49 protein-coding genes, 8 tRNA genes, 1 other RNA gene and 1 pseudogene (1 of these 59 cut by a window edge) are annotated in these 55,508 nt (G+C 73.3%); 32 read left to right on the forward strand and 27 right to left on the reverse strand.

Going from position 1 to position 55,508, the window contains the following annotated elements:
- From ACZ6J5_RS24265 to ACZ6J5_RS24275, 3 genes are all read right to left on the reverse strand, one after another.
- The coding region (locus ACZ6J5_RS24265) for a DEAD/DEAH box helicase (protein WP_469394798.1) at positions 1–1,910 on the reverse strand (1,910 nt) is incomplete at its 3' end.
- 201 nt (positions 1,911–2,111) lie between these two features.
- Positions 2,112–2,642 (reverse strand): hypothetical protein, encoded by a 531-nt coding sequence (locus ACZ6J5_RS24270; protein WP_469394800.1) that lies wholly within the window; start codon positions 2,640–2,642, stop codon positions 2,112–2,114.
- A gap of 193 nt (positions 2,643–2,835) precedes the next feature.
- Positions 2,836–3,186, reverse strand: a complete 351-nt coding sequence (locus ACZ6J5_RS24275) for a metallopeptidase family protein (RefSeq protein WP_351657827.1) — start codon at positions 3,184–3,186, stop codon at positions 2,836–2,838.
- Positions 3,187–3,290: 104 nt separating this feature from the next.
- Here ACZ6J5_RS24275 and ACZ6J5_RS24280 point away from each other — a divergent pair.
- The 3 genes from ACZ6J5_RS24280 to ACZ6J5_RS24290 all read left to right on the forward strand — a co-directional run bounded on the left by ACZ6J5_RS24280 (position 3,291) and on the right by ACZ6J5_RS24290 (position 3,572).
- Positions 3,291–3,363, forward strand: a tRNA-Glu gene (locus tag ACZ6J5_RS24280).
- 39 nt (positions 3,364–3,402) lie between these two features.
- Positions 3,403–3,476, forward strand: a tRNA-Asp gene (locus tag ACZ6J5_RS24285).
- Positions 3,477–3,498: 22 nt separating this feature from the next.
- Positions 3,499–3,572, forward strand: a tRNA-Phe gene (locus ACZ6J5_RS24290).
- A 110-nt stretch (positions 3,573–3,682) separates the two neighbouring features.
- Here the strand turns inward: ACZ6J5_RS24290 and ACZ6J5_RS24295 are convergent.
- From ACZ6J5_RS24295 to ACZ6J5_RS24305, 3 genes are all read right to left on the reverse strand, one after another.
- Positions 3,683–4,516: a cytochrome c biogenesis CcdA family protein gene (locus ACZ6J5_RS24295; protein WP_469394802.1), complete on the reverse strand. Its 834-nt coding sequence runs from the start codon at positions 4,514–4,516 to the stop codon at positions 3,683–3,685.
- On the reverse strand, positions 4,513–5,274 hold the full coding sequence (locus ACZ6J5_RS24300; protein ID WP_469394804.1) for a DsbA family protein: 762 nt from the start codon (positions 5,272–5,274) through the stop codon (positions 4,513–4,515). The genes ACZ6J5_RS24295 and ACZ6J5_RS24300 overlap by 4 nt, the downstream gene beginning before the upstream one ends.
- Positions 5,275–5,373: 99 nt before the next feature.
- Positions 5,374–5,727 (reverse strand): hypothetical protein, encoded by a 354-nt coding sequence (locus tag ACZ6J5_RS24305; RefSeq protein ID WP_469394806.1) that lies wholly within the window; start codon positions 5,725–5,727, stop codon positions 5,374–5,376.
- A 130-nt stretch (positions 5,728–5,857) separates the two neighbouring features.
- Here ACZ6J5_RS24305 and hrpA point away from each other — a divergent pair, with 130 nt between their 5' ends.
- Both hrpA and ACZ6J5_RS24315 read left to right on the forward strand, forming a co-directional pair.
- Positions 5,858–9,868, forward strand: coding sequence for an ATP-dependent RNA helicase HrpA (gene hrpA / locus ACZ6J5_RS24310; protein WP_469394808.1), 4,011 nt, complete (start codon positions 5,858–5,860; stop codon positions 9,866–9,868).
- 88 nt (positions 9,869–9,956) lie between these two features.
- Positions 9,957–10,033, forward strand: a tRNA-Asp gene (locus tag ACZ6J5_RS24315).
- A gap of 419 nt (positions 10,034–10,452) precedes the next feature.
- Here ACZ6J5_RS24315 and bldC read toward each other — a convergent pair.
- Together bldC and ACZ6J5_RS24325 are read right to left on the reverse strand one after the other, a co-directional pair.
- Positions 10,453–10,659 carry a developmental transcriptional regulator BldC gene (gene bldC / locus ACZ6J5_RS24320; RefSeq protein ID WP_003949541.1) on the reverse strand — a complete coding sequence of 69 codons (207 nt, stop codon included), beginning with the start codon at positions 10,657–10,659 and terminating at the stop codon, positions 10,453–10,455.
- A 613-nt stretch (positions 10,660–11,272) separates the two neighbouring features.
- Positions 11,273–12,127, reverse strand: coding sequence for a DUF8083 family protein (locus ACZ6J5_RS24325; protein ID WP_469394810.1), 855 nt, complete (start codon positions 12,125–12,127; stop codon positions 11,273–11,275).
- Positions 12,128–12,279: 152 nt separating this feature from the next.
- Between ACZ6J5_RS24325 and ACZ6J5_RS24330 the strand changes: the two genes are divergently transcribed.
- Positions 12,280–13,368 (forward strand): Leu/Phe/Val dehydrogenase, encoded by a 1,089-nt coding sequence (locus tag ACZ6J5_RS24330; RefSeq protein ID WP_469394812.1) that lies wholly within the window; start codon positions 12,280–12,282, stop codon positions 13,366–13,368.
- 301 nt (positions 13,369–13,669) lie between these two features.
- Positions 13,670–13,924 carry a DUF3073 domain-containing protein gene (locus ACZ6J5_RS24335; RefSeq protein ID WP_469394813.1) on the forward strand — a complete coding sequence of 85 codons (255 nt, stop codon included), beginning with the start codon at positions 13,670–13,672 and terminating at the stop codon, positions 13,922–13,924.
- 155 nt (positions 13,925–14,079) lie between these two features.
- On the opposite strand, the gene purM is transcribed toward ACZ6J5_RS24335, so the two are convergent.
- Complete coding sequence (gene purM / locus ACZ6J5_RS24340) at positions 14,080–15,147, reverse strand: phosphoribosylformylglycinamidine cyclo-ligase (RefSeq protein WP_469394815.1); 1,068 nt, start codon at positions 15,145–15,147, stop codon at positions 14,080–14,082.
- Positions 15,148–15,199: 52 nt separating this feature from the next.
- A complete protein-coding gene (gene purF, locus ACZ6J5_RS24345) occupies positions 15,200–16,726 on the reverse strand; it encodes an amidophosphoribosyltransferase (protein WP_469394817.1) in 1,527 nt (508 codons plus the stop codon).
- Between the two features lie 275 nt (positions 16,727–17,001).
- Here purF and ACZ6J5_RS24350 point away from each other — a divergent pair, with 275 nt between their 5' ends.
- Complete coding sequence (locus ACZ6J5_RS24350; RefSeq protein ID WP_362467692.1) at positions 17,002–17,094, forward strand: putative leader peptide; 93 nt, start codon at positions 17,002–17,004, stop codon at positions 17,092–17,094.
- Between the two features lie 106 nt (positions 17,095–17,200).
- On the forward strand, positions 17,201–18,610 hold the full coding sequence (locus ACZ6J5_RS24355; protein ID WP_469394819.1) for a sulfatase family protein: 1,410 nt from the start codon (positions 17,201–17,203) through the stop codon (positions 18,608–18,610).
- 15 nt (positions 18,611–18,625) lie between these two features.
- Here ACZ6J5_RS24355 and ACZ6J5_RS24360 read toward each other — a convergent pair whose 3' ends face one another.
- On the reverse strand, positions 18,626–19,462 hold the full coding sequence (locus ACZ6J5_RS24360; protein WP_469394821.1) for an META domain-containing protein: 837 nt from the start codon (positions 19,460–19,462) through the stop codon (positions 18,626–18,628).
- Positions 19,463–19,521: 59 nt separating this feature from the next.
- The gene (locus ACZ6J5_RS24365; RefSeq protein WP_469394823.1) at positions 19,522–20,319 is read right to left on the reverse strand and encodes a maleylpyruvate isomerase family mycothiol-dependent enzyme; all 798 of its coding nucleotides are present in this window, start codon (positions 20,317–20,319) and stop codon (positions 19,522–19,524) included.
- Between the two features lie 66 nt (positions 20,320–20,385).
- Here ACZ6J5_RS24365 and ACZ6J5_RS24370 point away from each other — a divergent pair, with 66 nt between their 5' ends.
- Positions 20,386–20,805, forward strand: a complete 420-nt coding sequence (locus ACZ6J5_RS24370; RefSeq protein WP_469394825.1) for a nuclear transport factor 2 family protein — start codon at positions 20,386–20,388, stop codon at positions 20,803–20,805.
- Positions 20,806–20,829: 24 nt separating this feature from the next.
- Here the strand turns inward: ACZ6J5_RS24370 and ACZ6J5_RS24375 are convergent, their stop codons facing one another.
- From ACZ6J5_RS24375 to purS, 5 genes are all read right to left on the reverse strand, one after another.
- Complete coding sequence (locus ACZ6J5_RS24375) at positions 20,830–21,663, reverse strand: M23 family metallopeptidase (RefSeq protein ID WP_469394827.1); 834 nt, start codon at positions 21,661–21,663, stop codon at positions 20,830–20,832.
- 23 nt (positions 21,664–21,686) lie between these two features.
- Positions 21,687–22,193, reverse strand: a complete 507-nt coding sequence (locus ACZ6J5_RS24380; protein WP_469394829.1) for an ArsR/SmtB family transcription factor — start codon at positions 22,191–22,193, stop codon at positions 21,687–21,689.
- Positions 22,194–22,347: 154 nt separating this feature from the next.
- The gene (purL, locus tag ACZ6J5_RS24385; protein WP_469394831.1) at positions 22,348–24,597 is read right to left on the reverse strand and encodes a phosphoribosylformylglycinamidine synthase subunit PurL; all 2,250 of its coding nucleotides are present in this window, start codon (positions 24,595–24,597) and stop codon (positions 22,348–22,350) included.
- Complete coding sequence (purQ, locus tag ACZ6J5_RS24390; RefSeq protein ID WP_469394833.1) at positions 24,597–25,277, reverse strand: phosphoribosylformylglycinamidine synthase subunit PurQ; 681 nt, start codon at positions 25,275–25,277, stop codon at positions 24,597–24,599. The genes purL and purQ overlap by 1 nt, the downstream gene beginning before the upstream one ends.
- On the reverse strand, positions 25,274–25,519 hold the full coding sequence (purS, locus tag ACZ6J5_RS24395; protein ID WP_046909015.1) for a phosphoribosylformylglycinamidine synthase subunit PurS: 246 nt from the start codon (positions 25,517–25,519) through the stop codon (positions 25,274–25,276). The genes purQ and purS overlap by 4 nt, the downstream gene beginning before the upstream one ends.
- A gap of 363 nt (positions 25,520–25,882) precedes the next feature.
- Between purS and ACZ6J5_RS24400 the strand changes: the two genes are divergently transcribed.
- From ACZ6J5_RS24400 to ACZ6J5_RS24415, 4 genes are all read left to right on the forward strand, one after another.
- Complete coding sequence (locus ACZ6J5_RS24400; RefSeq protein ID WP_469394835.1) at positions 25,883–26,227, forward strand: histone-like nucleoid-structuring protein Lsr2; 345 nt, start codon at positions 25,883–25,885, stop codon at positions 26,225–26,227.
- Positions 26,228–26,328: 101 nt separating this feature from the next.
- Positions 26,329–26,400 (forward strand) — tRNA-Gly (locus ACZ6J5_RS24405).
- Between the two features lie 80 nt (positions 26,401–26,480).
- Positions 26,481–26,553 (forward strand) — tRNA-Gly (locus tag ACZ6J5_RS24410).
- Between the two features lie 152 nt (positions 26,554–26,705).
- Positions 26,706–26,781, forward strand: a tRNA-Gly gene (locus ACZ6J5_RS24415).
- 64 nt (positions 26,782–26,845) lie between these two features.
- On the opposite strand, the gene ACZ6J5_RS24420 is transcribed toward ACZ6J5_RS24415, so the two are convergent.
- The 6 genes from ACZ6J5_RS24420 to ffs all read right to left on the reverse strand — a co-directional run bounded on the left by ACZ6J5_RS24420 (position 26,846) and on the right by ffs (position 35,893).
- On the reverse strand, positions 26,846–27,742 hold the full coding sequence (locus ACZ6J5_RS24420; RefSeq protein ID WP_469394837.1) for a phosphoribosylaminoimidazolesuccinocarboxamide synthase: 897 nt from the start codon (positions 27,740–27,742) through the stop codon (positions 26,846–26,848).
- A gap of 140 nt (positions 27,743–27,882) precedes the next feature.
- Complete coding sequence (locus tag ACZ6J5_RS24425) at positions 27,883–29,343, reverse strand: N,N-dimethylformamidase beta subunit family domain-containing protein (RefSeq protein WP_469394838.1); 1,461 nt, start codon at positions 29,341–29,343, stop codon at positions 27,883–27,885.
- A 636-nt stretch (positions 29,344–29,979) separates the two neighbouring features.
- The gene (locus tag ACZ6J5_RS24430) at positions 29,980–31,896 is read right to left on the reverse strand and encodes a M48 family metalloprotease (protein WP_469394840.1); all 1,917 of its coding nucleotides are present in this window, start codon (positions 31,894–31,896) and stop codon (positions 29,980–29,982) included.
- Positions 31,897–32,200: 304 nt separating this feature from the next.
- On the reverse strand, positions 32,201–33,451 hold the full coding sequence (gene purD / locus ACZ6J5_RS24435) for a phosphoribosylamine--glycine ligase (RefSeq protein WP_469394842.1): 1,251 nt from the start codon (positions 33,449–33,451) through the stop codon (positions 32,201–32,203).
- 61 nt (positions 33,452–33,512) lie between these two features.
- The gene (locus ACZ6J5_RS24440) at positions 33,513–35,741 is read right to left on the reverse strand and encodes a DNA polymerase III subunit gamma and tau (protein ID WP_469394844.1); all 2,229 of its coding nucleotides are present in this window, start codon (positions 35,739–35,741) and stop codon (positions 33,513–33,515) included.
- 53 nt (positions 35,742–35,794) lie between these two features.
- Positions 35,795–35,893, reverse strand: an RNA gene (gene ffs, locus ACZ6J5_RS24445) — signal recognition particle sRNA small type.
- Positions 35,894–36,057: 164 nt separating this feature from the next.
- Between ffs and ACZ6J5_RS24450 the strand changes: the two genes are divergently transcribed.
- Together ACZ6J5_RS24450 and ACZ6J5_RS24455 are read left to right on the forward strand one after the other, a co-directional pair.
- Positions 36,058–36,145 (forward strand) — tRNA-Ser (locus ACZ6J5_RS24450).
- Between the two features lie 330 nt (positions 36,146–36,475).
- Positions 36,476–36,961, forward strand: a complete 486-nt coding sequence (locus tag ACZ6J5_RS24455; RefSeq protein ID WP_469394846.1) for a hypothetical protein — start codon at positions 36,476–36,478, stop codon at positions 36,959–36,961.
- Here ACZ6J5_RS24455 and ACZ6J5_RS24460 read toward each other — a convergent pair.
- Positions 36,942–38,780, reverse strand: a complete 1,839-nt coding sequence (locus tag ACZ6J5_RS24460) for an RCC1 domain-containing protein (protein WP_469394848.1) — start codon at positions 38,778–38,780, stop codon at positions 36,942–36,944. The genes ACZ6J5_RS24455 and ACZ6J5_RS24460 overlap by 20 nt on opposite strands.
- A 109-nt stretch (positions 38,781–38,889) precedes the next feature.
- Entirely contained in the window at positions 38,890–39,207 is a 318-nt protein-coding gene (locus tag ACZ6J5_RS24465) for a hypothetical protein (RefSeq protein ID WP_469394850.1), read from the reverse strand.
- Between the two features lie 126 nt (positions 39,208–39,333).
- On the opposite strand from ACZ6J5_RS24465, the gene ACZ6J5_RS24470 reads away from it, so the two are divergent.
- The 5 genes from ACZ6J5_RS24470 to ACZ6J5_RS24490 all read left to right on the forward strand — a co-directional run bounded on the left by ACZ6J5_RS24470 (position 39,334) and on the right by ACZ6J5_RS24490 (position 43,861).
- Complete coding sequence (locus ACZ6J5_RS24470; protein WP_469394852.1) at positions 39,334–39,942, forward strand: dienelactone hydrolase family protein; 609 nt, start codon at positions 39,334–39,336, stop codon at positions 39,940–39,942.
- A 134-nt stretch (positions 39,943–40,076) separates the two neighbouring features.
- Entirely contained in the window at positions 40,077–40,481 is a 405-nt protein-coding gene (locus ACZ6J5_RS24475) for a hypothetical protein (RefSeq protein WP_469394853.1), read from the forward strand.
- Complete coding sequence (locus ACZ6J5_RS24480) at positions 40,478–41,137, forward strand: ABC transporter ATP-binding protein (RefSeq protein ID WP_469394855.1); 660 nt, start codon at positions 40,478–40,480, stop codon at positions 41,135–41,137. The genes ACZ6J5_RS24475 and ACZ6J5_RS24480 overlap by 4 nt, the downstream gene beginning before the upstream one ends.
- A complete protein-coding gene (locus tag ACZ6J5_RS24485) occupies positions 41,134–43,416 on the forward strand; it encodes an FtsX-like permease family protein (RefSeq protein WP_469394857.1) in 2,283 nt (760 codons plus the stop codon). The genes ACZ6J5_RS24480 and ACZ6J5_RS24485 overlap by 4 nt, the downstream gene beginning before the upstream one ends.
- Positions 43,417–43,648: 232 nt before the next feature.
- Positions 43,649–43,861 (forward strand): DUF4287 domain-containing protein, encoded by a 213-nt coding sequence (locus ACZ6J5_RS24490; RefSeq protein ID WP_469395223.1) that lies wholly within the window; start codon positions 43,649–43,651, stop codon positions 43,859–43,861.
- A 141-nt stretch (positions 43,862–44,002) separates the two neighbouring features.
- Here the strand turns inward: ACZ6J5_RS24490 and ACZ6J5_RS24495 are convergent.
- Positions 44,003–45,100 (reverse strand): annotated as a pseudogene (locus tag ACZ6J5_RS24495) (MFS transporter); the annotation flags it as partial.
- Positions 45,101–45,187: 87 nt separating this feature from the next.
- Here ACZ6J5_RS24495 and ACZ6J5_RS24500 point away from each other — a divergent pair.
- The 6 genes from ACZ6J5_RS24500 (at position 45,188) to ACZ6J5_RS24525 (ending at position 50,761) form a co-directional block, all read left to right on the forward strand.
- Entirely contained in the window at positions 45,188–46,174 is a 987-nt protein-coding gene (locus tag ACZ6J5_RS24500) for an ArsR/SmtB family transcription factor (protein WP_469394859.1), read from the forward strand.
- Entirely contained in the window at positions 46,171–47,070 is a 900-nt protein-coding gene (locus tag ACZ6J5_RS24505; RefSeq protein WP_469394861.1) for an alpha/beta fold hydrolase, read from the forward strand. The genes ACZ6J5_RS24500 and ACZ6J5_RS24505 overlap by 4 nt, the downstream gene beginning before the upstream one ends.
- A 222-nt stretch (positions 47,071–47,292) precedes the next feature.
- Complete coding sequence (locus tag ACZ6J5_RS24510; RefSeq protein ID WP_469394863.1) at positions 47,293–48,507, forward strand: winged helix DNA-binding domain-containing protein; 1,215 nt, start codon at positions 47,293–47,295, stop codon at positions 48,505–48,507.
- Positions 48,508–48,677: 170 nt separating this feature from the next.
- On the forward strand, positions 48,678–49,115 hold the full coding sequence (locus ACZ6J5_RS24515; protein WP_469394865.1) for a YciI family protein: 438 nt from the start codon (positions 48,678–48,680) through the stop codon (positions 49,113–49,115).
- Positions 49,112–50,347 (forward strand): RNA polymerase sigma factor, encoded by a 1,236-nt coding sequence (locus ACZ6J5_RS24520; protein WP_469394867.1) that lies wholly within the window; start codon positions 49,112–49,114, stop codon positions 50,345–50,347. The genes ACZ6J5_RS24515 and ACZ6J5_RS24520 overlap by 4 nt, the downstream gene beginning before the upstream one ends.
- A 126-nt stretch (positions 50,348–50,473) precedes the next feature.
- Complete coding sequence (locus ACZ6J5_RS24525) at positions 50,474–50,761, forward strand: metal-sensitive transcriptional regulator (protein WP_046911680.1); 288 nt, start codon at positions 50,474–50,476, stop codon at positions 50,759–50,761.
- Between the two features lie 47 nt (positions 50,762–50,808).
- Here the strand turns inward: ACZ6J5_RS24525 and wrbA are convergent, their stop codons facing one another.
- Positions 50,809–51,417, reverse strand: coding sequence for an NAD(P)H:quinone oxidoreductase (gene wrbA / locus ACZ6J5_RS24530; protein WP_469394868.1), 609 nt, complete (start codon positions 51,415–51,417; stop codon positions 50,809–50,811).
- Positions 51,418–51,633: 216 nt separating this feature from the next.
- Between wrbA and ACZ6J5_RS24535 the strand changes: the two genes are divergently transcribed.
- The 5 genes from ACZ6J5_RS24535 to ACZ6J5_RS24555 all read left to right on the forward strand — a co-directional run.
- A complete protein-coding gene (locus ACZ6J5_RS24535; protein ID WP_469394870.1) occupies positions 51,634–52,281 on the forward strand; it encodes a TetR/AcrR family transcriptional regulator in 648 nt (215 codons plus the stop codon).
- Positions 52,282–52,343: 62 nt separating this feature from the next.
- Positions 52,344–52,919, forward strand: coding sequence for an RBBP9/YdeN family alpha/beta hydrolase (locus ACZ6J5_RS24540; RefSeq protein ID WP_469394872.1), 576 nt, complete (start codon positions 52,344–52,346; stop codon positions 52,917–52,919).
- Between the two features lie 41 nt (positions 52,920–52,960).
- Positions 52,961–53,908: a prolyl aminopeptidase gene (gene pip / locus ACZ6J5_RS24545; protein ID WP_469394874.1), complete on the forward strand. Its 948-nt coding sequence runs from the start codon at positions 52,961–52,963 to the stop codon at positions 53,906–53,908.
- Between the two features lie 41 nt (positions 53,909–53,949).
- Positions 53,950–54,654: an HhH-GPD-type base excision DNA repair protein gene (locus ACZ6J5_RS24550; RefSeq protein ID WP_469394876.1), complete on the forward strand. Its 705-nt coding sequence runs from the start codon at positions 53,950–53,952 to the stop codon at positions 54,652–54,654.
- 115 nt (positions 54,655–54,769) lie between these two features.
- On the forward strand, positions 54,770–55,508 hold the 5' portion of the coding sequence (locus ACZ6J5_RS24555; RefSeq protein ID WP_469394878.1) for a M28 family metallopeptidase. The gene runs 815 nt beyond the window's last position; the window shows 739 of its 1,554 coding nt (coding positions 1–739); its start codon is at positions 54,770–54,772; the stop codon falls past the right edge of the window.

The raw sequence follows: 55,508 nt of genomic DNA on the forward strand, positions 1-55,508 counted from the left end.
CCGGAGGGACGGTCGTTGTCGCGGCGGAAGCCGCCACGGTCGTTGTCACGGTCGCGGTTGAACGACGGACGGTCGTTGTCCCGACGGAAACCACCGGAGGGACGGTCGTTGTCGCGGCGGAAGCCGCCACGGTCGTTGTCACGGTCGCGGTTGAACGACGGACGGTCGTTGTCCCGACGGAAACCACCGGACGGGCGGTCGTTGTCCCGGCGGAAGCCGCCACGGTCGCCACCACGGTCGTTGTCCCGGCGGAAGCCGCCGCGGTCGTTGTCACGGCGCTCGTAGCCACCGCGGTCGTCGCGGCGGTCGAAGTCGCGGCGCTCCTCGCGGACCGGCTCGGCCGCGACGGCGGCGATGGCCTCGGCCAGCTCGGCCTCGGCGGCCTCGGTCACCTCGGCGACCGCGGCCTCCGGGTCCTCGCCGCGCTCACGGGCGGCGCGGGCCACCAGGCGGTCGGCCTCCTCGCGGAGCTCGACGGCGCGGCGCTGCAGGCGCTCCAGCTGCTTGGTGAGGTCGGCGACCTCGCGCTCGGCCTGCTTGGCCGAGTTGTTCGCGGAGTCGGCCTGGACCTCGGTCAGCGAGCGGGCGCCGGTGATCTCGGCGACCTCGGGGTCGAACGCGCCCGCCCCGCCGACGATGTGGCGCGAGGCGTCGACGCCCGCGTCCTCCATCAGCCGGAAGATCTGGCGGCGCTGGTGCGGCAGGGCCAGGGAGACCACGACACCGGAGCGGCCGGCGCGGGCGGTGCGGCCCGAGCGGTGCAGGTAGTCCTTGTGGTCGCCGGCCGGGTCCACGTTCAGGACCAGGTCGATGCCGTCGACGTGGATGCCTCGGGCGGCGACGTCGGTGGCGACGAGCGCGTTGACGTAGCCGTCCTTGAAGTCCGCCAGGGTCCGGGTACGGGCGCCCTGGGTCATGCCGCCGTGCAGCGCGTCGGCCTTCACACCGGCGTCGCGGAGCTGCTCGGCGATGCGGTCGGCGCCCAGCTGGGTGCGGACGAAGATGATGGTGCGGCCCTTGCGGGCGGCGATGGCCGCGGTGACCGGGGCCTTGTCCTTCGGCTTCACGACCAGGACGTGGTGGGTCATGGTGGTGACGGCGCCGGCGGACGGGTCGACCTCGTGGGTGACCGGGTTCACCAGGTAGCGCTTGACCAGGCTGTCGATCTCGTTCTCCAGGGTGGCGGAGAACAGCAGGCGCTGGCCGCCGACCGGGACCTGGTCGAGCAGCTCGGTGACCTCGGGCAGGAAGCCCAGGTCGGCCATCTGGTCGGCCTCGTCGAGGACGGCGATCTGGACCTGCTCCAGGGAGCAGGCGCCTCGGTTGATGATGTCGCGCAGCCGGCCGGGGGTGGCGACGAGGATGTCGACGCCGCGCTCCAGCGCGTAGATCTGGTTGCCCATGGACGTACCGCCGCAGACGACCTTCATCTTGAGGCCGAGCACGTCGCCGTAGGGCTGGAGGGCGTCCGCGACCTGCATCGCGAGCTCGCGGGTCGGGGTGAGGATGACGCCGCGGGGCTTCTTCTTCTCGGTGTGGCCGTCCGCCAGGGTGGCGAGCAGCGGCAGACCGAAGGAGAGGGTCTTGCCGGAGCCGGTGCGGCCACGGCCCAGGATGTCCTTGCCGGCCAGGGCGTCCGGGATGGTCGCGGCCTGGATCGGGAACGGGGTGGTGACACCGTTCTGCGCGAGCTTGCGCACGACGCCCTCGGGGAGACCGAGGTCACCGAAGGTGATCTCGGGGGCGGCCTCGGCCTCGGGGGCCTCGGCGGCGTCGTCGCCGTCGGTGGTGTCGGTGAGCTCGTCCGCCTCGACGGCGACGGTGACGTCCTCGGCCGTCACGGCCTCGGCGACGGTCTCGTCGTTCTCGTTCTCGGGCAGGACGGCGTGATCAGAACTGAAAATGGACATGCGAAATGCGAAACCTTCCGGAGTCTCGGCACGCGCCCGTCAACTCCGTGTTTCGCACTACGGACCGCCTCAATGCGGTCAGCCACGGCAAGGGAGAGTACGCGCCAGTCACGGCGCTCTTCGGTCGTGGCGCCGGGCAAATGGGATCAAACGATCTACCACCATACGCACTCCCCCCCACCCAAGGCAAACCGATCTCCGTCACACCGGCCTGGCCTGCGGCGATGCCTCCGGTTCGGAGAGCTCACCGGGGCCGTCCGCGGCCCTCATGGCACCCATGTGGGTGTCCGCCCCGGGGGTGGTCGAGGGCGTCTCGCTGACGGTCGGCTCGGAGGTCGGCTCCGGCGGGGCGGTGCTCGGCTCCGTGGTCGGCGCCGGCGGCGAGGGGTCGACCGGCGGGGTGGTCTCGCCGCCCGGCGCCCCCGAGCCGCCGCCCGCGCCGCCACCGGGCCCGCCCGTCCCGCCGCCCGGCGGCTGCGGCGGCTTCGACTGCCCGCCCGGACCCGCGGGGCCCGCGCCGCCCGGCTTGCCCGAGGCGCTCGGGGAGCCGCTTGGCACCGGCGCGTCCTTGCCCGCGCCGTCCGCGTCCGGCCCGCTCCGGCCCGTACGGTCGAAGCCGCCCCCGCCGTGACCGTCGGACAGCCCGCTGTCCTCCCCGGCACCGGCCGCCGCGCCCCGCTTTCCCACGGAGCTGCTGGGGGTCGGCTTCGCGCCGTCGTCGCTGACACTCATACAGCCGCTGAGACCCGCGCAGGCGGCGACCGCCAACGCGGTGGCGGCCCAACGCACCGGGGTGGGCAAATGGCGCACGGAGGCACCTCCAGGACATGACGGGCGGGAAAGGGGCGCCGACCGAGCCGATCGAACGCATTGCCCTGCCCAACTCCTCGGGCGCCGCAAGGGACACGCCCCCGCCCGGTCCGGCTCAGCCGTAACCCAGCGCGTGCAGCCGCTCGTCGTCGATGCCGAAGTGGTGGGCGATCTCGTGGACCACGGTGATCTCCGTCTCCGCGACGACGTCCTCGTGCGACTCGCACATCCGCAGGGTCGGCCCCCGGTAGATCGTGATCCGGTCCGGGAGCACGCCGGCGTACCACTCGCCCCGGTCGGTCAGGGGCGTCCCCTCGTAGAGCCCGAGGAGCTCGGGATCGTCGGGCGACGGCTCGTCCTCCACGAACACGGCGACGTTGTCCATCAGCCGCGTCAGCTCGGGCGGGATGCGGTCCAGGGCTTCGGCGACGAGCTCCTCGAACTCCTCGCGCGTCATCTCCAGCACGGGCCCATTCTCCCCCCGGGGGAAACCGTTTTGGCGATACCGCCTGCCATCCCATATGCTTCTCACGTCCCCGACGCGCTGGAAAGCGCCCAGGTGGGCCCTTAGCCCTCATCGTCTAGTGGCCCAGGACGCCGCCCTTTCAAGGCGGTAGCACGGGTTCGAATCCCGTTGGGGGCACGCACAATCCTGTGCGAGACTAGTTCTCGCACAACATATGGCTCTGTGGAGCAGTTGGTTAGCTCGCCACCCTGTCAAGGTGGAGGTCGCGGGTTCAAGTCCCGTCAGAGTCGCTGAGGCTGGAAACAGTCTCGTGGCTGGGTAGCTCAGTTGGTACGAGCGATCGCCTGAAAAGCGATAGGTCGCCGGTTCGACCCCGGCCCCAGCCACAAAGAGAGAAGGCCCCGTTCGAGAGAACGGGGCCTTCTTCGTGTGCCCCCTCCCAGCCGGTCGCGCGGTACGGGGAGGAGGGCGGCGGCCTCCTCCCCGTACCCGCCCGCTACGTCTCCTCGCGCCGACGGCCCCGCAGCGCCCTGGCGCCGAGGACCGCCGCCACCACGGCCGGCACCGCGACCAGCAGCGCCCAGTCCGGGACCGCGCGGCCCAGCGCGCCGACCCGCTCCTCCACGGCGAAGGAGTCGTCCACCGACAGCAGGCCCGGCAGCGCGGTCGTCCCGTCGAAGACCAGGAACAGCGTGCCGAGCGCGATGAAGAACAGGCCCGACAGCAGCGAGGTCGAGTGCAGCTCCAGGCGCCCCAGCCGGATCGGGCGGCCGCGCAGCCAGCGCCGCCGGCCCAGGTCGTAGCGGTTCCACAGCAGGGCCAGCACGAAGAGCGGCACCGCCATCCCCAGCGCGTACACCGCCAGCAGCAGGCCGCCGTAGACCGGGCTGCCGCTGAGCGCGGCCACGGTCAGGACGCTGCCCAGGATGGGGCCCGCGCAGAAGCCGGCCAGGCCGTAGACCAGGCCCAGGGCGTAGACCGAGAACGCGGTCGTCGGGCGGATCCGGCCGCTCGCCTCGCTCAGCCGGCGCGACGCGAAGCCCAGGCCCAGGATCTGCGCCACGCCGAGCGCGATGATCAGCCAGCCGCCGACGGCCACCAGCAGGTCCCGGTGGCCGTAGAAGAGGCGTCCCGCGAAGGAGCCGGCCGCGCCGAGCGGGACCAGGGTGGTGGCCAGGCCCGCGTAGAAGACGCCGGTGCGGGCGACCAGGCGGGCCCGGCCGTCGACCGAGTACGCGAAGAAGGCCGGGAGCAGCAGGGCGCTGCACGGGCTCAGCAGGGCGAGCAGCCCGCCGAGGAAGGCCGCGAAGTAGCCGATGCCGGAGGTCACCGGCCGGACTCCGACGGCGCGGGGGCCGACCGGTCGGGCGCCGGCTTCTTCTTCGCCGCCGCCTTCGCCGCCGCGTCGATGGCGTCGGTGAAGGCCTCCATCGGCTGGGCGCCCGCGATCGGGCGGCCGTTCACCAGGAAGGAGGGGGTGGAGGTGGCGCCCAGCGAGTAGCCCTGCTCCTGGTCCTCGCGGACCGCCGCCTTGGCCGCCTCGCCGTCCGTGTCGCGGGTGAAGCGGGCCAGGTCCGGGACGCCGGCCTCCTTCGCGAGGACGGCCAGACGCTCCTTGCCGAAGCCCTTCTCCTTGGCGCCCTCCGCGTACGCGGCCTTGTGGAACTCCCAGAAACGGTCCTGCTGCCCGGCCGCCCAGGAGGCGCGGGCCACGGCCTCCGACTCCTCGCCGAAGATCGGGAAGTTGCGCCACTCGATGCGCAGCACGCCCTTGTCCACGTACCGCTCGATCAGCTCGGGCTCGGTGTCGCGGGCGAACTTGCCGCAGTAGCCGCACTTGAAGTCGGCGTACTCGATCAGGACCACGGGCGCGTCGGCCCGGCCCAGGGCGAGCTTGTCGGCGGCGTCCCGGCGGGCGTACGCCTCCAGCTCCGGATAGACGCCCTCGGACGGGTCGACGGAGACCTCGGCGGCCGCGGACGGGGCCGAGGGCCCGGACGGCTTGGTGGCGGCGTACGAGGCGACGCCGAGCAGCGTGGCGGCCAGCACCACACCGCTGACGATCATGACGGGCTTGGACTTGGGCATGTCGAAGTGCTCCTGAGGAGGGAGGGGTACGAGGGACGGGCGGCGTGGAGGGGTGCCGGCCGTCCAGGGCCTGTCCGACGCTTCGCGTCGGGTCAGGTCCTAAACCCTCAGGACCGACAGCTCCACCGGCGAGGGCGGCGCGAGCGCGGGCGGCCCGCGGCCCCGGGTCGCCTCCGCCGGGCCCTCGTCCACGGCCCACTCCGCTCCCCCGCACCGGGCGTGCAGCAGCGCGGGCAGCAGCTCCCCGAAGGCGTGCGTCCGGGGCGGTACGACGGGGCCCGCGGCCCCCTCGTCGACCGGGTGGCCCGGATCGCAGCCGGGCGCGAGGGCCCCGGCGGTCACCGGTCCGGGCGCGGACGGGGCCGTGGGCGTGATGTCGCCGCGGACCACGAGTCCCAGCACCAGCGCCGCCAGCGCGGCGAGGGCCGCGAGCGCGCGTGCCGTGCGGGACATGCGGGGGCCTTTCGTGGGCGGTGCGGGACGGTGCCGGTGGGTGTGTCCCGAAATATTACGCAGGAGCCCGGCGCCGCCCTCGTAAATCGGTTCGCCGCTTCTCGGCCGCAGGTGCGATCCTGGATCCCGTATGTCTACTTCCTTCGCCGCCCTCCAGTCCGTCCTGGCCGAGGTCTCGCTGCGGGACTCCCACCGGCTCGGCCGCCGTCTCGAAGGCGCCCGCCGCATCCGCAAGCCCGAGGCCCGCGAGGCCGTCCTGGACGAGATCGCCGCCGAGGCCGGCAAGGCCAAGGAGCGGGTCGACGCCCGCGCCGCGCGCGTGCCCGCGGTCACGTATCCGGAACAGCTGCCCGTCTCGCAGAAGAAAGACGAGATCCTGGAGGCGATACGCGACCACCAGGTCGTGATCGTCGCCGGTGAGACCGGCTCCGGCAAGACCACGCAGATCCCGAAGATCTGCCTGGAGCTCGGCCGGGGCGTCCGGGGCATGATCGGGCACACCCAGCCCCGCCGGATCGCCGCCCGCACGGTCGCCGAGCGCGTCGCGGAGGAGCTCCGCACCCCGCTGGGCGAGGCGGTCGGCTGGAAGGTGCGCTTCACCGACCAGGTGAACCCCGAGGGCACCTTCGTGAAGCTGATGACCGACGGCATCCTGCTCGCCGAGATCCAGACGGACCGCGAGCTGCGCGCCTACGACACGATCATCATCGACGAGGCCCACGAGCGGTCCCTCAACATCGACTTCCTGCTCGGCTACCTGGCCCAGCTGCTGCCGAAGCGCCCCGACCTCAAGGTCGTCATCACCTCCGCGACCATCGACCCCGAGCGCTTCTCCCGCCACTTCGGCGAGGCGCCGATCGTCGAGGTCAGCGGGCGCACGTACCCGGTCGAGGTGCGCTACCGGCCGCTCCTGGAGGAGGACTCGGAGGAGTCGGACCGCGACCAGATCACGGCGATCTGCGACGCGGTCGACGAGCTCCAGGCCGAGGGCCCCGGCGACATCCTGGTCTTCCTCTCCGGCGAGCGCGAGATCCGCGACACCGCCGACGCGCTCACCAAGAAGCGGCTGCGGAACACCGAGGTCCTCCCCCTCTACGCGCGCCTGTCCCACGCCGAGCAGCACCGGGTCTTCCAGGCGCACTCCGGCCGCCGGATCGTCCTCGCGACCAACGTGGCCGAGACCTCCCTGACCGTCCCCGGCATCAAGTACGTGATCGACCCGGGCACCGCCCGCATCTCGCGCTACTCGCACCGCACCAAGGTGCAGCGGCTGCCGATCGAGCCGGTCAGCCAGGCCAGCGCCAACCAGCGCAAGGGCCGCTGCGGGCGCACCAGCGACGGCATCTGCGTCCGGCTGTACTCCGAGGACGACTTCCTCACCCGGCCGGAGTTCACGGACGCCGAGATCCTGCGGACCAACCTGGCCTCCGTCATCCTCCAGATGACCGCGGCCGGCCTCGGCGAGATCGAGAAGTTCCCCTTCATCGACCCGCCGGACCACCGCAACATCCGGGACGGCGTGCAGCTCCTCCAGGAGCTGGGCGCGCTGGAGCCGGACGGGAAGTCCCCCCACGGGGGGAGGAAGGGGCAGCGGCTCACCGAGCAGGGGCGCAAGCTGTCCCAGCTCCCCGTGGACCCGCGGCTCGCCCGGATGGTCCTGGAGGCCGACCGGAACGGCTGCGTCCGCGAGGTGATGGTGATCGCCGCCGCGCTCTCCATCCAGGACCCGCGCGAGCGGCCGGCCGAGAAGCAGGCGCAGGCCGACCAGCAGCACGCCCGCTTCAAGGACGAGACGAGCGACTTCCTCGCCTTCCTCAACCTGTGGCGCTACGTGCGCGAGCAGCAGAAGGAGCGCGGCTCCAGCTCCTTCCGCCGGATGTGCAAGCAGGAGTACCTGAACTTCCTGCGGATCCGCGAGTGGCAGGACATCTACGCCCAGCTGCGGACGGTGGCCAAGCAGATGGGGATGCAGGTCGAGGAGCCCTCGGCGGACGCCGCCCCGCCGGAGCAGTCCGTCCACGTCTCCCTGCTGTCCGGGCTGCTCTCGCACATCGGCCTGAAGGACGTGAAGGAGTCCAAGGACGGCGGCAGCGGCGGCGGCCGGGACGGGAAGCGGGAGGGGTCCCGGGGCGAGTACGTGGGCGCCCGCAACGCCAAGTTCGCGATCTTCCCCGGTTCCGCGCTCTTCAAGAAGCAGCCGCGCCTCGTCATGTCCGCCGAGCTGGTGGAGACCTCGCGGCTGTGGGCGCGGGTGAACGCGCGCATCGAGCCCGAGTGGATCGAGCCGCTGGCCCAGCACCTGGTGAAGAAGACGTACAGCGAGCCGCACTGGGAGAAGGACCAGGCCGCGGTCATGGCCTTCGAGAAGGTGACGCTGTACGGCGTGCCGATCGTCGCCGACCGCAAGGTGAACTACGGCCGGATCGACCCCGAGGTCTCCCGCGAGCTGTTCATCCGCAACGCGCTGGTCGAGGGCGACTGGCGCACCCACCACAAGTTCTTCGCCGACAACCGCAAGCTGCTCACCGAGGTCGAGGAGCTGGAGCACCGGGCCCGGCGCCGGGACATCCTGGTCGACGACGAGACGCTCTTCGACTTCTACGACAAGCGGGTGCCCGAGCACGTCGTCTCGGGCGCGCACTTCGACTCGTGGTGGAAGCACAAGCGCCACGAGGAGCCGGAGTTCCTCGACTTCGAGCGCGAGATGCTCATCAACGAGAAGGCGGGAGCGGTCACCAAGGACGACTACCCGGACTCGTGGCGGCAGGGCGCGCTCAAGTTCCGGGTGACGTACCAGTTCGAGCCGGGTGCGGACGCGGACGGCGTGACCGTGCACGTGCCGCTCCAGGTGCTGAACCAGGTGACCGACGAGGGCTTCGAGTGGCAGATCCCGGGGCTGCGCGAGGAGGTCGTCACGGAGCTGATCCGGTCCCTCCCCAAGCCGATCCGCCGCCACTACGTGCCGGCGCCGAACTTCGCGAGCCGCTTCCTGGACGCGGTCGTGCCCGTCCAGGAGCCGCTGACGGCGGCGCTGGCCCGCGAGCTCCAGCGGATGGTCGGCGTCCCGCTGACCGCCGAGGACTTCGACTGGGCGAAGCTCCCCGAGCACTTGAAGATCACCTTCCGGATCGTCGACGAGCGGCGCCGCAAGCTGGCCGAGGACAAGGACCTGGAGGCGCTGAAGCTGAAGCTGCGCCCCAAGGCCCGTCAGGCGCTCTCCAAGGCCGCCGCGGCGGCGACGGGCGGCCCGGACGGCTCCGGGCCCTCCCTGGAGCGCTCAGGGCTCAGGGAGTGGACGATCGGGACGCTCACGAAGGTCTTCGAGACCCGGCGGGCCGGCCAGCCGGTGAAGGCGTACCCGGCGCTCGTCGACGAGGGCGACAGCGTGGCCGTACGGCTCTTCGACACGGAGGCCGAGCAGCAGCTCGCGATGTGGCGGGGCACCCGGAAGCTGATCATGCTGAACATCCCGGTGAATCCGGCGAAGTTCGCCTCGGACCGGCTGACCAACCAGCAGAAGCTCGCCCTGTCGGCGAATCCGCACGGCTCGGTGCAGGCGCTCTTCGAGGACTGCGCGACCGCGGCGGCCGACAAGCTGATCGCGGACCACGGCGGTCCCGCCTGGGACGAGGAGTCCTTCCGGAAGCTCTACGACAAGGTCCGCACGGACCTCGTGGACCTGACCGTACGGACCGTGGGCCAGGTGCAGCAGGTGCTGGCCGCCTGGCAGGCCTGTGAGCGGCGCCTGAAGGCCACCACGAGCCCCGCGCTGCTGCCCAACCTCAAGGACGTCAGGGACCAGCTCTCCTGGCTCATGCCGGCCGGTTTCGTGACCCGTACGGGCCTGAAGCGGCTGCCGGACCTCATGCGCTACCTGGTGGCGGTGGACCGGCGGCTCCAGCAGATGCCGACGGGCGTGCAGCGGGACACCACCCGCATGGAGAAGGTCCACGAGATGCTCGACGAGTACGCCTGGCTGCTCGAACAGCTCCCGAAGGGCCGGCCGGTGCCGGCCCAGGTCACGGACATCCGCTGGATGATCGAGGAGCTGCGGGTCAGCTACTTCGCGCACGCCCTGGGGACCGCGCATCCGGTCTCCGACAAGCGGATCGTGAAGGCGATCGACGCGGCGGTGCCGTAGCCCGTTCGGCGGGCGCGCCGAGCGGGTTCGACCAGACCGCTGACCTGCTGTACAGTCTTCTTCGCAGCCACTGAAAAGCGGCCGCGAAGGCTCTGTGGAGCAGTTGGTTAGCTCGCCACCCTGTCAAGGTGGAGGTCGCGGGTTCAAGTCCCGTCAGAGTCGCCAGTGAAGACCCGCACCGATCGGTGCGGGTCTTCTTGCGTTCCCGGCCCCGAAGGACCAAGGTCCCGCCAAGGGGTGACCAACGGCGCGTTGGTGACCCGCTCGAAGGTGGAAGGCTTGTTCTGTGGCAAGGGTCTGACGATGTGACGGGTGTCACTCAATCCGTTTTCGAAAGCGCTTCACTTACACCCTTCCTACATGCCTCGAATTTAATATGTGCAATTGCACGGCCCGGACGAGGCCGGCGGCGGGCACAAAAAAGATCGCGCTGGACCCGGCGGAGTCCAGCGCGATCGATGACGGAGAACCTGTTGGGGCAGGTGACGCGTCAGCAGAGCTTGGGGTGGGCGGACCGGGTTGGGGGACCCGGAGCGTGCCCGGTGGTGCGGGTGTTACGGGGTGTTGCTTGAATCGCGAGCGCCTCAGGCCTCGCTGCGCTGCTGCGGAATGCCCGCCAGCAGGGCGCGAACCTCGGCCTCGCGGTACCGGCGGTGCCCACCCAGGGTGCGGATGGACGTGAGCTTGCCCGCCTTCGCCCAACGGGTCACCGTCTTCGGGTCCACGCGGAACATCGTGGCAACCTCGGCGGGGGTCAGCAGCGGCTCGGCATCAGGGGTGCGAGCGGTCATGAGCGGCCTCCTCGGGAGAACCGAACCTTCTCGGTTCTTTCCTCTAAATTCTGCACCTTGACCCGCGTTGCCCGAAATGGCAGAAGCGGGCCGAGTCGGTTATAGGACGAACGGCTTGTCCTCGGCACTACAACTACACCATCCGTCCAGCCACGTCGGCCAAACCGATGGAATTGCCCTCGCAGGTGTTCATCAGCGGCGGAAGTCGATGGACCATGCCATAACGGACAGTCACGCCACTGTGACGATCAGTCACAGAGCGATCAGGAGTCCTCAGACCCCCCATAGAGTGCAATGTCGAGCATTCCGCCCTTACTTGGGCGGAAGGAACCCTCCCCGGACTCCTTGTCCTATTTTGGCACGAGGGTGGGTGATGGGCGCAAGGGTGCGGTAAGTGCTATCCGTCACCCTTGAGCCAAAGGCCCGGATCGGGACCTACGTCCTGCCCCATCCGACCCAACGACCCCACACGTACCTACCTAGGACCCGAACAAGCGTCCACCGATGAAGATCATCGACACCGGATGAACCCATTATGTCGATAACCGGGACAGTGGTCGGTTTCGAGTAGGTCACAAACCGGCCACGGGGCCGATTCGTGACGGATCCCGGCTCAGTTCGCGAACTGGAGATCCCGGACCGCCCGCCAGCGCTCGGCCAGCCGCCCGTACACCTCCCGCGCCAGCTCCTCGTCGCCGTCCCGCAGCGCCGCGATCCCCTCCGCCAGGTCCGCCGCCGTCCGGTCCGCCGCCATCGCCTCCGGCGCCAGCGCGTGCACCAGGCCCCCGTAGTCCAGCTCCACCACCGCCCTCGGGTGGAACTCCTCCAGCCAGCGCCCCACCTCGGTCAGACCCTCCGTCATGGCGCCCTCCTCGACGGCCCCCCGCAGCGTCCGCAGGGCCCGCGCCACCCGCCGCCGCGCCTGCGCCATCGGCGTCCGGTAGCGCAGCACCGCCGGGCGCTCCCGGTCCCCCGGCCCGTACTCCCGCTCCTCGTCCGCGAAGAGGGCGAACCAGCGCAGCGGCACGTGCCAGACCGCGCCCCGGATCCACGGCCGCGCGTCCGGATTCCGCTCCCGCCACCGCTCGTGCTCCGCCGTCACCCGCGCCCGCGTCTCCGGCGGCACCATCGCGTCCAGCACCGGCGCCGGCAGCGTCCCGCCCGCCAGCTCCTCCAGGGCCAGCAGGGCGCGCAGCCGGGTCCGCCAGGGGCAGACCAGGACCGTGCCGTCCACGGTCAGCACGAAGGCGTCCGCGCTCTCCCGCGCGGGCACCGGGACGGGCGGCACCCGCACCAAGTCCGCCAGCGAGCGGCGCAGTTCCCGCTGGGCGTCCGGGAGGTCCGTACGGGCCGCGTAGCGCGCCCAGTGGGCCCGCTCCGGCTCCGGGAACGCCTCCAGCGGCTCGTACACCCGCAGATAGGCGGCGTACGGGACCCGCACCGAGGACAGGGCGGACGAGTCCGTCATGTCGCAAATCCTTCCACGTAGGTACTCCTGAAGGGGTGATCCTCAGCACTGCGCCCCTGCTACGGCCAGGTAGGACTTACCCTCGTGCCGACCTGGTCCCACCCCCACCCACAGGGGGGACCTTCCGCCGCATCAGCTTGGGAGTCACCACCGTGACCGATGTGACCGGCGTTCCTGATGTACTGCACACCCTGTTCCACTCGGAGCAGGGCGGCCACGAACACGTCGTGCTGTGCCAGGACCGCGCCACCGGCCTCAAGGCCGTCATCGCCCTCCACAACACCGCCCTGGGCCCGGCCCTCGGGGGCACCCGCTTCTACCCGTACGCCACCGAGGCGGAGGCCGTCGCCGACGCGCTGAACCTCTCCCGCGGCATGTCGTACAAGAACGCCATGGCCGGGCTCGACCACGGCGGCGGCAAGGCCGTGATCATCGGCGACCCCGAGACGGTCAAGACCGAGGAACTCCTGCTCGCCTACGGGCGCTTCGTGGCCTCCCTCGGCGGCCGCTACGTGACGGCCTGCGACGTCGGCACCTACGTCGCCGACATGGACGTGGTGGCCCGCACCAACCGGTGGACCACCGGCCGCTCCCCCGAGAACGGCGGCGCCGGCGACTCCTCGGTCCTCACCGCCTTCGGCGTCTTCCAGGGCATGCGTGCCTCCGCGCAGGTCCTGTGGGGCGACCCGACCCTGCGGGGCCGCAAGGTCGGCGTGGCCGGCGTCGGCAAGGTCGGCCACTACCTGGTCGAGCACCTGGTCGCCGACGGGGCCGAGGTCGTCGTCACCGACGTCCGCGAGGAGTCGGTGCGCCGGATCACCGAGAAGTTCCCCCAGGTCTCCGTGGCCGCCGACACCGACGCGCTGATCCGCACCGAGGGCCTGGACGTCTACGCCCCCTGCGCGCTCGGCGGGGCGCTGAACGACACCACCGTGCCCGTGCTGACCGCGAAGATCGTCTGCGGCGCGGCCAACAACCAGCTCGCGCACCCGGGGGTCGAGAAGGACCTCTCCGAGCGCGGCATCCTCTACGCGCCCGACTACGTGGTCAACGCCGGTGGCGTGATCCAGGTCGCCGACGAGCTGCACGGCTTCGACTTCGACCGCTGCAAGGCCAAGGCGACGAGGATCTTCGACACCACCCTCGAAATCTTCGCACGTGCGAAGTCTGACGGAATTCCGCCGGCCGCCGCGGCCGACCGGATCGCCGAACAGCGCATGGCCGAGGCGCGCCGCGGCTGACGTGACGCCCCGACCGGCCCGCCGACGGAGAGCGTTCCCGGACACATTCGGGAGACTTCGCTCACGCCGATCGGCGGGTCGCCCCTCAAGAAGGGGTTAAAATCGCGACTGACCAGCGAGGACGGGGCGCCTCGGTGGTTCTGTACCGAGGTATGTGATGCGCGCGGCGTACCGTAGACCGACGGAAACAGGTACCGTTGAAGCCCTACGGACCGGTCTCTCATTCGAGAGTCCGTTCCGGATCATGAACGCGTGTCAAGACTCTGGGGTCGTCGAGCCCCGTCACCGAGGGGGTCGAGCCATGGGGCGCGGCCGGGCAAAGGCCAAGCAGACGAAGGTCGCCCGCCAGCTGAAGTACAGCAGCGGCGGGACTGACCTGTCGCGTCTGGCCAACGAGCTGGGCGCAACGACCTCGAACCAGCCGCCGAATGGCGAGCCGTTCGAGGACGACGACGAGGAAGACGACCCGTACGCGCAGTACGCGGATCTCTACAACACGGACGACGAGGACGAGGACGACGAGTCCGGTCCGGCGTCCACTCAGCGTCGCGCTTGACCTTCTGAACACCGCAACCCGGTCCGGGGTACCCCGGACCGGGTTGTGCGCTGTCCGGGTGCCGTAGCGGGCCGTCCTTCGGTGGAAACGACGAAGGGGTGCCCCCTGGGGAGGCACCCCTTCGTAGGTTTCTCTACTCGACTTCCCGCGCGGTCCTACTTCGCGTAGTCGCCGACCAGCTCGGCGCCGGTCTCCTTGTCGCCGCGCTCGGTGATCTCGCCGGCCACCCAGGACTCGACGCCCCGGTCGGCCAGCGTGGTGAGGGCGGCGTCCACCGACTCGGCGGGGACGACGGCCATCATGCCGACGCCCATGTTCAGGGTCTTCTCCAGCTCCAGGCGCTCGACCTGTCCGGCCTTGCCGACCAGGTCGAAGACCGCGCCGGGGGTCCAGGTCGAGCGGTCCACGGTGGCGTGCAGGCCGTCCGGGATCACCCGTGCCAGGTTGGCGGCCAGGCCGCCGCCCGTGATGTGGCTGAAGGCGTGCACCTCGGTGGTGCGGGTGAGCGCCAGGCAGTCCAGCGAGTAGATCTTGGTGGGCTCCAGGAGCTCCTCGCCGAGGGTCCGGCCGAACTCCTCGACCCGCTGGTCCAGGGTCATGCCGGCGCGGTCGAAGACCACGTGGCGGACGAGCGAGTACCCGTTGGAGTGAAGACCGGAGGAGGCCATCGCGATGACCGCGTCACCCGTACGGATGCGATCCGGGCCGAGCAGCAGGTCGTGCTCCACGACGCCCGTGCCGGCGCCGGCCACGTCGAAGTCGTCCGGGCCGAGGAGGCCCGGGTGCTCCGCCGTCTCGCCGCCGACCAGGGCGCAGCCGGCCAGGACGCAGCCCTCGGCGATGCCCTTGACGATGGCGGCGACCCGCTCGGGGTGCACCTTGCCGACGCAGATGTAGTCGGTCATGAAGAGCGGCTCGGCGCCGCAGACGACGATGTCGTCCATGACCATGGCGACCAGGTCGTGGCCGATGGTGTCGTACACGCCGAGCTGGCGGGCGATGTCGACCTTCGTGCCGACGCCGTCGGTCGCCGAGGCGAGCAGGGGGCGCTCGTAGCGCTTGAGGGCGGAGGCGTCGAAGAGCCCGGCGAAGCCGCCGAGGCCGCCGAGGACCTCGGGGCGCCGGGTCTTCTTGACCCACTCCTTCATGAGCTCGACGGCGCGGTCGCCCGCTTCGATGTCGACGCCCGCGCTCGCGTAGCTGGCACCGGTGGCCTGAGACATGGCTTCAGAACTTTCGTGTCGTACTGCGGGGTGCAGCGGGGTCTTACGGCGGTTACGGGCGACGGAGGGCGTCGGAGGCCGCGGTGGCGGCCGGGCCGGCGGCCAGCTCGGTCTCCAGGAGCTGCTTGCCGAGCAGCTCGGGGTCCGGGAGCTCCATCGGGTACTCGCCGTCGAAGCAGGCGCGGCAGAGGTTCGGCTTCTGGATCGTGGTCGCCTCGATCATCCCCTCCAGGGAGATGTACGAGAGCGAGTCCGCGCCCAGCGACTTGCCGATCTCCTCGACGGTCATCCCGTTGGCGATCAGCTCCGCGCGGGTGGCGAAGTCGATGCCGAAGAAGCAGGGCCACTTCACCGGCGGCGAGGAGATCCGGATGTGGACCTCGGCCGCGCCGGCCTCGCGGAGCATCCGGACCAGCGCGCGCTGGGTGTTGCCGCGGACGATCGAGTCGTCGACGACCACGAGCTTCTTCCCCTTGATGACTTCCTTGAGGGGGTTCAGCTTCAGCCGGATGCCCAGCTGGCGGATGGTCTGGGAGGGCTGGATGAAGGTCCGGCCGACGTAGGCGTTCTTGACCAGGCCGGCGCCGAACGGGATGCCGGAGGCCTCCGCGTAGCCGATGGCCGCCGGGGTGCCCGACTCCGGCGTCGCTATCACCAGGTCGGCCTCGACGGGGGCCTCCTTGGCGAGCTTGCGGCCCATCTCCACGCGGGAGAGGTACACGTTGCGCCCGGCGATGTCGGTGTCGGGGCGGGCCAGGTACACGTACTCGAAGACACAGCCCTTGGGCTTCGCTTCTGCGAAGCGCGAGGTGCGGATGCCGTTCTCGTCGATGGCGACGAGCTCGCCCGGCTCGACCTCGCGGACGAAGGTCGCGCCGCAGATGTCGAGGGCGGCGGACTCCGAGGCGACGACCCAGCCGCGCTCCAGCCGGCCGAGGACCAGCGGGCGGATGCCCTGCGGGTCACGGGCGGCGTAGAGCGTGTGCTCGTCCATGAAGACGAGGGAGAAGGCGCCCCGGACCTCGGGGAGGACCTTCGCGGCGGCCTGCTCGATGGTGAGCGGCTTGCCGTCCTCGTCCGACTGGCCCGCGAGGAGCGCGGTCACCAGATCGGTGTCGTTGGTGGCGGCGACCTGGGTGGACCGGCCCTCCCGCTTGGGGAGTTCGGCGACCATCTCGGCGAGCTTCGCCGTGTTCACCAGGTTGCCGTTGTGGCCGAGCGCGATCGAGCCGTGGGCGGTCGCCCGGAACGTCGGCTGCGCGTTCTCCCACACGGAGGCCCCGGTGGTCGAGTAGCGGGCGTGACCGACCGCGATATGACCTTGGAGGGAACCGAGAGAGGTCTCGTCGAAGACCTGGGACACGAGGCCCATGTCCTTGAAGACGAGGATCTGGGAGCCGTTGCTTACCGCGATTCCCGCGGATTCCTGACCCCGATGCTGGAGGGCGTAGAGCCCGAAGTACGTGAGCTTTGCGACCTCTTCACCCGGAGCCCAGACACCGAAGACGCCACACGCGTCCTGGGGGCCTTTCTCGCCGGGGAGCAGATCGTGATTGAGTCGACCGTCACCACGTGGCACGGCTCCGAGTGTAGGCGAGATCCCCGATCGGTCCGAACTCGCGAACGGGCCGTGGTAGGCCCCCCGCTCCACTCGTGCGATCGCACAAACTGATCCTTCGATCCTTGTCGGAGCCCACAAAGCAAGGGGCGTAAGGGTTACCAGCCGGTAGCCGACGGCGGGAGCCCGCCCGACGGGTGCCCGTACGGTACGGGGCGGACGGGCAGGATGTGACGGAGTCCACGGTGCGGGACGGTCGTTGACACCCCCGAGGCCCTCCGCCAGGCTTCCTGATCATGCAGCCTTCCCGTGACCGCTCGGTCACGCTCGTGGCGCGCCGGCACGTGGACCTGGTCCGTGTCGCGAGCGCGATCTGTCGCTGCGCCTGAACCTCCCCCTCGCCGCACCCCGCCTCCGGGAACCCCGCGCCTCCGGGCCCGTTCCCGCGCGCCCGCACGCGCCCCCTTCACTCCGCCTTCCCCACGGGAGACCCGTATGTCCTCGTCCCTGTCCCGTCGCGCCCTCGGCGGGGCGGCCCTCGGGAGCGCCGCCGCCGTCGCCCTCGGCACCCCGGCCGCCGCCCAGACCGGCGCCGCCCCGGACGCCGCCGTGGCGGAACGTCCCTTCCGGGCCGCCCCCGGACGCCACCCCAAGCGCCCCAACATCCTCTTCATCCTCGGCGACGACCTCGGCTGGGCCGACCTCTCCGCGTACGGCTCCCCGCACATCCGCACCCCGCACCTGGACCGGCTCGCCCGCCAGGGCGTCCGCTTCACCGACGCCTACTCCGGCTCCGCGACCTGCTCCCCCACCCGCTTCAGCCTCTACACCGGGCGCTACCCCGGCCGCACCGAGGGCGGGCTCGCCGAGCCCATCGCCGACGCGTCGGCCGGCCTCGACCCCACCCACCCCACGCTCGCCTCGCTGCTGCGCGGGGCCGGCTACGCCACCGCCCTCATCGGCAAGTGGCACTGCGGCTACCTGCCCGACTACTCCCCCACCCGGTCCGGCTGGGACGAGTTCTTCGGCAACTTCGGCGGCGCCCTGGAGTACTACTCCAAGCTGGGCCCCGGCGGCGAGTACGACCTGTACGAGGGCGACGCCGAGTACAAGGACCTGCGCTACTACACCCGGATCCTGACCGAGCGGGCGAGCGAGTACGTCTCCCGCGACCACGACCGGCCCTTCCTGCTCAACCTCAACTTCACGACCCCGCACTGGCCCTGGATAGCCGACGGCGACGAGGAGGCCGGCGCCGAGATCGTCCGCCGCGTCAAGGCCGGCGACCGGTCCGCCCTCTGGCACCAGGACGGCGGCTCGGTCGAGAAGTACAAGGAGATGGTCGAGGACCTCGACCGCTCCGTCGGGCAGGTGCTCGCCGCCCTGCGCCGGGCCGGCCGCGAGCGCGACACCCTCGTCTTCTTCGGCAGCGACAACGGCGGCGAGCGCTTCTCCTACAACTGGCCGCTCACCGGCAACAAGGGCTCCCTCCAGGAGGGCGGCATCCGCGTCCCGTCGATCCTGCGCTGGCCCGCCGCCATCGACGGCGGCCAGGTCAGCGACCTGCCCGTGTTCTCGCCCGACTGGACCGCGACCCTCCTGGAGATCGGCGGCGCCCGCCCGCACCCCGCCCACCCGCTGGACGGCACCAGCCTCGCCGGGCACCTGCTGCGCGGCCACGCGCCCGCCGAGCGCGACCTGTTCTGGCGGGTGCGCGGCGAGCGGGCGCTGCGCCGGGGCGACTGGAAGTACTACCGGGGCAAGAGCGGGCGCGACCAGCTCTTCCACCTCCGCGAGGACGCCCGCGAACAGGCCGACCGGGCGGCGGCGGAGCCGGCGCGGCTCGCCGCGCTGCGGGCCGCCTGGGAACGGGTGGACGCGGGGCTGCTGCCGTATCCGCGCTGATCCCGGGCCCGCCGCTCAGGGCGTCCGCGTCGCCGTCGGCGCCGCCGTCGCCGCCGTCGCCGTCGCCGTGAAGCCCTGGCCGTCCGAGGCCGTGACGGTCAGGGTGCGGTGCTCCAGCCGGTAGCGCAGCGGGCCGTCGAGGGCCTCGTACATCCTGGTCTCCAGGTCCATCTGCGGGCCCGTGCAGATCATCCGGGTGGTCGCGAGCGCGCCGAGGGTGATCGTCTTCGCCTTCGTGTCGATCTCCGCCGGGGCGGTGACCCTGTTGCAGCCGAGGCTGCCGGTGAGCCGCCCGTCCTTGCCGAAGGTCAGCACCGCCTTGCCCTCGGCGCCCGCCGGGAGGGAGGTAGCGGTCTTCCCGGAGAGCAGCGCGTCCACCGTCCACGCCGTGCCGGCCAGCGGGGCGTCGGGCTCGGCGGTCAGCTCCACGCCCCGGCGCCCGTCGGGCGAGGTCAGCGTGAGCGCCGTCCCCTTCAGCCCGCCCTTGAGCTCGCCGCTGAACGCCTTCAGGAACGCCGCCTCGAAGCGCGCCCGGTCGGCCGGGCAGCCCATCGCGGTGACCTCGCTCGGCGCGACGGTGAGGGAGTCGCCGGACACCGTGACGGCGGCGCCGAAGCCGTTGCAGCCGGTGGTGCCCCGGACCCGCCCGTCCGCCGTGAACGCCACCCGGGCCCCGGCCGGGGCCACCGACCGGGCGCCGTCGACCGTGACCGCGCCGACGGTCCAGTCGGTGCCCGCGACGGGCAGCGCGGGGGCGACGGTCCCCGCTCCGGGTTCCGCGCCCCGCTGCGTACCGCAGGCGGCGAGGAAGAGCAGCGGGACCAGGGCGGCGTACACGCGCGGCGTCTTCATGGGGGTGGGACGGGCGAGACCCCCGGACGGTTCCGGGGCCGCTGCCGTACGGGGTCCCCTCAGCCCATCAGCGGCAGCAGCCCCGCCAGGTCCGCCCGCTCCCCGCTCGCGCTCACCCGGGCCGCGTCCAGCTCGGCGGCCCACTCCGCGCGGCCGGTCGCCAGCCGGATCCAGGTCAGCGGGTCGGTCTCGACGACGTTCGGCGGGGTGCCCCGGGTGTGCCGGGGGCCCTCGACGCACTGCACCACCGCGTACGGCGGGACCCGCACCTCCACCGAGCCGCCCGGCGCCCTCGCCGCGAGCGTGTCCGCCAGCAGCCGGGTGCAGGCGGCGAGCGCCTGCCGGTCGTACGGGATCGCCGCCCCGGTCGCCGCGCTCAGGTCGTCGGTGTGGACGACCAGTTCGACGGTCCGGGTGACCAGGAAGTCCGCCAGGGTCATCGCCCCGAGGCTCACCGGCAGCAGCCGGGTGTCCGGCGCCGCCGCCACCGCCGTCGCGTACGCCGTCGCGGTCCGCTCGTACAGCCCGGCCAGGTCGTCGGTGCGAAGCTCCCGGGTGCGCTCGTCGATCCGCCCGGCCGCCGGGGCGGTCGCGGACGGCCAGTCGAGGAGGGCGAGTTCCCGCGCCGCCGGCTCCGGCGCCGCCAGCAGCTCGGCCACCGAGCCGACCATCCACGCGAGGTGCCCGGCCAGCTCCCGCACCGTCCACGTGCCCAGGCGCGTCGGCCCGTCGAGCGCCTCCGGCGGAAGCGCGAGGACCGCGTCCCGCACGTGCCCGAACTGGGCGGCGACGGCGGCGCGGGTCTTGGCGGAGTCGTAGGAGCGGACGCGCTGGGCGCGCTTCTTGGTGGGTGGCATGGCCCGAGGCTAACCGCGAGACTGGAAGGAAGGGACCAATCGCGAGCGAAAGCAGGCGAGGGGACCATGACCCATCACGAACACCCCGACGCCGCCCTGGTCCGCCGGGGCTACGAAGCGTTCGCCTCGGGTGACATGGAGACGCTGGCCGGGCTGATGACCAGCGACTGCACCCACCACGTACCCGGCGGGAGCCGGATCGCGGGGCACTACAAGGGCCGGGACAACGTCCTCGGCGGCTATTACGCGAAGCTCGCCGAGCTGACCGGCGGCACCTTCCGCGTCGAGCTCGGACACGTCTTCGTGGACGGGCGCGGACACGCCATGTCCGTCCACCGCTTCCACGCCGACCGCGGGGACCGAGGCATCGAGATGGACGGCGGCCTCTTCTTCACCCTGGTCGGCGGCAAGATCACCGACATCGACGAGTGCGTCGCCGACATCGTCGAGGCGGACTCCTTCTGGGGCCAGGAGGACGGCCGGTAACCGGGCCGCCGGTCCGGTGGCCGGTCAGGGGGCGTGGGGCGCGCGCTCCGGCGCGGTGAAGACCTCCCCGTTCGCCGGGACGCCGACCCCGTTCCAGGTGAAGGGGAGGCCCCGGGCGGTGTCCAGGTCGGGGCCGTCCATCAGCTGGAAGTGGACGTGCGGCTCGGAGGAGTTGCCCGAGTTGCCGCAGCGGGCGAGCTCCCGGCCCGCGTGGACCCGGTCGCCCGGCCGCACCGCGAGCGAGCCGCGCCGCAGGTGCGCGTACATCGCGTACGTACCGTCGCCGAGGTCGAGGACGAGGTGGTTGCCGGTGACCCGGCGCGCGCCCGCCAGGCTCCGGAACCCCGCCTCGACCAGCAGCATCAGGACCAGCGCGGGCAGCGAGCCGCGGCTGAGGTGGTCGCGCTGGCGGTCCTCGGCGCGCACGACGGTGCCGTCGGCGACCGCGAGGACGGGCGCGTCGAAGGCGGGGAAGTCCGCCGGGCGACGGAACACGGGCCACAGCCACGCGAACCCGGGCCGCTCCCCCTCCCCCGCCTCGCGCGTGATGTCGATCGCGTAGGTCTGGCCGAGGTGGTGGGTGCCGTGGCTGGGGGTGCGGTCGGCCGGGCTGTTCAGCGCCGACCAGCGGCCGGTCACCGGCGGGTCCACCGCGACCGGCGCGACGGTCCCGGCGGCCGCGAACCGCCTGCGGGCGCCCAGGGAGAGCCCGAGGCCGAGGGCCGCGGCGGCGATCGCGGGGAGCCAGCCCGCCGCGTACGGGTAGGGCGGCTCGACGAGGACCGAGCCGACGGCCTGGACGACGAACACCAGCCACAGCGCGCGGTGCAGGAGCAGCAGGGCCTTCCGGGACGACATGGGCTTCCCCCTGGGGTGCGTGGTCACGGGCGGGCGGCGGTGAGCGCGACGAGGAGCGGGACGACCCGGGCGGCCGGGACCTCGTGGCGTCCCCGGCCGGTGGTCTGGAGCCAGCCCGCGGCGGTCAGTTGGCGCAGGTGGTGGTAGATCTGCCCGGTCGTGCCGGTGTCGTCGAGCTCCGCCAGCTCGGCGGCGGTGCGCCGGCCGCCGAGGACCTCCCGCAGCAGCCGGAGCCGTACGGGATGGCCGAGCGCGGCGAACGAGTCGGCCGTCGCGGCCCAGTCCTCGTCGAGCAGCCGCTCGGCGAAGGCCCCGAACTGCCACTCGTACCGCTCCCGGGTGGGCAGCCGGACCGTGCCGGTGAACAGCACGGCGCCGCCCTCGCCCGCCGCCCCGGCCTCCGCGAGCTCCGCCTTGAGCCCTTCGAGGGCCCAGAACGTGCCGTCCACGCGCGCCGGCGCCGGGACCTCCGCGCCCTCCAGGGCGGCCATGCGTCGCTCCAGCTCGGCGACCCGCTCTTCCAGATCCATGACATGGAGATTACGTAATTACGTAATCTCTTCGCAAGGGTGAGCGAGGCAGGTATGGGCACGGCGGGGGCGGGGGCGGGGGCGCGGGCAGGGGCGCGGAAAAGCCCCCGCCCGGGACCCGAAGGTCCGGACGGGGGCTCCGTCGAGCGGTCGGTCAGGCCAGCAGGCCCGGGATGGGCGCCTCGTGCGCCGTCCGCAGCTCCTCCAGGGAGAGCGTGAACTCGCCCTGCACCTCGACCGCGTCGCCGTCGACCACGCCGATCCGGGTGGCCGGCAGGCCCCGCGCGCCGCACATGTCGGTGAAGCGGAGCTCCTCGCTGCGCGGGACGGACACGACCGCGCGGCCGGCCGACTCGCTGAAGAGGAAGGTGAACGCGTCCAGGCCCTCGGGCACGACCAGGCGCGCGCCGTTGCCGCCGCGCAGGCAGGACTCGACGACCGACTGGACCAGACCGCCGTCGGACAGGTCGTGGGCCGCGTCGATCATGCCGTCGCGGGACGCCGAGATCAGGATCTCGCCGAGCAGCTTCTCCCGGTCGAGGTCCACGGCCGGCGGCAGACCGCCGAGGTGCTGGTGGATCACCTCGGACCAGGCCGAACCGCCGAACTCCTCCTTGGTGTCGCCCAGCACGTAGAGGAGCTGGCCCTCTTCCGCGAAGGCGATCGGGGTGCGGCGGTTGACGTCGTCGATCACACCGAGGACGGCCACGACGGGCGTCGGGTGGATGGCCACGTCACCGGTCTGGTTGTACAGCGACACGTTGCCGCCGGTGACCGGGGTGCCCAGCTGGAGGCAGCCGTCCGCGAGACCACGGGTGGCCTCGGCGAACTGCCACATCACGGCCGGGTCCTCGGGCGAGCCGAAGTTCAGGCAGTCCGAGATCGCGAGCGGCTTGGCGCCGGAGGCGGCGACGTTGCGGTACGCCTCCGCCAGCGCGAGCTGCGCGCCCGTGTACGGGTCGAGCTTGGCGTACCGGCCGTTGCCGTCGGTCGCCATGGCCACGCCGAGGTTGGTCTCCTCGTCGATGCGGACCATGCCGGCGTCCTCGGGCTGCGCGAGCACCGTGTTGCCCTGCACGAAGCGGTCGTACTGGTCGGTGATCCAGGACTTCGACGCCTGGTTCGGCGACGAGACCAGCTTCAGGACCTGGTCCTTCAGCTCGGCGCCGTCCTGCGGCCGCGGCAGCTTGCCGGCGTCGTCGGCCTGGAGCGCGTCCTGCCACTCCGGGCGCGCGAACGGGCGGTGGTAGACCGGGCCCTCGTGCGCGACGGTGCGCGGCGGGACGTCGACGATCTGCTCGCCGTGCCAGAAGATCTCCAGCCGCTCGCCCTCGGTGACCTCACCGATGACGACCGCGATGACGTCCCACTTCTCGCAGATCTCCAGGAAGCGGTCGACGTGCTCGGGCTCGACGATCGCGCACATGCGCTCCTGCGACTCGCTCATGAGGATCTCCTCGGGCGAGAGCGTCGCGTCGCGCAGGTGGACCAGGTCGAGGTCCACGCGCATGCCGCCGGAACCGGCCGAGGCCAGCTCGGAGGTGGCGCAGGAGAGCCCGGCGCCGCCGAGGTCCTGAATGCCGGCGACCAGCTTCTCCTGGAAGATCTCCAGGGTGCACTCGATGAGGAGCTTCTCCTGGAAGGGGTCGCCGACCTGGACGGCGGGGCGCTTGGTGGGCTTGGTGTCGTCGAAGGTCTCGGACGCGAGGACCGAGACGCCGCCGATGCCGTCGCCGCCGGTGCGGGCGCCGTAGAGGATCACCTTGTTGCCGGGGCCGGAGGCCTTGGCCAGGTGGATGTCCTCGTGCTTCATGACGCCGATGCAGCCGGCGTTGACCAGGGGGTTGCCCTGGTAGCAGGAGTCGAAGACGACCTCGCCGCCGATGTTCGGCAGGCCGAGGCAGTTGCCGTAGCCGCCGATGCCCGCGACCACACCGGGCAGCACGCGCCGGGTGTCGGGGTGGTCCGCGGCGCCGAAGCGCAGCGGGTCGACGACGGCGACCGGGCGGGCGCCCATGGCGAGGATGTCGCGGACGATGCCGCCGACGCCGGTGGCCGCGCCCTGGTAGGGCTCGATGTAGCTGGGGTGGTTGTGCGACTCGACCTTGAAGGTGACCGCGTAGCCCTGGCCGACGTCGACGACACCCGCGTTCTCGCCGATGCCGACGAGCATGGCGTCGTTCTCGGGGACCTTCTCGCCGAACTGCTTCAGGTGGACCTTGCTGCTCTTGTACGAGCAGTGCTCGGACCACATGACGGAGTACATGGCGAGCTCGGCGCCGGTGGGACGGCGGCCGAGGATCTCGCGGATGCGCTCGTACTCGTCCTGCTTGAGGCCGAGTTCCTTCCAGGGCTGCTCGACGTCGGGCGTCTCGGTCGCGTGCTTGACCGTGTCCAGAGTCATCAGGCGTTGACCAGCTTCTTGAGGATCGAGGTGAAGAACCCGAGGCCGTCCGTCTTGCCGGTGCCGATCAGCGGCTCGACGGCGTGCTCCGGGTGCGGCATGAGGCCGACCACGTTGCCCGCGGCGTTGGTGATGCCGGCGATGTCGCGGAGCGAGCCGTTGGGGTTCACGTCGAGGTAGCGGAAGGCCACCCGCCCCTCGGCCTCCAGCTCGTCGAGCGTGCGCTCGTCGGCGACGTACCGGCCGTCCATGTTCTTGAGCGGGACCTCGATCTCCTGGCCCTGGACGTAGTCCGAGGTCCAGGCGGTCTCCGCGTTCTCCACCCGCAGCTTCTGGTCGCGGCAGATGAAGTGGAGGTGGTTGTTGCGCAGCATGGCGCCCGGCAGCAGGTGGGCCTCGGTGAGGATCTGGAAGCCGTTGCAGATGCCGAGGACGGGCATGCCCGCCTTCGCCTGCTCGATGATCGACTCCATCACCGGGGAGAAGCGCGAGATGGCGCCGGCCCGCAGGTAGTCGCCGTAGGAGAAGCCACCGGCCAGGACCACGGCGTCGACCTGCTTGAGGTCCTTGTCGCGGTGCCACAGCGAGACGGGCTCGGCGCCCGCGAGGCGGGCGGCGCGCAGCGCGTCCCGGTCGTCGAGCGTTCCGGGGAACGTGACGACGCCGATGCGTGCGGTCACGACTCCACCTTCACGGTGAAGTCTTCGATCACGGTGTTGGCAAGGAAGGTTTCGGCCATCTCATGGATGCGGGCGAGGGCGGCTTCGTCGACCGGTCCCTCCACCTCCAGCTCGAAGCGCTTTCCCTGGCGGACGTCGGCGATGCCCTCGAATCCAAGGCGGGGCAGTGCACGCTGCACCGCCTGTCCCTGGGGGTCGAGGATCTCCGGCTTGAGCATGACGTCGACTACGACGCGTGCCACTGGCACTCCCGGTGGTGTGTTGCGTGGGCGGTTCCCTCAGCGTACCTGCCTCCAAATTCTACGCGGGTAGAAGTCTGAAGGATCCTACAAAGAGGCCCCAAACGCCGCCCCGATGAATTCAAGCGGAATATCACCCGCCGACCGGGACACGCGGAAACAATTGACTGGGCTTCACAATGCGCCACCCATCGCTGTACAAAGGGAATGCAGCAAGAAAACCCGACGTGCGCAGTCGGGCGCGGACGAGCACCAGACCAGCGCAGTATTGCCCCTAGGAGCCCCGTCACCCCCGGCATCACCGCACGTCAAGGCAGTGATGAACGACGGGACGGCACAGCGCTCCACAGGAAAGGACCGATATCCGTGGCTCAGCGTGTGGTGGTCACCCTCTCCGACGACATCGACGGCGGAGAAGCGGCAGAAACGGTCGCGTTCGGCCTGGACGGGAAGATGTACGAGATCGACCTGAATCCCGCCAATGCAAAGAAACTGCGCAAGGCGCTCGCGCCCTACCTGGCCGCCGGCCGCAAGCTGACCGGCAGGACCGCCGGCGCCGCGCGCCCGCTGCCGGAGGGTGGCTACAAACACACCGCGCTCGCCCCGGCCCCGGCCGCGGTCCGCGCCTGGGCGCAGTCCAACAAGATGGAGGTGCCCGCCCGGGGCCGCATCCCGAAGCGGGTCTACGAGGCCTTCCGCGCGGCGGGCTGACGAGGCGTCGGACCTCGATTTGCATCCCACCCCCCATGATCCGCTAGAGTCTGGAGCACGCCGAGGGGCGAGGCCGAAAGGCCCCGGACCTCACGCAGCGTGCGGGTGTAGTTCAGTAGCAGAACAGCCCCCTTCCAGGGGGAAGGCGCAGTGTGCAATCCCTGTCACCCGCTCTGCATCGCGTTACCGAGCACTCCGGTGCATCAGGTAGAGTGGTGCTCGCGCCGCCCGGTGAAAGCCGAGCGGAGGCAATGCGGACGTGGCTCAGTTGGTAGAGCATCACCTTGCCAAGGTGAGGGTCGCGAGTTCGAATCTCGTCGTCCGCTCAGGGAGCGAAGGCCCCCGGTTCATCGAACCGGGGGCCTTCGTCGTGCGCCCCGCCCACACGTCTGTGGCCACCCCCACAGCACGGGCCCCGGAAAACCGTGTCATCGACACCCGGAACATTGGGTATAGTTAGCAGCGCGCTACGGCGCATGCGGACGTGGCTCAGTTGGTAGAGCATCACCTTGCCAAGGTGAGGGTCGCGAGTTCGAATCTCGTCGTCCGCTCCATGAAGAAGCCCCCGGTCGAATCGACCGGGGGCTTTCTCGTTCCCCTACCTGCCCCTGCCCGCCGCTACCAGGACGTCCCGGTCAGCCGCTCGTACGCCTCGATGTACTTGGCGCGGGTCGCGTCCACGATCTCCTGCGGCAGCGCCGGCGGCGGCTGCTCGCTCTTGCGGTCCCAGCCCGAGGCCGGCGAGGTCAGCCAGTCCCGCACGAACTGCTTGTCGTACGAGGGCTGGGCGCGGCCCGGCTGCCACGTGTCGGCCGGCCAGAAGCGGGACGAGTCCGGGGTGAGGACCTCGTCCGCGAGGACCAGCGTCTCCCCCGCGAAGCCGAACTCGAACTTGGTGTCCGCCAGGATGACGCCCCGCTCCCGCGCGATGTCACGGGCCCGGCCGTACACGTCGAGCGTCGTCCGGCGCAGCAGCGCCGCCGTCTCGGCGCCGACCTGGCGGGCGACCTCCTCGTACGAGACGTTCTCGTCGTGGTCGCCGACCGCCGCCTTGGTCGCCGGGGTGAAGATCGGGGCGGGCAGCTCGGAGCCGTCCGACAGGCCCTCGGGCAGCGCGAGGCCGCAGACCGTCCGGGACTGCTCGTACTCGACGAGGCCGGACCCGGTCAGATAGCCGCGGGCGACGCACTCGACCGGGACCATCTCCAGCGACGTGCAGACCAGCGTGCGGCCCTCCCAGTCGGCGGGGGCGCCGACGGGCAGCTCGGTGGAGAGGACGTGGTTCGGGACCAGGTCGGCGAGCAGGTCGAACCACCACAGCGAGAGCCTGGTGAGGACCCGGCCCTTGTCGGGGATCTCGGTGGGCAGCACCCAGTCGTACGCGGACATGCGGTCGCTCGCCACCATCACGAGCCGGCCCGCCTCGTCGCGGTACAGGTCGCGGACCTTGCCCGTGTGGAGATGGGTGAGGCCCGGGACCTGGACGGGCTCGGGCTTTTCTACGAATCCGGACACGGTTCCTCCGCGTAGGTTGATCCAGGAGCGTGTCCGATTCTCTCGCACATCCGGCCGGAGCCGGGCGCCGGGCCCTGTGACGTGCCCCTCCGGCGCCCGGGCGCGGGTCCCGGCGGGGCTCCGGGCACGGCTCCGGGCGGTCAGTCGCGCTTGCAGATGCGGTCGAGGAGGTTCGCCGTGGCGCGCTGGACGCGGGCGTCCACGTGGCCCGGCCGGTCCAGCGCCGGGGACCAGGCGAAGGTGCCGGCGGCGAACACCCAGGCGCCCGACGGGGCCCGGTACAGGCTCGTCTCCTGGTGCCGCAGCGCCCCCTCGCTGTCCCGGTACGGCGAGTGCGCCAGCAGGATGCGGCCCTGGTGCTCGGGCAGCGGGGTGCGCGGGAAGTAGCGGTCCGCCTCGCCCGCGACCAGGCCCGGGATCTCGTCGCCCTCGCCCGCGCCGGTGGCCTCCCAGAGCCAGTGGTCCGCGTTCCGCACCACCAGCGGGTGCGGTTCGGGCACCCGCCCCGCGTACTGGATGCCCAGGAGCTGCTGCTCCGGCCGGTCCACCTCGCGCCACAGCGCCGGGCGGCCGGGCCCGCGCCGCTTGCGGCAGGTGAGCAGCCGGTCCGGGGCGCCGGACGGCGAGGGCCCCAACTCCACCTGCCAGTACATGGTGTTGGCGGAGAGGAAGACGAGCGACGTGCCCTGGTCGCGGGCGAGCTCGGCGGTCCGCCGCATGGGCACCGACCAGTACTCGTCGTGGCCCGGGAAGACCAGGCCCCGGTAGCGGCTCGGGTCCACCCGTCCCGCGTGCAGGTCGCGGGTCTCCGCGTACGCCAGGTCGTAGCCGTAGCGCTCGGCCCAGCGGATGAAGTCGTAGGCGTGGCCCACGTGCAGCGGCAGGCCCGCGCCCGCGTAGGGACGGTCGAAGGAGACGGTCACCGCCGCGTCCTCCTCACCGAGCAGCCGGCCCTCCTCGTCCCAGGCGTGGTAGAGGCTGGCGCCCGTCCGGCCGTCCTCCGGATAGAGGTTGTACGCCTGCCAGGTCACGTCCGGCAGCACGAGCAGCAGGTCCGCCGGGTGGCTGTCCCTGATCGTGAACGGGATGTGCGAGCGGTAGCCGCCGACCGTCGTCAGCACGGCGACATAGGCGCCGATCGACCAGTACGTGGGGACCTGGAGCCGCCAGGACTGCCACCAGTGGTGGCAGGAGACCGTCCGGTCGGCGGTCAGCGGGGCGGGCTGGACGATCCCGGACAGCCGGGGGCTCGTCTTGATCTTGGCGGCGCCGTCACCGCCGTAGTGACCGATCCGGTAGATGTCGACCGAGAACTGCTGCGGCGGGTCCACGGTGATGTGGAAATCGATCGCCTCGCCCGGCGCGACCGCGCCGCTGGAGACGAAGCCCTTGATCTGCCCGTGCACGTCGTCCGCGGTCCGCGGCCCGCCGAGCCCGCCGCGGGCCAGGGTCTCGTCGGCGTACCAGGGCACCATCTGACCGGTGTCGTCGAAATAGTTGTCGGAACCGCGCAGCCAGGGCAGCGGGCCCTGGCCGAAAGGATCCGAGACGGCATGGGCGAGCGCGCCCGATTCCCACCGCCTGATCTGCTCCGCCCCCATGCTGCGCCCCTCCCTCGACTCCCCCGGCCGGCTGGTCAGTGCCGCTGGATTCTGCCTCTGTCAGTGCCGGTCTCCAGCACATCACATAACGCACGCAGTCCGTCACCGTTCGTCGTGAATTGACGAGAGTGGAAGCCGGGACTCCGGTGTGGTTCGGCGGGCAAAGGCGCCGGTGGGGGCGGGTGGGGCGGGGACGGACGGGGGTGGGGTGGGGGTGGGGGCGGGGGTGGTGCGGGCAGGACGGGGAGGCCGGGCGGGGCCGCGTCGGCTGGGGGCGGGCGGGGCCGGCGGGCAGGGTGGGGTGGGTAGGCCCGGGACTGGCCGGGTGGGGTAGGCCCGCGGCCGGCCGGGTGGGGTAGGCCCGGGACTGGAACTGGCCGGGTGGGCCGCCGGGCGGGGCGGGCGGGCAGCCGGACGGGGCGGGCGCTCGGGGCCGGCGCACGGGGCCGGCGCTCGGGGCCGGGCGGGGCCGGCGCTCGGGGCCGGGGCGGGGCCGGCGCTCGGGGCCGGGCGGGGCCGGCGCTCGGGGCCGGGCGGGCGCTCCGGGCCGGGCAGGGCCGGACAGCGGGGTGCTCGGGGCGGGGCGGGGGCCGGACAGCGGGGGCTCGGGGCCGGGCGGGGCGGTCGGGGCCGGTGTCAGAGGAGCCGGACGGGCTTCTCCGGGCGCACGCCGGTCTTGGCGAGCCACGCGCGGAGCGGCTCCGGATCGCCGTCCTCGACGAGGGCGAGGACGGCGCCGTTGAGATCCGTGCTCCGCTTGCCGGCCACGAGCAGGGCGGGCCCGTCGAGCCAGTCGAGCCCGGGGGCCGCCTCCGTCGTGTCCACCGCCGCGCAGCAGACCATGGCCGCCACGTGGTCGGCGAGCAGGTCCCGTCCGGTGCGGGGCGGCTGGAGCGGGAACAGCGGCAGCGCGCCGTCGGGCCCCTCGGTCTCGGGCACGACGGGCCGCAGCCCCTCCTCCCGCGCCGCCTGGGCGGCGAGCGCGGCGGCGAGCACGTCGGCGGCGGGATTCCCGGCCACGTCCGGGACCTCGGCGTCCGGGACCTCGGCGTCCGGGACCTCGGCTTGCAGGACCTCGGCGGTCGGGTCCTCGGCGTGCGGGTCAGGCTCCGGCTGGTCCGGGCCCTCGGCGGTCGGGAGCTCGGCTTGCGGGACCTCGGCGTCCGGGTCCTCGGCGTCCGGGTCAGGCTCCGGCTGGTCCGGGGCCGGGTGGTCCAGGGCCGGCTGGTCCAGGGCCGGGTGGTCCGGGGTCGGCAGGGCCGGGCGGGGGCGGGGCCCGGTCGTGAGGTGGGCCATCACCCGGGACAGGGTCGGGCCGCCGTCCGGGGCGTCGGCCGACTCGGAGTCCGCCGTCGCGGAGCGGTGGGGCGCGGAGCCGTCGCCGAGGCGGTCGAGGACCTGGTGGAGGCGGGCCGCGTCGGCGCGCCACTTGCGGTCGACGACCTCCTCCGGATACTCGCTCCACTCCACCGGCGCCCAGTCCGGGCCGGGCTCGGCCGGGCCGCCGTGGAAGAGGCGGGCGGCGAGCAGCGAGGTGGCCGCGTCGACGGTGCCCGGCTGGTCCAGGAGGTCGCAGGCGGGGCGCTCGCCGAGCCGGGAGGCGAAGCCCTCGGCCAGCCGGTCGCGGCGGGAGAGCTCGGTGAGGGCGGAGACCACGCCCGCGTCCAGGCGCGCGGGCCAGCGGCCCATCCGCCAGGCGGGCAGCGCGACGCGGGTCAGCAGCCGGTCCCAGCCCGCGTACGCCAGGCCGACCTGCTCCTGGGCGACGATCCGTACCCCGTAGTCCACGGCCTGCGCGCGCTCCGAGCCGGCCGCGGCGACCCCGCGCTCCATCTCGGCGGCGTGGGTACGGCAGCCGATCAGCATGATCCGGGCGAGCCGGCCGACTCCGCGCGCGCCCAGTCGGCGGACCGGGTCGAGCCCGGGGCGCCGGGGCACGGCGACCGCCGCGTCCAGCCCTCGGACGAAACGGCGGGCGGCGGCTATGTCGGGGTGGGCGGCCGGTCCCGTACCGGCGACGACGGGGGCGAGGACCGCGCGGAGCTCGGCGACGCGCATCCACCAGAGGAAGGGCGAGCCGATGACGAGGACGGGCGCGTCGCCCGCGCGGTGGAGTCCGTGCGCCCGGTGGGAGCGGTCCTCCAGCCAGCTGTCGCAGTCCGGGGTCAGGGCTATCGCGGAGGGCGCGGGGACCCCGAGGCGGTCGGCGAGCTCGCGGACCATCCGGTAGAGGTCGGGGGCGGAGGTCTCGGCGAGCTCCACCGTCGGCGTCACGGCCGGGCGGGCCCGGGCGATGACGAGGGCGACGGCGGCCGCGACGAGGAGCACGACGACGGAGAGGACGCCGACGACCCAGCGGGCGGTGTCCCAGCCGGGCCCGGTGAAGTGGCCCGTGGCACCGCCCGCGTAGAGCACGACGGCGACGGCCGCGGGAAGGACCGCGGCCCCCATCGCCCTGCCGCGGACGCGGAGCACGGCCAGGGCGCGGACCCGCGCGGCGCGCGCGCCGAGCTCGTCGCCCAGCTCCGAACCGGATTCGGACACGCCGTCCATCACCCCCTCCTGCCCTCGTCGGGACTACCCGTGGCGGTGTTGCTCACTCCCCCACTGTGGCACCCGTCACCGACATCGCAATGCCGGTGGGCCAAGTGCCGGAACACCGCCGGAACGCTTTCGCCGCACCCTAGTTGGGGCGTCGGCGGGCGTCATCCAGACGGGCGAACCGTCACTCGATGGAATGGCTTTGGCTAAAGGTGATGGCGGCGGCACGGCCGTCCTGTTCCGCGCGGGGAACAGGGTGGCCGTGCCGGATTCCGTCCGGTGCGGCCTGGATCCGCCGCGCTCCGGTCCGTTCCGCTCAGGCGCCGGCGGCCTTGAGCGCGATGTCCGTACGGTGCTGGGAACCGTCAAGGCGGATGCGGCCGACTGCCGCGTACGCCCGCTCGCGGGCCTGCGCCAGGTCCGTACCGGTGGCGGTCACCGAGAGGACGCGTCCGCCGGCGCTGACGACGGCGTCGCCGTCGCGCCGGGTGCCCGCGTGCAGCACGTACGCCTCGGGGGCGTCCGTCGCCGCGACCTCGGCCAGGCCCTCGACCGGGTCGCCGGTGCGCGGGGTGTCGGGGTAGTTGTGCGAGGCGATGACCACGGTCACGGCGGCGTCGTCGCGCCAGGCCAGCGGCGGCTGGTCGGCCAGGGTGGCGTTGGCGGCGTTCAGCAGGACGCCCGCGAGCGGGGTGCGGAGGCGGGCCAGCACGACCTGGGTCTCCGGGTCGCCGAAGCGCGCGTTGAACTCGATCACCCGCACACCTCGGCTGGTGATCGCCAGGCCCGCGTACAGCAGTCCGGAGAAGGGGGTGCCTCGGCGGCGCAGCTCGTCGACGGTCGGCTGGAGGACCGTCGCCAGGACCTCGTCGACCAGCTTCGGGTCGGCCCAGGGCAGCGGCGAGTAGGCGCCCATGCCGCCGGTGTTCGGGCCCTCGTCGCCGTCGAGGGCCCGCTTGAAGTCCTGCGCGGGCTGGAGCGGGAGGACGGTGGTGCCGTCGGTGATGGCGAAGAGGGAGACCTCGGGGCCGTCCAGGAACTCCTCGATGACGACCCGGTCGCAGGCCAGCGCGTGCGCGCGGGCCGTGGCCAGGTCCTCGGTGACCACGACGCCCTTGCCGGCGGCGAGGCCGTCGTCCTTCACGACGTACGGAGCGCCGAAGGCGTCCAGCGCCTCGTCGATCTCCTCGGGGGTGGTGCACACGTAGCTGCGGGCGGTCGGGACGCCGGCCCCGGCCATGACGTCCTTGGCGAACGCCTTGGAGCCCTCCAGCTCCGCGGCCTCCCGGGACGGGCCGAAGACGGGGATGCCGGCGGCGCGCACGGCGTCGGCGACGCCCGCGACGAGCGGGGCCTCCGGGCCGACGACGACCAGTTCGGCGCCGAGCTCGGTGGCGAGGCGGGCGACGGCGTCGCCGTCGAGCTGGTCGACGGCGTGCAGCTCGGCGACCTCGGCGATTCCGGCGTTGCCGGGCGCGCAGTGCAGAGCGGTGACGTCGGGATCGAGGGAGAGGGAGCGGCACAGGGCGTGTTCGCGGGCGCCGCCGCCGATGACGAGGACCTTCACGTCAGCCAGGGTAGCCCGCGGCGCGCGGTGCCCCTTGTGCGGGCCACCGAGCGAGACGCCGCTACTCGTTCGTGTATTCCTCCAGGACCGTGGCGCCGAGCTCGCGCACGATCAGGTCGTGGCCGGAGAGCGCGGAGTCGACGAGGTCCGGGTCGTCCTCCTCCGGCACGTCGTCCTCGGGCGCGACGGGCGGCGGCGCCTGCGGGGTGTGTACGGGCGCGGGCGCGGGCGCGTGCTGCCGCGGGGCCTGGGCGGGTGCGGAGGCCGAGCCCGGCGCCGAGGCCGAAGCCGGGGCCGAGGAGTGCTGGACGGGGGGCGCGGCCTGGACGGGAGCGGGCGTGGGCGCCGCGGGAGCGCCGCCGAAGCCGCCGCCACCGCCGAAACCGCCGCCTCCGCCTCCGCCGAAGCCGCCGGAGGGGCCGCCGCCGGAGAAGCCACCGGTGGGCGGCTGGGCGGCGCCGCCGGAGGGGTCGATGATCGCCTCGATGCGCCAGTTCACGTGGAACTGCTCGGCGAGGGCGGCCTTCAGGACGTCCTCGCTGCCGCTGCTGGCGAAGTTGTCGCGGGCGCCGGCGTTGAGGAAGCCGAGCTGGAGGGTGGTGCCGTCGAAGCCCGCGACCTGGGCGTTCTGCGAGAGCAGGATCCAGGTGAAGCGGCGGCGGTTCTTGACCGCCTCCAGGATCTGCGGCCACATGTTCCGCACCTGGCCCGCGCCCGCGGCCATGCCGCCGGCGGCGGGCTGGGCCGGGGCCTGGGGCTGCGCCGGGGGCTGGGCCTGCGGCTGGGCGGGGGCCTGCACGGGCGCGGCGGCACCGGGCCAGGCGCCGGGCGCACCACCGCCGGGCCTGGCGGCCCCGGGCCAGGCCCCGGGCTGCGGCGCGGCGGCGGTCGGGGCGGCCTGCACGGGAGCGGCCGACTGCTGGAAGGCGGCGGGGGCGGGGGCGGGCTCGGCCGCCGGAACCGGCGCGACGGGCGGCGCGGCCTGCGCGGGAGCGGCCTGCACCGGAGCGGGCGCGGGCGCGGAAGCGGCGGGCATGGCGGGGGCGGGCGGCAGATGCGCCTCCGCCTGCGGCACGTACCCCATCTGCGGGGCGGGCGAGCTGGTGGTGAAGACGGGCGCGGGCCCGGCGGCGGCGCCGCGCTCCAGCCGGTCGAGCCGGGCCTGCAGCGAGCGCTCGTCGTCGAAGGCGGCGGGCAGCAGCACGCGCGCGCAGATGAGCTCCAGCTGGAGCCGGGGCGAGGTGGCGCCGCGCATCTCGGTCAGACCGGCGTTGACCAGGTCGGCGGCGCGGCTGAGCTCGGCGGAGCCGAAGACGGAGGCCTGGGCCTGCATCCGCTCGATGACGTCGACGGGGGCGTCGACGAGCCCCTTCTCCGCGGCGTCCGGGACGGCCGCGAGGATCACCAGGTCGCGCAGGCGCTCCAGGAGGTCGGCGACGAAGCGGCGGGGGTCGTTGCCGCCCTCGACGATCCGGTCGACGACCTCGAAGGCGGCGGCGCCGTCCCCTGCGGCGAAGGCCTCCACGACGGAGTCGAGCAGCGAGCCGTCCGTGTAGCCGAGCAGGGACGTCGCCATCGCGTACGTCACACCCGCCTCGGTCGCGCCGGCGAGGAGCTGGTCCATCACCGACATCGAGTCACGCACCGAACCGGCGCCGGCCCGCACGACCAGCGGCAGCACGCCGTCCTCGACGGGGATGCCCTCGCGCCCGCAGACGTCGCCCAGATACTCGCGCAGGGTGCCGGGCGGCACGAGCCGGAAGGGGTAGTGGTGGGTGCGCGACCGGATGGTGCCGATGACCTTCTCGGGCTCGGTGGTCGCGAAGATGAACTTGAGGTGCTCCGGCGGCTCCTCGACCACCTTCAGCAGGGCGTTGAAGCCCGCCGAGGTGACCATGTGCGCCTCGTCGATGATGTAGATCTTGTACCGGCTGGAGGCGGGCCCGAAGAAGGCCTTCTCCCGCAGGTCACGGGCGTCGTCCACACCACCGTGGGAGGCCGCGTCGATCTCGATGACGTCGATCGACCCCGGCCCGTTGCGCGCGAGGTCGCGGCAGGACTGGCACTCCCCGCACGGGGTGGGGGTGGGGCCCTGCTCGCAGTTCAGACAGCGGGCCAGGATCCGCGCGCTGGTCGTCTTGCCGCATCCGCGGGGGCCGCTGAACAGGTACGCGTGATTGACCCGGTTGTTCCGCAGCGCCTGCTGCAGCGGGTCGGTGACATGCTCCTGCCCGATGACCTCGGCGAAGGACTCGGGGCGGTAGCGGCGGTACAGCGCGAGAGACGACACGTATACGAGGTTATAGGCGCCCACCGACAACCCGGGCATGACGACCGCCCGGGAACGCAAGCGCCCCCCACGCACCCGCCAGAGCCGACCTACCCTTGCTGCCTTCCGGCCCTGGGGGAGTTCAGTCAGATAGCGCCACGTGAGGGGCTCCGCCCAGAGTACCCGATCCGAACCCCTCCCCCCGACCCCTCCCCCGACCCCTCCCTCCCCCTCTCCCCGACCCCTCCCTCGCCACCCCGTCGACCTGCCCTCTTCGACGACCCCCGCTCCGCATCGTGTGCGCGAGCACCCTCTCCGGTCATGTAATGTTCTCCACGGAGGATTCGCCTAGAGGCCTAGGGCGCACGCTTGGAAAGCGTGTTGGGGGCAACCCCTCACGAGTTCGAATCTCGTATCCTCCGCCAGCACCCAGCAGGGTGTACGAAGGTCCCGACCGCTCAGCGGCCGGGACCTTCGTCGTTTGTGGCACCAACCCCACGACAAGGCCCAGGTCGTGGCCCGCGCCCTCATCCGGGTCGACCGAGGCGCGGGGGCACCGGCGACATCCAATAGGGTGCCGTGGTGCATTCGATCCGTCCCTCGTTGGCGGGCGGCAAGCTCACCCGCAAGTTCGGTGATGTCTGGTCGTCCTGCGCCCCCGCCGCCTACCCCCCGCGCGGCTGATCCCGCGCGGGGATGCGAGGCTCGTGTCGTTCGCCGGCCAATGGGGCGCGGCCGTCGTTCCGGGGTGCGGCATGACGTTCTTCCAGTGCCGGGCGTGCCGGCGCGCGCTCAGCGCGGGGCTCGTCGAGCGGGTGCTGCCCGAGGCCGACTCCGATGACGGGTGGCACCGGCCCGAGGCCGGTGCCACCGATGCCGACGGGCACACGGACACGCCCATCGTGCGGATGCCCCCCGGCACCTTCGCCGTCGACCCGGAGCCGTCCGGGCCGCCGTACGTCCTCGACGAGGGGTCCGGGCTCCTCGTCGAGTCCGGGCCGCGCGGCACGCTCGTGCTCCACCCGGCCGACGGGCTCGGCATGGACCCGCACCCCGAGCCCGCCCTGCGGCGCGGCTACTGCTGCGGGATGGACGGCGAGTGGGGGCCCAATCTGGTGTGCGGCTGCGGCGCGGTCGTCGCCACCCTCTACTCCGACTGCTACCAGGTCCAGGAGCTGAGGCTGCTGCCCGACGCCGTCGAGCGCGCGCCCGCGCGGGCGGTCAGCTCACCCGCGTACTGATGGTCACCGTGTTGTTCGCCGGTCGCGGGTCCGGGGTGGTGCTCGTGACCTCGGCCGAGTTCCTGATCTCCGGCGGGTAGGTCAGCAGCGCCCTCACCGCGATCGCGACCGTCACGTCGCCGCCCCTGGGCAGCGTCCCGAAGGAACACGTCACCGTGTCCGTCGTCCCCGGCGCCGGGTCGTCGCAGACGCCCGCCGACGGCGTGGCGCTCATGAACCGGCCGCTCGCCGGCAGCCGGTCCGTGAGCACCACGTCCTCCGCCGCCGTCGGCCCGTTGTTGTGCACCCGGACCGTGTACGTCAGGGCCGCCCCGTCCGCCACCGGCTCCGGGCTCGCCGACAGCGCCGCGCTCAGATCGGCGCTCGGCCGGTACACCGCCACCGTGTGCGCCGCGCCCGCCGCGATCGACGTCACGCCCTCCAGCAGCCGCGCGCACGGCGCCTTCTGGCCGGGCGCGCAGACCCGGACCGGCGTCAGCGCGTCCCCGCCCGACGTACCGTCCCCGAGCTGCCCCGCCGCCCCCGAACCCCAGGTCCGGACCGTGCCGTCCGCGCGCAGCGCCACGCTGTGGTGGCCGGTGACGCCCGCCGCGACCGCCGTCACCCCGCTCAGGTACGTCTCGCAGCCGCCCGGCCCGCAGACCTGGACCGGCGCCTTCCGCGACGTGGTCGTCCCGTCGCCGAGCTGCCCCGCCCCGTTGCCTCCCCAGGCCACCGCCGAACCGTCCGTACGGGCCGCCAGGGCGTGGAAGGCGCCCGCCGCCACCGACCCGACCCCCGTCAGGAACGCCGTGCACGGCGCCGTCTGCCCCACCGCGCACACCCGCACCGGGCTGGTCGTCCGCACCCCCGTACCGTCGCCGAGCGCGTCGCCCGATCCCCAGCTGTGGACGGTGCCGTCGCCGTGGAGCGCGAGGCCGAAGGACTCCCCCGCCGCCGCGCCCACCACGTCCGACAGGCCGAGCACCTGCACCGGGGTCATACGGGTCGTCCGGGTGCCGTCCCCGAGCTGCCCGCCGCCGTTGGAGCCCCAGCCGGCCAGCGTGCCGTCCGAACGCGTCGCGAGCGTGTGCCGGTGGCCGGGCGCGAGGCTCGTGACGTTGCTGAGGAAGGAGGCGCAAGGGCCCGTCGTGTACAGGGCGCAGACCCTGACCGGCGTCGTCCGGTCCGTGTCCGTACCGTCGCCCAGCCGGCCGCCCGCGTTGCTCCCCCAGGTCACGACCGTCCCGTCGGCGAGCAGCGCCGAGGTGAACAGGTCGCCCGCCGCGACGGACACCGCGCCCGTCAGATGCGCCCCGCACGGCGCGTCCGTGCCGCCTGACCTGCCTGACACGCCTGCTCTGCCTGACCCGCCTGCTCCGTCTGACCCGACCGCGCCGCCTGCTCCACCTGACCCGCCTGACCCGACCGCGCAGACCCGGACCGGCGCGGAGCGGTCCGTCGTCGTGCCGTCGCCGAGCTGCCCGGAGGCGTTCTTCCCCCAGGTGACGACCGAGCCGTCCGCCAGCAGCGCCACACTGTGCCCGTCACCGGCCGCGACCTTGACCGCCGTGTCGAGCGGCGCGGTGCACGGCGCCGGGCCGCACACCCGCCCCGGCACGGCACCCTGCGCGACCGTCGTACCGTCACCCAGCTCCCCGGAGGCGTTGGAGCCCCAGGCGACCACGGTGCCGGGGGCTCCCTTGCGGATGTCCCTGCTGTCGCCGGTGCCGCCGTGAGCGGGCACGGGGGCGTGGGCGTCGGCGTGGGCGGGGACGGGGATGAGGAGGGCGGTGGCCAGGGCCAGGGCCTTGGCCACCGATCTGAGCGGGGCGGGCATACGCGCTCCTTAGGGAGGTGCCGTGGCGACAGCCTCACCATGGGGCGCTTTCCGTCCGCCCGCGCGGGAGCGACACCGCTCCTTCACCCGATCAGCGCGGCCCCTTGGATCAGTCGAAGTCGTCGCCCGCGAGGAGCAGGGCCAGTTCCTGGAGGATCTGCTCCGTGCCGGGCTCGGCGTCGGCTGCCTCGTGGGCGTCGGCGAGGGCGTCGAAGGCCAGGATGAAGCCGTTCACGAGTGCGCTCAGCGGTTCCGAGAGCTGGCCGAGGACGGCCAGCCCCGCCTCTTCGGCCGTCGCGGACTCCGGTACGGAGAACTCACGCGGGATGACCTCGCCGAGCAGGTCCGAGACCAGGCTCTCGTCCACTCCCCCGCGCAGCGCCGTCAGGGCGCCGATGGCCTTGAGTTTGATCTCGTTCTCCCTCACGTGCCGAGCCTAGGAGCCGTCACGCGCGCCGAAACGGCGCGACACGGCTGTCAGTGGTGCGCTGGATGATGAGAAGGAATCGGGAATCGGGAATCGAGAGACGAGAGAGACGGGGGATCGCTCATCATGGCCGAGGTGCTTCTCTTCCATCACGCCCAGGGACTCACGCCCGGCGTACTCGGCTTCGCCGAGGAGCTGCGCGGCGCGGGGCACGTCGTGCACGTGCCGGACCTCTACGAGGGGCGGACGTTCGACAGCCTGGAGGCCGGCGTCGGGTACGCGGAGGAGGTCGGGTTCGGGACGATCGTCGAGCGGGGCGTACGGGCAGCGGACCCGCTCCCCGAGCGGCTCGTCTACGCGGGCTTCTCCCTCGGCGTCCTCCCGGCCCAGAAGCTGGCGCAGACCCGCGCGGGGGCGGCGGGGGCGCTGCTGTTCGAGGCGTGCGTGCCGGTGGCGGAGTTCGGCTCCTGGCCGCGCGGGGTGCCGGTCCAGGTGCACGGGATGGACGCCGACCCCTTCTTCGCGGGCGAGGGCGACGTGGACGCGGCGCGGGCGCTGGTGGCGGAGGCGGGGGCTGCCTGCGGCGAGGGCGGGGGCGGTGAGCTGTTCCTCTACCCGGGGGACCGGCACCTCTTCGCGGACCCGGGGCTCGCGGGGTACGACGAGGGGGCGGCGGGGTTGATGAGGGGGCGGGTGCGGGAGTTCCTGAACGGACGGCGCGGGGGCGGCTGTTGACGCTCCTCCACCGCTTCACCGGCCGCCGATTCACCAGATGGTAGGAAGGAAACGATCCACCATTTCGCTACCGTGAGCAACAGCCTCAATACTCAGAGGCACCTGTTTTCTTTGGTGCTCTGAGTGGAGGCGTTGTGCGGAAGTGGGTGTCGGTGGCGGTGGCCGCCGGGCTGTTCGTGGGCGGGATGGGGGCCGCGGTGGCGGACTCATGGCGTGGGCTCAACCTGGAGACCACGGGAGCGAAGTTCGACGGCCAGTACGGGTGGGAGCCCAAGGACAAGAACCACGGCGCGTTCCGCTTCCGGGGGATGCTGCGGGACGACGAGGCCGGCGACGGCCACAACGTCTATATCCAGGCCAAGGTGCAGGGTTACGGCTGGAGCCGGTTCAACGGCGTGCAGCGCAAGGACGTGTACCTGGACCATCAGGTCTTCGACGGCGCGGCCAGGTACTCGACCGATGCCGAGATCCGGGTCTGCCGCGACCGGGGTTCGCTGCGTCCCGACAACTGCTCTCCCACGCGGTCGTTCATTCGATGAGCGTCGTTCTCCGCGCCGAGGGCGTGGATCTCTTCTACGGGGCCCACCAGGCCGTCAGCAGCGCTGACTTCACGCTGCGGCGCGGAGAAGTCGCCGCCGTCATGGGCAGCAGCGGTTCCGGCAAGTCCTCGCTGCTCTACTGCCTGGCCGGGGTGCTCGCCCCCGCCCGGGGGCGGGTCGTCTTCGACGGGGTCGATCTCGCGGGCCTCGACGACGACGAACTGAGCACCCTGCGCCGCGAGCGGTTCGGGTTCGTCTTCCAGTACGGCGAGCTCCTGCCCGAGCTGACCGTCGAGGAGAACGCGGCGCTCCCGCTGCGCCTCGCCGGTCAGCGCAAGGCGCCCGCCCACGCGGCGGCGGGCGAGGTGCTGGGGCGGCTCGGCATGACCGAGCTGCTCCAGCGCCGGACCTCGCAGCTGTCCGGCGGCCAGAGCCAGCGCGTCGCCGTGGCACGGGCCCTGGTGCACCGGCCGGCCGTGGTCTTCGCAGACGAGCCGACCGGGGCGCTCGACAGCGCCAACGCCGCCGCCGTGCTGGACGAGTTCCTGCGACTTGCCCGGGGCCAGGACACGGCGGTCGTCATCGTCACGCACGACCAGAGCGTGGCCGATCAGGCAGACGTCCGGTACACGATGTCCGATGGAGTCCTGAAGTGAACGGCTTCCTGTTCGGACTGAGGCTGTTGTGGCGTGGGGGGCGCCGGGGCCGGGCCCGTTTCCTGCTGATGACGGGCGGATGCGCGCTGGGGGTGGCCTGTCTGGCCGCCGTCCTCACCATTCCGGCGATCATCGGCGCGCACGATGCCCGCTCCGGCGCCCGGAACCCCCGGACCGTGGTGCCCGAGGCACGGCCGCAGCCCATCTCCAACGTCTCCTTCGCGGAACGGGAGGACGCGTACGGGGCGGAGCCGATGTACCGGGTGTTCGTGGCCCGCACCGGGCCGGGCCGGGCGCCGCTGCCACCGGGGCTGGACCGTCTTCCCGCGCCGGGCGAGGCGTTCGTCTCGCCCCGGCTCCGTAAGGTCCTGGACACCCACCCCGGTGTCTCCGGCCTGGTTCCGGGCAGAGTGGCCGGCGTCATCGCACCCGCTGGGCTGGCGGGACCCGACGACCTCTACGCGTACATCGGCCGTGCTGAGGAACAGCTTCCGCCGGGCGCCTCCCGGCTCGCGTCCTTCGGCTCCTCGTTCTCCCCCCATCCCGTCGTGGACGAGTCGACGCTCGACATCCTGCGCTTCACCTTGGCCTGCATCGTCCTCCTCCCCCTCGCCGTCTTCCTCTCCGTCTGCGCCCGGCTCTCCGCCGAGTCACGGGCCCGCAGGCTGGCCGCGCTGCGGCTGGTCGGCCTGAGCGTGAAAGACACCTTGCGGGTCAACGCGGGGGAGACGGTGGCCGCCGCGTTCCTCGGAGCGGTCGTCGGAGTCACCGGCTATCTCGGCTTCAACGAGGTCATGGCGCGGATCGGCCTGCCCGGGCTGCACTGGTACCCGGCCGACGGCCGCCCGGACGCCACGACGCTCACCGTCTGCCTCGTGCTCTGCCCGGCCCTCGCCTGGTTCGTCGGCAGACGCTCCGCCCGGGAGGCGGCGCTGACGCCGCTGAACGTCCGCCGGACCGCGCAGCGGAAACCGCCGAAGAAGTACGGGACGCTGCTGTTGGTGCCGGGGCTCGGTGTCATCGGGGGGTACTGCGTCCTCAGCGTCCTCGGCCGGGACCCGTCCGGGGGCAGCGCCAGCGCCGTGCTCGTGCCCGGGGCCGTGCTCCTCACCGGAGCGGGGCTGGTCTTCGGGCTGGCGCCCGTCACCGCCTGGCTGGCCCGCCGTCTGGCCGGACGCGTGCGGTCGCTGCCGCTCACCCTCGCGATGCGACGGGCCGAGGTCGAGCCGGGCAGCGCGCTTCGCGTCGTCACCGGACTCGTCCTCCTCGTGTACGCGACCTCGCTGACCCAGGGGGTGCTCGTCGAGCTCGATCAGGTGAGCCGCCGTACCGCGCCCGTCCAGGAGTACCGGATCGACGCCACCGGGCTCGACGCGCGCCAACACGGCGCGCTGGTAAGGGTCGAGGGCGTGCGGGCGAGCGTCGTGGAATCCCGCTCATGGACGCCGGACACCGGGGAGTACACCCCAGCTGTCGAGGCCGTGGTGGGGACCTGTGCCCAGGTCTCGGCGTTCGTCGAGTGGTCCGAGGGGTGCGTCGACGGCCGGATGCTCCGCGTCCACCCGACCGGCGTGCCCGCGGACTTCGACGCCCCTGCCGGGCTGCGGGCCCCGTTCGACCTGAAGGACGGCCGCCGGGTCACCGTGACCGTGCCAGAGGCGCGGTTCTCCGTGGACGTGTATCAGCCCTCCGTGATCAGCTCGGGAACACTCCTGATCCCGCCGTCCGCGCTACCGGCCCGAAAACTGGCCTCAGATACCGCCGCCCTCTACCTCGTCACCGCCTCCGACCCCGCCACCGTCCGGGCCACCCTCGACGCCATCGGGGCCATCGCGCCGACCGCCGCGGTCGAGCCCGTCGGGATCGTCGTCGGCTCGCTGCATCAGCTCACCGTCATCCGCAGCCTCCTCGCCGCCGGCATGGTGCTCGGGCTCGTCGTCGGGGTCGCCGCGTTCGTCGTGTCCGTCGCCGACCGGGCGATGGAGCGCCGCGGGCAGGTCACCGCGCTCGCCCTGCTGGGTGCGCGGGGCGGGACGCTGCGGCTGGCGCAGTGCGCGCAGGTCGTGCTGCCGCTCGGGGTCGGGCTCGGGGCTGCCGTCGTGACCGGGTGGCTGGCCGAGTCCAGCTATCTGATCACCGGCGGCGGGGCCGTGCACTGGGACTGGGCCGGGCTGCCGCTGCTGGTCCTCGCCGCCCTCGGGGTGCTGGTCGTCGGCGGGCTCGCCTCGATGCCGCTCGTGCGGCGGCACGTCGATCCGGAGCACATCCGGCGGGACTGACGCGGAGCGGGGCGGAGCGGGGCGGAGCGGGGCCTGCCCCGGTCCCCGGTCCCCGGGTCCCGGGTCCCGGGTCCCGGGTCCGGGGACCGGGGACCGGGGACCGGGACCCCGGCGGTCATCCGTGGGAAATCGAGTCCGCCCCCGCCGATGAGTTTCTCCGTCCGTCCCCGTCTATCTCTTCGTACAGCGGTTCGCGTCAGCGCGTCGCCCCCAGGAGAGACGAGGTCGTCCCATGTCCGCCAGCCCCGCCGTCAAGGGTCCCGCCAGCTACTTCCCCGCCATCGAGAAGAAGTACGGGCGTCCCGTCTCCGAGTGGTTCGGCGTCATCGAAGGGGCGCCCTTCGCCAAGCACATGGAGCTCGTGCGCTGGCTCAAGGACGAGCACGGGCTCGGGCACGGGCACGCCAACGCCCTCGTCGCGTACGTCCTCGCCCGGGGTGAGTAGTCCCGTGCGGCGGGTGACCCGGGTGGTCAGGGCCAGGGTCGCCGCCGACGAGGCCAGGCCCGCCGTCAGGGCGGACCACCACAGGGCCGGGGCGCCCAGGCCCGTGTACACGGTCACGCCCAGCGTCAGGCCGCCGAAGCGGGCCAGGCCCCAGGTCCAGCTGAAGGCTCCCTGGTAGCGGCCCCGGGCGTGTTCCGGGGCCAGGTTCGCGACGACCGTCGCCGCGATGCCCGCCACCACGACCTCGCCCAGCGACCAGACCACCACCGAGACCGCGAAGCCCGCGACCCCGTCCGCCAGCCCCGTCAGGGCCACGCCCAGCGCGATCAGCGCGCTGCCCGCCGCCTGCACCCGCAGCTGCGGCAGCCGGGCCAGCCGGGCCGTCGCGAACGGCTGGAGCGCGACCACCAGCACCGCGTTGACCGCCGCCATCGTCCCGTACACCGCCGGTGAGAGGCCGTGGTCGTGGATGGCCAGCGGCAGGGCGACCTCGGTCAGGGAGTAGACGAAGAGCTGGACGCCGAACAGCGGCAGGAGCAGCAGCGTCAGGCGGTCCCGCAGCACCACCCCGTAACCCAGGCCGTCCTTCTCCGGGCGCGGGCCCCTCGGCGGCTCGCTCAGGCGGGTGGCGACCACCGCCGCGTAGACCAGCATCGTCCCGGCGTCCACCGCGAACAGCAGCCAGTACCCCTGCGTCGCGAGCGCCCCGCCCAGCACACCCGCCACGGCCGCCCCGATGTTCACGCCCCAGCCGAACAGCGCGTACGCCCGCTGTCTGCGCTCCGCGTCGACGGCGTCCGCCATCAGCGCGTACGCCGCCGGCGACACGATCATGCCCGTCGCGCTGATCAGCAGCGCCGCCGCCGCCATCGTCCACACCCCCGGCGCCAGGAACAGCGCGCCCTGCGCGAATGCCGAGCCCAGCAGCCCCATCAGCATCGTGGGGCGGCGGCCGACGCGGTCCGCGAGGACGCCGCCGACCGCCGGGCCCAGCAGGTTCCCCGCGCCCAGCGCCGCCAGTACGTACGACGTCTCCGTCCCCGTCACCCCGCGCGAGGCCAGGAAGAAGACCAGGAACGGCGTGACCATGTAGCCGAGGCGGTTCACCACCGTGCCGCCGAAGAGCGTCCACACCACCGGCGGCAGGCCCTTGAACGGGGAGAGAGGTGCGGCGCGGGTGGGGGGTTCGGGGGAACTGGTCTCGGTGTGGGGGGTCTTGTCGTCGATTCGCCGGGTCATGGACGGGAGGGTGCCGTCCGGCCTCCTCCCTCCTCCAATGATTAAGTTCAGACCGAATCCGACGACCTCACACACGCAGGGGTGCCCATGGACTCCGGGCTCAGTTTCTCCGCCGCCGACCTCGCCCAGACCCGCTTCGCCGTCTCCCCCATGTGGGAGGTCGTCACCAGCTTCCGGCTCCTCCGCGACCCCTCCGACCCGCCGCCCCACCGCCGTTGGGCCGCCCAGGTGCGGCCCCGGATCGTCCGCGCCGGGCTCGACCGCGGGCGGCTCGCCGCGCTCGTGCCCGCCCACGGCTACCTCGCCGACTTCCTCACCCCCACCCCCACCGGCCCCTTCCCCACCCTCGACGCCGAACTCGACACCATCCGGCGCACCCCGGACGGCCAGGTCGCCCACGACCTCCGCGTTCTCGGACTCGGCGACGGCAGCGGCGGTGACGGCGGTAACGGCGGCGGTCTCGAACTCGACCGGCTCGTCGACGAGATCTCCGTCTACTGGGAGCTCGCCCTCGCCCCCTACTGGGCCCGGATCCGTGGCCTCCTCGAAGCCGACGTCTTCCACCGCGCCCGCCAGGTCGCCGAGCACGGCTCCGCGCGCGTGCTCGGCGAACTCCACGAGACCGTGCGGTGGGACGACGGCACCCTCCGGCTCGTCCGGCGGGCCTGCGCGCTCACCCGCGACCAGGCCGGCTCCGGGCTCCTCCTCATCCCCTCCGCCTTCTGCTGGCCCCGGGTGCTCACCCGTTCCGTCGCCCCCGACCCGCCCCAACTCGCCTATCCGGCCCGGGGCATCGGCAACCTCTGGGAGCCCCGGGCGCCCGGCCGCACCGCCGACGCCGTCGCCGCCGTCCTCGGGCGCTCCCGTACGCTCCTGCTCACCGAACTCGACACCCCTGCCTCCACCACCCAGCTCGCCGCCACCTCCGGGCTCTCCGCCGCCGGGGTGTCCCAGCACCTCATCGCCCTCAAGAACGCCGGACTGGTCACCGCCCACCGCAGCGGCCGTTCCGTCCTCTACGCCCGCACCGCCGTCGCCGACAGCCTGCTCTGCCCCGCCGAGGGAGCCGTATGAGTCATCCCGAGTCCCGCTCCGACGCCGGGACCCCGTCCGAGTGGCGCGAGCACCTGCTCGTACGGGAGGACGGCGTCCGGCTCTCCTGTCGCGACTGGGGCCGGGCCGGGGGGCGTCCGCTCCTCCTGTTGCACGGGCTCGCCGGGCAGTCCGGCGAATGGGACGCGCTCGCCCGGCTGCTGCGGGCCGACGGGCACCGTGTCGTCGCCCTCGACCAGCGCGGCCACGGTGCCAGCGAACGGCGACCCGCCGACACCTCCCGCGCCGCGTACGTCGCCGATGTCCTCGCCGTACTCGACGATCCCGTCCTCCGGCTCGGGCCCGCGCCCGTCCTCATCGGGCAGTCCTACGGCGGGCACGCCGCCCTCCTCACCGCCGCCGCGCACCCCTCCCGGCTCGCCGGGGCCGTCCTCGTCGAGGCCGGCCCCCTCGGGACCGGGCCGGAGGCCGTCGACGGGATCGGGGACTGGCTCAGGGCCTGGCCCGTGCCCTTCCCCTCCCTCGCGGCGGCCGCCGCCCATCTCGGCGGCGGGCCCGTGGGCGAGGGCTGGGCCGGTGGGCTGGAGGAGCGGGACGGCGGCTGGTGGCCCCGGTTCGACCCCGAGGTCATGGTCGCCTCGCTCGCCGAGAACGTCGGGCGCGACTGGTGGCCGGAGTGGGAGGCCGTCCGTGTCCCCCTCCTCGTCGTCCTCGGGCAGCACGGGATCATCCCGCCCGCCGACTACGCCGCGATGGCCGCCCGGCTGCCCTGCCCTGGCCCCGGCCCCAGCCCTGGCGCTGGCCCCGGCCCCGGGCTCCGTGCCGCCTCCATCCCCGGCACCGGCCACGACCTGCACCTGGAGCGGCCCGAGGTGCTGCACGGGCTCGTCGCCGGGTTCCTCGCCGAGCTCGGGTGACGGGGCGGAGAGGGGAGCCGTGACCGGGTTCCCGGGCTCCAGGGTGACCGGGCTCCCGGGTGACCGGGTTCCCGACTGCCGGACTGCCCCGGTGACCGGGTTCCCGACTGCCGGACTGCCCGGGTTCCCGGCTTCCCGGCTTCCCGGCTTCCCGGCTTCCCAGCTTCCCGACTGACCGACTACCCGGCTGCCCTCCGGCAGGGGCCGGGTCATGCTGGTGTCATGAGCGGAAGCGGGGCGGCGCGGCGGGGCAGGCCCGTCGGGGCCGGGGAGCGCAGGGCGCGGCTCGCGCTGCGGCACCGGCTGGCCGGGGCGGCGCGGGCGGCGACGGCCGAGGAGGTCGCGGACGCGCTGGTGGCGCTGCACGCGACGGACCCGGCGACCGTCTTCCTGGCGGCGGGCGCGCGGCTCGCGGACGGCCGGGACCCGGTGGCCGAGGTGGAGCGGGCGCTGTACGAGGAGCGGACGCTGACCCGGATGCACGGGATGCGGCACACCGTCTTCGTGGTGCCGTCCGCGCTCGCACCGGCCGTCCACTCCTCCACCTCCGAGGCGGCCGCGGTCCGCGAACGGGCCGCGCTGGTCAAGCAGTTGGCGGCGGGCAGCGACTTCGACGCGGCCTGGCTGGCCGGCACGGAGCGGCTGGTGCTGGCGGAGCTGGCGCGGCGGGGCGAGGCGACGGGCGCCGAACTCGGCGCCGCCGTACCGAGGTTGCGGGCACCGTACGTGTACGGCGTCGGCACCGCGCAGGAGGGGCCGCAGCCGGTGTCCTCGCGGGTGCTGCGGGTCCTGGGCATGGAGGGCCGGATCGTGCGGGGCCGCCCGCAGGGGTCCTGGACGTCGAGCCGCTTCCGCTGGGCGCCGGCCCCGCCGCACGCCGAGGTCCCGGCCGCCGAGGCCCGTGCCGCGCTGGTGCGGCGCTGGCTGGCGGCGTACGGGCCGGCGACGGAGGAGGACCTGAAGTGGTGGACGGGGTGGAAGGTAACCGACGTGCGCGACGCGCTCGCCTCGGTCGGCGCGGAGCCGGTGGCCCTCGACGACGGGACCGCCGGACTGCTGCCGCCCGACGACCCCGGTCCCGTACGGGACGGGGCCGCCGGTCCCTGGGCGGCGCTGCTGCCCGCGCTCGACCCGACGCCGATGGGCTGGCGGTCCCGCGACTGGTATCTGGACCCGGCGCACCGCCCCGCCCTCTTCGACCGCAGCGGCAACATCGGGCCGACCGTCTGGTGGGACGGCCGGATCGTCGGCGGCTGGGCGCAGCGCCCGGACGGGACGGTGGCGCACCGGCTGCTCGCCGACGTGGGCGCCGAGGCGGTCCGCGCGATCGGGGCGGAGGCGGAGCGGCTCGCGGAGTGGGTGGGCGAGGTCCGGATCACGCCCCGGTTCCGCACCCCGCTGGAGCGGGAGCTGGCGGGCGGCGGAGACGGGGGCTGACCGGGCCCCGCCCCCGTACGGGGGTACCGGGGGTGCGGGCCGGGGCGCCCGTACAGGTGAGCTCCGGCGAGGTGTCGAGAATCCCGGCCCGGCTCCGACGTCTCCTGTGGAAGGGCCCTCCGGGGCCGGGAGCCTCAGGACGAGGCGAGCACGAGCACGAGGAGGACGCCATGAAGTACCTGGTGATGGTGCAGGGCGCGCAGGCCGACTACGACGCCATGAAGGGGAGGCCGTCCGCGCACAGCCCGGCGTGGAGCGAGCAGGACCTGCGGGCGATGTTCGCGTACATGACCTCCGTCAGCGACGACCTGGCCGAGTCCGGCGAGCTCGTGGACGCGCAGGGGCTGGTCGAGCCGGCCAGGACCCGCTTCGTGACCTCGGACGCCGAGGGGCGGCCGGTCGTCACCGACGGCCCGTACGGGGAGACGAAGGAGGTGCTCGCCGGGTACTGGGTGCTGGACTGCGCGAGCCTGGAGCGGGTGACGGAGATCGCGGCCCGGGTGACGCGGTGTCCCGCCCCGGCCGGGGCGCCGGTCTTCCCGGTGGTGATCCGGCAGATCGACGAGGGCGGCGCCGAGGTCCGCGGCGCCGACGCGGGTACGGCTTGACCCCGGCGCCGGACGGCGGCGGCCGGGTGGTCGAGGACCTGCTGCGCCTGCACGCGCCGCAGGTCCTCGGCGCGCTCGTGCGCCGGTACGGGCACTTCGCCGCCGCCGAGGACGCCGTGCAGGAGGCGCTGCTGGCCGCCGCCCGCCAGTGGCCGGCGGAGGGGGTGCCGGGCAATCCGCGCGGCTGGCTGATCCGGGTGGCGGCCCGGCGCCTCACGGACGCGCTGCGGGCGGAGGAGGCGCGGGCGCGCCGGGAGGCGACGGCCTGGCGGCTGGAGCCGCGGGAGCCGCGCGCGGCGCCCGCCGACGACGACACCCTCACGCTGCTGTTCCTGTGCTGCGATCCGGTGCTCGCCCCGGCCGCCCGGATCGCGCTGACCCTGCGGGCGGTCGGCGGGCTGACCACGGCGGAGATCGCCCGCGCCCACCTCGTGCCGGAGGCGACGATCGCGCAGCGGATCAGCCGGGCGAAGGCGCGGCTGCGGGCGAAGGGGGCCGACCGGCCCTTCCGGCCGCCCGCCCCGCACGACCGGGACGCCCGCCTGGCCTCGGTGCTCCAGGTGCTGTACCTGATCTTCAACGAGGGCTACACCGCCTCCTCGGGCCCCGCCCTGCACCGCGCCGACCTGGCCCGGGAGGCGATCCGGCTGACCCGGGCGGTCCGCGCGCTGCTGCCCCGGGAGGGCGCGGTGACGGGGCTGCTGGCGCTGATGCTGCTGACCGAGGCGCGCGGCGCGGCGCGCACCGGCCCGGACGGCGGGCTGGTCCCGCTGGACGAGCAGGACCGCGGCCGCTGGGACCGGGCGGCGATCGCGGAGGGCACCGCCCTGGTCGCGGAGGCCCTGGCCGAGGGCCCGCCCGGCCCGTACCAGCTCCAGGCCGCGATCGCCGCCCTCCACGACGAGGCGGACACCCCGGAGGCCACCGACTGGCCGCAGATCCTGGCCCTGTACGAGGTCCTGGTGACCAGGACGCCCGATCCGATGGCGGAGCTCGGCCGGGTGGTCGCCCTCGCGATGGCCGAGGGCCCGGAGGCGGGGCTGGCCGCCCTGGCCGCCCTGGAGCCCCGGCTGGCCGGCTCCCACCGGCTCCCCGCCGTCCGCGCCCACCTCCTGGAACGCACCGGCGCCCGCCGGGCCGCCGCCGCGTCCTACCGCGCGGCGGCCGGGCAGACCCTCAGCCTGCCGGAACGCCGCTACCTGCTGGGCCGCGCGGACCGTCTCGATCCGTGAGCGTCCGAGGCAATAAATCGGCGGATGCCATCCTTGGTCTTCGACAGGGCCCCGAGGCGGGGAGAAACGTACCCCCTGGGATATCCCCCCTGAGATATCCGCTGGGGGATCCATGGAGGAGTGGTTGTGGAACTCGATCTCGCGGGCGCCGAGCTCAAGGCCGTGCTGAACCGGCTGCGCCGGGCCCAGGGCCAGATCTCCGGGGTGATCCGGATGATCGAGGAGGGGCGCGACTGCGAGGAGGTCGTGACCCAGCTCGCCGCCGCCTCCCGGGCGCTGGACCGGGCCGGGTTCGCGATCATCGCGACCGGGCTCCAGCAGTGCCTGACCGACATCGAGGACGGGCGCAAGACCGACGAGGACCGGGACCAGATGCGCGCCCGCCTGGAGAAGCTCTTCCTCTCCCTGGCCTGAGTCCCGGGCCCCGGGAGGCCGGAGGTCTCCCGGCCGCCACCCGCCGCCTACGCGTCCGCGAGGCCCTTCAGGCGCTTGGCGATCCCCGTCAGGCGCTCGCCCTGGTGGCGGGCCGCCGCCAGGACCTTCTCCTCCGGGGCGCCGTTGCTGCCCGCGTGCGAGGTGCCGTAGGGGTTGCCGCCCGCCGCGTACACGGACGGGTCCGTGAAGCCGGGGGAGACGATGACCGAGCCCCAGTGGTGGAAGGTGTTGTAGAGCGCGAGCAGCGTGGACTCGTTGCCGCCGTGCGTGTTGTACGCGCTGGTGAAGGCGGTGGCCGGCTTGTCGGCCAGGATCCCCTGCTGCCAGAGGCCGCCCGCCGTGTCGATGTACTGCTTGAGCTGGGCCGCCACGTTGCCGAAGCGGGTCGGCGAGCCGAGCGCGTACGCGTCCGCCCACTCCAGGTCCGCCAGCGTCGCCACCTCCACGCCGGCGGTCGCCTCGACGTGGGCGCGCCAGGCCGGGTTCGCGTCGATGGCCGTGTCGGGGGCCAGCTCGGGGACCCGGCGCAGCCGGACCTCGGCGCCCGCCTTCTCCGCGCCCTCGGCGACCGCCTGGGCGAGCTGGTGCACGTTTCCGGTGGACGAGTAGTAGATGACGGCGACCTTGACGGACATGGCGGGGCTCCCTCGGATCGAGACACGCGGTAGGCGGCGAGCACCGCGCGGCACGCGGCAGGCGACGAGCAGCACACCGCGCGCAGTAAGCGGATTGCTTTCCGTTTCGACGCCCCGAGGCTAAGCGGACAGCTATCCGATTCGCAAGAGGGGCGTTATGCTCATGGCCTGGAACGGACCGAGGGGGGAGATGCGCCCCAAGGGAGGCAGTCGCGGATGAGCACGAAGGACCCGCAGGCCGGGGACGGGCCGGCGCCGCTGCTCACCCTGCTGCCGATCGCGGGAGGCCCGCCGCCCGAGCGCGCCGACGCCGCCCGCAACCGGCGCAAGATCCTCGACGCCGCCGCCCGGATCGTCGCCGAGCAGGGCCCCGAGGCCGTCACCATGAACCAGGTCGCGCACGCCAGCGGCATCGGCGTCGGGACCGTCTACCGCCGCTTCGGCGACGTCGCCCAGCTCCTCCTGGCGCTGCTCGACGACCGCGAGCGGCAGTTCCAGGAGGCGTATCTGAGCGGTCCGCCCCCGCTCGGCCCCGGCGCCCCCGCCGGCGAGCGGCTCGACGCCTTCCTCGACGCCTTCGTCGACCGCTCGGTCGAGCAGCGCGAGATCCTGCTGGCCGCGCAGACCGCCGGGCCCGTGGCCCGCTACGGCAACGGCGCCTACCTCGCGATGCACCTGCATCTGACCCTGCTGCTCGGCGAGGCCCGCCCCGGCGCCGACGCCCCGCTCCTCGCGCACCTGCTCCTCGCGCCCTTCTCGCCGAGCCTGATCCATCACCTGTCGGTGGGCCGGGGCATCCCTGCCGCCGAACTCAAGTCCGGGATGCGGGAGTTGATCCGGCTGCGGAGCGACGCGGGGCACTGAGCCCCGTCCGCCGCCCGGACGGCGGTGGACCGGCGGGCCGTCCCGCGCGCACGATCGTCGCCATGACCACGTATCTGCTCCTGCACGGCTACGAGAACCACCGCCCGCCCGGCCACTGGCACCACTGGCTCGCCGGCGCCCTGCGCGAGCGCGGCCACGAGGTGCGCTACCCGCAGCTCCCCGAGCCCGACGCGCCCGTGCTCGCCGACTGGCTGGACACCCTGGAGGAGCACGGACGACGGCCCGCCGACGGCGAGTTCGTGGTCGTCGCGCACAGCCTGGGCGTCCTCCTGTGGCTGCGCGCCGCGGCGGCCGGGCGGGCGCCGGACGCGGACCGGGTGCTGCTCGTCGCGCCGCCCTCCCCCGCCGTCACCGCCTCCGTCCCCGCGATCGCCGGCTTCGCCGACGGGCTCGACCTCGCCTCCGTACCCCTGAAGGCGCCCGCCCGGCTCGTCTGGGCCACCGGCGACCCGTACTGCCCCGAGGGCGCCGCCCTCGCCTACGCCGGCCCGCTCGGGCTCGACACGGACGAGGTGCCGGGCGGCGCCCACCTCACCCCCGACTCGGGGTACGGGGCCTGGCCCTCGGTCCTGGAGTGGTGCGAGAACCCGGCCACGCGGGTGGGCGCCCGACGATAAGGGCTGTCCGCGCGGTCCCGCCCGGCCCTATCGTCGGGCGGATGCGCCCCCACCCTGACATCGCCCCGTACGCCGAGGGCCTGCTCGACGTCGGCGACGGCAACCGCGTCCACTGGTCCGCCGCCGGGAACCCCGAGGGCAAGCCCGCGCTCGTCGTGCACGGCGGTCCGGGCTCCGGGTCCTCGCCCGGGGCCCGCCGGGTCTTCGACCCCGAGCGCTACCGGATCGTCCAGTTCGACCAGCGCGGCTGCGGACGCTCCACCCCGCACGCGAGCGACCCGGCCGCCGACCTGTCCGTGAACACCACCGCCCACCTGGTCGCCGACATGGAGCGGCTCCGCATCCACCTCGGCGTCGAGCGCTGGCTGCTCTACGGCGGCTCCTGGGGCTCCACCCTGATCCTGGCCTACGCCGAGGCCCACCCGGAGCGGGTCACCGAGATCGTCCTCGCCGCCGTCACCACCACCCGCCGCTCCGAGACCGGCTGGCTGTACGGGGGCGTCGGCCGCTTCTTCCCCGAGGCCCACGAGCGCTTCCTGGCGGGCGCCGGGCCGGGCGGGGCGGCGGACCCGGTGGCGGCGTACGCGGCGCTGATGGAGGACCCGGACCCCGCCGTGCGGGAGCGGGCGGCGGCCGACTGGTGCGCCTGGGAGGACGCCGTCCTGTCGGCGGAGGGCCAGGGCACCCCGTACACCGACCGGGTCGACTCGGCCCGGCTCGCCTTCGTACGGATCTGCGCGCACTACTTCGCGCACGGCGCCTTCCTGGAGGAGGGCGTCCTGATCCGGGAGGCGCACCGGCTGGCCGGCGTCCCCGGCGTCCTGGTGCACGGCCGGCTCGACCTGGCCGGGCCGCTCACCACCGCCTGGGAGCTGGCCCGCGCCTGGCCGGACGCGGAGCTGCGGGTGGTGGAGGGGTCCGGGCACCTGGGCGGCACCGAGACCCGCGACCACATCGCCGCGGCGCTCGAACGCTTCGCAAAGGGGTGAACCACCGCGCGGGCGGGGCGGGCGGGCGCGATGATCCGGTCATGAGCCCCGAGATCCACCTCGCCCAGCAGCCCGAGGCCGACGCGCTGCTCGGCCGCTCCCCGCTCGCCGCGCTGGTCGGGATGCTGCTCGACCAGCAGGTGCCGATGGAGTGGGCGTTCTCCGGCCCGTACACGATCGCGACCCGGATGGGCCGCGACGACCTGGACGCGCACGAGATCGCCGCCCAGGACCCGGAGGCGTTCGCCGCGCTGCTCTCCACGAAGCCCGCCGTGCACCGCTACCCGGGCTCGATGGCCCAGCGGATCCAGCAGCTGTGCCGCTTCCTCGTCGACACGTACGGGGGCGACGCCGAGGCCGTCTGGCGGGACGCGGCGACCGGGGCGGAGCTGCTCGCGCGGCTGGAGGCGCTGCCCGGCTTCGGCGAGCAGAAGGCCCGGATCTTCCTGGCGCTGCTCGGCAAGCGGTACGGGGTGCGGCCCGAGGGCTGGCGGGAGGCGGCGGGCCCGTACGGCGAGGCGGACTGCTACCGCTCGGCCGCCGACATCACCGGGCCGGAGTCGCTGGCGAAGGTGCGGGCCCACAAGCAGGAGATGAAGGCCGCCGCCAAGGCCGCCAAGGCGTCCACGGCCTCCGGGCCGTCCAAGGCGTCCAAGTCGGCCACCGGCGCTCCGCCTGCCGGGACGGCGCCGTCCGGTAAGCGGACACGTCGCGTCGCGAACCCCCGCGAAAGGGACGGGAATTGATAACTCCAGATGTCAATCCTGTTCAACCTGACATGAATTGCGCCAGATCTGTTCACAGAATCCACCACACCTGGCTAACTTCCCTTCCACCTCGTACGAATCGGGAAGGACTTCTGTGAACGCAACCCAGCGCAGAGCCGCTGCCGTTCTGGCCGCCGCCGCACTCGCCACCCCGCTGGTGATCGCCGCCCCCGCAACCGCAACCCCCGACCCCGGGGCCTCGGCCGCCCGCGACGCCGCCAAGCTGGCGAAGAAGCTGGTCCGCGAGACGTCCGCGAAGGACGCCTACAAGCACCTCCAGAAGTTCCAGGCGATAGCCGACTCGGCCGGCGGCCACCGCGCGGCCGGCAGCCTCGGCCACGACGCCTCCGCCGCGTACGTGTACACGCAGCTCAAGAAGGCCGGCTACGCCGTCACCTACCAGAAGTTCGAGTTCCAGTACACGGAGACCCTCGCCGAGAAGGCCAAGGTCCTCTCCCCCACCGCCCGTGACCTCGACATCAAGGCGATGACCTACACCAAGTCGACCCCGGTCGGCGGCGTGCAGGCCGAGCTCGCCGCCGTCCCGGTCGACGCGGACGGCACCACCGGCTGCGAGCCGGGCGACTTCGCCGCCGGCGCCTTCACCGGCAAGATCGCGCTCATCAAGCGCGGCGGCTGCACCTTCGCCGTCAAGCAGCAGAACGCGGGCGCGGCCGGCGCCGTCGGCGCCATCATCTACAACAACACCGACGGCGCCCTCTCCGGCACCCTCGGCGCCCCCGGCCTCCCGGGCACCCCGGTCGGCGGCCTCTCCCAGGCCGAGGGCCAGGCGCTCGCCGCCGAGCTCGCCAAGGGCCCGGTCAAGCTCTCCT

Source organism: Streptomyces sp. NPDC042100, assembly GCF_055582325.1.

Excerpts from the sequence above, each read along its gene's own strand:
- ACZ6J5_RS24470 (WP_469394852.1), top strand. The coding sequence starts at position 39,334 with ATGGCCGAGGTGCTTCTCTTCCATCACGCCCAGGGACTCACGCCCGGC.
- bldC (WP_003949541.1), bottom strand. The coding sequence starts at position 10,659 with ATGACCGCTCGCACCCCTGATGCCGAGCCGCTGCTGACCCCCGCCGAG.
- ACZ6J5_RS24380 (WP_469394829.1), bottom strand. The coding sequence starts at position 22,193 with ATGGATCTGGAAGAGCGGGTCGCCGAGCTGGAGCGACGCATGGCCGCC.
- ACZ6J5_RS24535 (WP_469394870.1), top strand. The coding sequence starts at position 51,634 with ATGAGCACGAAGGACCCGCAGGCCGGGGACGGGCCGGCGCCGCTGCTC.
- ACZ6J5_RS24375 (WP_469394827.1), bottom strand. The coding sequence starts at position 21,663 with ATGTCGTCCCGGAAGGCCCTGCTGCTCCTGCACCGCGCGCTGTGGCTG.
- ACZ6J5_RS24550 (WP_469394876.1), top strand. The coding sequence starts at position 53,950 with ATGAGCCCCGAGATCCACCTCGCCCAGCAGCCCGAGGCCGACGCGCTG.
- ACZ6J5_RS24510 (WP_469394863.1), top strand. The coding sequence starts at position 47,293 with ATGAGCGGAAGCGGGGCGGCGCGGCGGGGCAGGCCCGTCGGGGCCGGG.
- ACZ6J5_RS24350 (WP_362467692.1), top strand. The coding sequence starts at position 17,002 with ATGCAGCCTTCCCGTGACCGCTCGGTCACGCTCGTGGCGCGCCGGCAC.
- ACZ6J5_RS24300 (WP_469394804.1), bottom strand. The coding sequence starts at position 5,274 with ATGCCCAAGTCCAAGCCCGTCATGATCGTCAGCGGTGTGGTGCTGGCC.
- ACZ6J5_RS24505 (WP_469394861.1), top strand. The coding sequence starts at position 46,171 with ATGAGTCATCCCGAGTCCCGCTCCGACGCCGGGACCCCGTCCGAGTGG.
- ACZ6J5_RS24540 (WP_469394872.1), top strand. The coding sequence starts at position 52,344 with ATGACCACGTATCTGCTCCTGCACGGCTACGAGAACCACCGCCCGCCC.
- ACZ6J5_RS24335 (WP_469394813.1), top strand. The coding sequence starts at position 13,670 with ATGGGGCGCGGCCGGGCAAAGGCCAAGCAGACGAAGGTCGCCCGCCAG.
- ACZ6J5_RS24365 (WP_469394823.1), bottom strand. The coding sequence starts at position 20,319 with ATGCCACCCACCAAGAAGCGCGCCCAGCGCGTCCGCTCCTACGACTCC.
- ACZ6J5_RS24370 (WP_469394825.1), top strand. The coding sequence starts at position 20,386 with ATGACCCATCACGAACACCCCGACGCCGCCCTGGTCCGCCGGGGCTAC.
- purL (WP_469394831.1), bottom strand. The coding sequence starts at position 24,597 with ATGACTCTGGACACGGTCAAGCACGCGACCGAGACGCCCGACGTCGAG.
- wrbA (WP_469394868.1), bottom strand. The coding sequence starts at position 51,417 with ATGTCCGTCAAGGTCGCCGTCATCTACTACTCGTCCACCGGAAACGTG.
- ACZ6J5_RS24515 (WP_469394865.1), top strand. The coding sequence starts at position 48,678 with ATGAAGTACCTGGTGATGGTGCAGGGCGCGCAGGCCGACTACGACGCC.
- ACZ6J5_RS24480 (WP_469394855.1), top strand. The coding sequence starts at position 40,478 with ATGAGCGTCGTTCTCCGCGCCGAGGGCGTGGATCTCTTCTACGGGGCC.
- ACZ6J5_RS24500 (WP_469394859.1), top strand. The coding sequence starts at position 45,188 with ATGGACTCCGGGCTCAGTTTCTCCGCCGCCGACCTCGCCCAGACCCGC.
- purM (WP_469394815.1), bottom strand. The coding sequence starts at position 15,147 with ATGTCTCAGGCCACCGGTGCCAGCTACGCGAGCGCGGGCGTCGACATC.
- ACZ6J5_RS24305 (WP_469394806.1), bottom strand. The coding sequence starts at position 5,727 with ATGTCCCGCACGGCACGCGCGCTCGCGGCCCTCGCCGCGCTGGCGGCG.
- ACZ6J5_RS24360 (WP_469394821.1), bottom strand. The coding sequence starts at position 19,462 with ATGAAGACGCCGCGCGTGTACGCCGCCCTGGTCCCGCTGCTCTTCCTC.
- ACZ6J5_RS24325 (WP_469394810.1), bottom strand. The coding sequence starts at position 12,127 with ATGACGGACTCGTCCGCCCTGTCCTCGGTGCGGGTCCCGTACGCCGCC.
- ACZ6J5_RS24355 (WP_469394819.1), top strand. The coding sequence starts at position 17,201 with ATGTCCTCGTCCCTGTCCCGTCGCGCCCTCGGCGGGGCGGCCCTCGGG.
- ACZ6J5_RS24460 (WP_469394848.1), bottom strand. The coding sequence starts at position 38,780 with ATGCCCGCCCCGCTCAGATCGGTGGCCAAGGCCCTGGCCCTGGCCACC.
- ACZ6J5_RS24425 (WP_469394838.1), bottom strand. The coding sequence starts at position 29,343 with ATGGGGGCGGAGCAGATCAGGCGGTGGGAATCGGGCGCGCTCGCCCAT.
- ACZ6J5_RS24430 (WP_469394840.1), bottom strand. The coding sequence starts at position 31,896 with ATGGACGGCGTGTCCGAATCCGGTTCGGAGCTGGGCGACGAGCTCGGC.
- ACZ6J5_RS24270 (WP_469394800.1), bottom strand. The coding sequence starts at position 2,642 with ATGAGTGTCAGCGACGACGGCGCGAAGCCGACCCCCAGCAGCTCCGTG.
- ACZ6J5_RS24455 (WP_469394846.1), top strand. The coding sequence starts at position 36,476 with ATGACGTTCTTCCAGTGCCGGGCGTGCCGGCGCGCGCTCAGCGCGGGG.
- ACZ6J5_RS24490 (WP_469395223.1), top strand. The coding sequence starts at position 43,649 with ATGTCCGCCAGCCCCGCCGTCAAGGGTCCCGCCAGCTACTTCCCCGCC.
- pip (WP_469394874.1), top strand. The coding sequence starts at position 52,961 with ATGCGCCCCCACCCTGACATCGCCCCGTACGCCGAGGGCCTGCTCGAC.
- hrpA (WP_469394808.1), top strand. The coding sequence starts at position 5,858 with ATGTCTACTTCCTTCGCCGCCCTCCAGTCCGTCCTGGCCGAGGTCTCG.